Raw genomic sequence first — 43559 nt, forward strand, 5'->3', positions numbered from 1 at the left:
CTCAACCCAGGGCAGCACCGCTAAAGTGTGCGCGTGCCGATGGCGGCTGTCACCGCGGACGTCAGCCGGATGAGGTCAGCCGGTGCAAGCTCAACGTCCAGGCCGCGTTTGCCACCGGAAACCAGCATCGTCCCCAGATTGAGGGCGCTGCTGTCCACCACCGTGGGCGATGACTGGCGCTGGCCCAACGGCGAGATCCCGCCCAGGACGTAGCCGGTGCGGCGTTCAGCAGCCGCAGGGTCTGCCATCGAAGCCTTCCTGGCGCCCAGGGCGGCCGCGAATGCCTTCAGGTCAAGGCTTCCGCTGACCGGCACAACCGCCACGGCCAGCCGCCCTTCCACTTCCACCATGAGGGTTTTGAAGACCGACTCCGGAGCGATGCCCAGGGCTTCGGCGGCTTCTGTGCCGTAGCTGGCCGCGGAAGGATCGTGGGCATACGGATGCAGCACAAACGGAACGCCGGCAGCAGCCAGGGCGGCTGTGGCCGGCGTTCCGTTTGAAGAACTCTTGCGTCCCAAAGCGTTCAGTTTCCTGTTAGGAGGTCAGCTGATCAGGACGCAAGCCGGGACGTAGCGGCGACCTTGCGTTTGATCCGTCCCAGCATGGCGGTCATGCCACGCATCCGCAGTGGCGTGATGGCCCGCGTCAGGCCCAGCAGCTCCGGCATATCGTCCGGCACCGCCAGGATTTCAGCGGCGCTGAGTCCGTCGAGCCCCTCGTGGAGCACGCCAGCGAAACCCCGCGTGGTGGGGGCTTCCGGTGGCGCCTTGAAGTAGAGCCGAACGGCGTCGGCCGGGCCGGCGTCGTTCTTTTCCGTTTCAATCGTCAGGAACAGCGGCGACTGGCATTCCACCACCTGCTCCAGGAGCTCGGGGTGGTCCTTCAGCCGGTCAGGCAACTCCGGCAGTTCGCGCGAGAACTCAAGCAGCAGCTGAAGCCGATCGGGTTCGGTCAGGGCCTGGAAGTCATCGACGATTTCCGCCAATGCGGCGGGCAGGTCATGTGTAGTCATCTGTTCCAGTTTACGCCGGGACCGTGCCGCGTTCCGTGCCCTTGGCGATGGGAACACGGACGGCGTTGCCCCACTCGGTCCAGGAGCCGTCGTAGTTCCGGACAGTGTCAAAGCCCAGCAGGTACTTGAGCGCGAACCAGGTGTGGCTGGAACGCTCGCCGATGCGGCAGTAGGCCACCACGTCATCGCCGGCGGTCAGCCCGGCCTCGCCCAGGTAGAGGGCCTCGAGCTCTTCCCGGCTGCGGTACGTTCCGTCCGGCGCAGCGGCGCGCGCCCAGGGGATGGATGCTGCCGTGGGAATGTGGCCGCCGCGGAGCGCTCCTTCCTCCGGGTAGGCCGGCATGTGGGTCCGCTGGCCGGTGTATTCCTCGGGGGAGCGGACGTCAATGAGCGGCTTGCCGAAGTGTGCCAGCACATCTTCCTTGAACGCGCGGATGGGGGCGTCGTTGCGCTCCACCACCGGGTAGTCGCCGGGCGTCGGGGAGGTCCGCTCCGTGGTCAGGTCGCGGCCTTCGGCGATCCACTTGTCCCGGCCGCCGTCGAGCAGCCGGACATCCTCGTGGCCGAACAGCGTAAAGACCCAGAGCGCATAGGCGGCCCACCAGTTGGACTTGTCGCCATAGATGACCACGGTGGTGTCGCGCGAGATGCCCTTGGCGGCGGCCAGGGCGGCAAACGCCTCGCCGCCCACGTAATCGCGGGTCACGTCATCGTTGAGGTCCGTGTGCCAGTCGATCTTGACTGATCCAGGGATATGGCCGGTCTCGTAGAGGAGGACGTCCTCGTCGGATTCGACCACGACAAGGTTTCCGTCCGCCAAGGCGCCGCTTTGGAGGGCGGCTGCGAGCCATTCGGTGGACACCAGGCGCTCCGGGCTGGCGTAGGCGGCGAACTTCTCGTTCTGTTCAACTGCGTAGGACATGGTGATGGCCTTTCACTGAGACACACGGCGGATGCTGTAGAAGGAAAACCTGCCTCCCACACTAGCCACGGCCGGCCGCCCTGTCCGCCTCTTTGTTAACAGTGGGAAATATGGCCTTCGTCACGCCGGGGCCCTTGCCGGCGCCATCGCGGGGGAGGCCAGTGCCATTGCCGGTATTCTTTCTGGGGACAACCCACCAGCAGAACGGACCACCTTGGTACAGATCGAACAGCTTGCCGCCCGCACTCCGGCGGTTTCGGTGGATGAGCTCCTCAAGGGTTTCTATCCGTCCGCACGGTTCGGCCAGGTCTCCTTTGCCAGCTACCGGCCGGACCCGAACCAGCCGTCCCAGGCGGCGGCGGTCAAGGGGCTGGAAGGGTTCGCCGGGGGAGTTGGAGCAGGCGACGGCGATGGCCTGTTCAAGAAGTTCTTCACCAAGAAGGTCGCTACCAGGGCGGGGATCTACCTCGACGGAGGATTCGGCGTCGGCAAAACCCACCTGCTGGCCTCGCTGTGGCATGCCGCCCCGGGCCCCAAGGCCTTCGGCACGTTTGTGGAATACACCAACCTCGTGGGCGCCCTTTCCTTCCGCAAAACTGTTGAGGCACTGAGCCACTACAAGCTGGTGTGCATCGACGAATTTGAGCTGGATGATCCGGGTGACACCGTGCTGATGTCCCGTTTGATGCGTGAACTGGCCGACGCCGGCGTCAAGCTGGCTGCCACGTCCAACACGCTGCCGGGTTCGCTGGGCGACGGCCGCTTTGCCGCCGTCGACTTTGCCCGTGAAATCCAGGTCCTGGCGGACCAGTTCGACGTCATCAGGATCGACGGCGAGGACTTCCGCCACCGTGGGCTGCCCGCCGCCCCGGCACCGCTGAAGAACAGCCAGCTCGCCGCACAGATGAAGGCCGAGTTCGACGGCAAGACCGTGGCAGAGGACGAATTCAGTTCACTGATCGGCCACCTGGCCGGTGTCCACCCGAGCCGCTACCGGCAGCTCATCGACGGCATCGACGGCGTTGTGTGGCGCAACGTGGAGACCATCACCGAACAGGCCGTGGCGCTTCGCTTCGTTGTGTTGGCGGACCGCCTGTACGACAAGGATGTGCCCATCCTGGCCAGCGGCGTCCCCTTCGACAAGCTCTTCACGGACGAGATGATGCACGGCGGGTACACCAAGAAGTACTTCCGTGCGGTGTCCCGCCTGACTGCACTCGCCCGCGAGGGCCAGAACCACGAGCCGTCCTAGGCATCGGCCGGGGAAGCCGGACCATCAGTTAAACGCCAAAGGCGCGGGTGCCACCTCCCGGCGGGACCCGCGCCCCCTTGACGTGCTAGGGCAGTGCCCTGGCCAAATCCTTGTTACGGAGCCTTATCAACCGGCGGAACCGGGTTGACTGGCGGAGTCTGCTCGGTGGCAGGCGCTACGCCGGGTGTTCCGTCGTTCTTGTCAACGAGCTTGGAAGCGCCCTCCTGGACTTTGTCCACGTGACCGGTGTACTTACCGCCAGTCTTTGAGTCGACGAAATCGCCGGCTTTCGTGATGCCGTCCTTGATGGCCTGCTCGTTGCCGCGGATGAGACCCTGAGCCTTGCCCTTAAGATCGTCAATCAGTCCCACGAGCACCTCCCTTCAATCGCGGAGCCAGTTCGCTCCTCCGCAACCGATCCTAGCCCTGTCTGCCGGGCGTGCCAAGGTGCTGTGACAAATGTTGTAAAGTCCGTGCGGCGTATCCGGGCAATAAAAAAGCAGCTCACGGGGAGCTGCTGTGTGTGTGGGCGATACTGGGATCGAACCAGTGACCTCTTCCGTGTCAGGGAAGCGCGCTACCGCTGCGCCAATCGCCCGGAACCGGAAGGCCGGCCATTTCGGATTTATTACTGGGGTAGAGAGCGGACGACGAGATTCGAACTCGCGACATCCACCTTGGCAAGGTGGTGCTCTACCAGCTGAGCTACGTCCGCGTATGAAGTACACCCTGGCCGGTGGCCAGAAGTACTGCATGAAGCAAGTTTCCTTGCTTGGTGGGCGATACTGGGATCGAACCAGTGACCTCTTCCGTGTCAGGGAAGCGCGCTACCGCTGCGCCAATCGCCCATTTCGTCCGGCGTGAACCGGAATCCATGGTTTTCACCGAGGTGGGTACGGGATTCGAACCCGTGTGAACGGCTTTGCAGGCCGCTGCCTCGCCTCTCGGCCAACCCACCGTGTAAGCTCCGATTCCGAAAAACCTTAGCCGTGACAGTGTCCTGCGAGCGGACGACGAGATTCGAACTCGCGACATCCACCTTGGCAAGGTGGTGCTCTACCAGCTGAGCTACGTCCGCATTTGGGCCGCTGAATCCGTGCCGTTTCGGGCATTTCCTCGCGTTCCAACGAGTAAGAACTCTATAGGAGGTTCAGGGAATCTCCAAATCGAACGTGCTTCAACGGCGGCAATGCCCCTGGATCCCTGCAATCTAGGGGATTTTTCTAATTACAGGCGTGTAATTCGAGCGGCGTCCCGTCTCGATTTCCATAAACCCCGCCCGGTCGGCTAGCATTCAAAGGCATCGGGGCGATTGGCGCAGTGGTAGCGCGCTTCGTTCACACCGAAGAGGTCACTGGTTCGAACCCAGTATCGCCCACCGAGGAATCTGGTCCGTTTCCGCTCAGCCGAGCGGAAACGGACCTTTTTTGTGCCCGCCATTCTGTCAGCCCCTTGTGAAAGAGTCTTTGTATGACTGATCCACTCCTTGCCCACGCCACGGAATACGGCCGCATGTATGCGCGGTCCACCTCCGAACAGTTCTCCGTTCCGTCAATCACCACCGTCATTGGCCAGCAGCCGCACGGCCTGGACGGCTGGTTCGGTTACATGGGCGCCAGCAGCCTGGCGAAGGATCCGTTGCTTGCCGATTGCCTGGGCAGCCCGGCGAAAATCCGTCAGGCCGTCAACCGGGCCTCAAAAGCAGCAGAACTGTATCGCGACGAGGCCGCCAGACGCGGCGACCGCGTCCATAATTACTGCGAGCAGGTTGCACTCCGCGCCCTGGGCCGGCCCCACGCCATGAAGGAAACCCGCGAGGCATTGGCGGCCAACGGAGAGGAAGGCTTTGCCCTGCGGTTCGATGAGTGGTGGGACCTCTACAGCGTAGAGCCCATCGCACCGGAAATTACCGTCTGGAACAAGTCAGTGGGCTACGCCGGGACGCTGGACCTCGTGGCCAAAATCAACGGCCGGATCTGCGTCATTGATTACAAGACCAAGGGCACCACACGGGATGGCACCGTCAAGCCGCTGGATGACAAGGTGGTCATGCAACTGGTGGCCGGCATGAAGGCCGAAGAAAGCCTGGTGGATGCCGTGGCAGGGGAATGGGAGCCCTGGAAGTACGGCGAGGCCCCGCTGCTGCTGGCTGTGGCCATTGGCGAGACGGAAGTCCGTCCGGTCCGCGCCAACCCCGACGTCCTCAAGCACCACTGGTGGAAGTTCTGCGCCCTGCGCCGGGTCTGGGAACTGTCCGCCGATACGCTCGCCGCCGGGTCTGCGCTTCTTCCGGTGGCTCCGCCCGTCTCCGTGCAGGCCCGCAGCACCTAGCGGAGCACGCGTGCCGGAACTTCGCATGCCTGGAGTCCGGCTGCCCAGTCCCGGGACCGGTGCCCCTGCACCTAAACTGGACAGGTTCGCCATAACGCCCACCGTGAGGAAAGACAGCACATGGCCATTCTGAATATCCGCATCATCGGTGATCCTGTGCTCCGCACAGTGGCTGATCCCGTGACGGAATTCGGTCCTGAGCTCGCCAAGCTGGTTGCGGACATGACGGAAACCATGGAGGACGTGGATGGCGCCGGCCTCGCGGCCCCCCAGATTGGCGTCAGCCAGCGGGTCTTCACCTACCGGATTGACGGCGTGGAGGGCCACATCATCAATCCGGTCCTGGAAAACAGCGAGGACTTCCAGGCGGACCAGGTTGAGGGTTGCCTGTCCGTTCCGGGCCTGGCGTTCCCGGTCCGCCGCTTCCGCGCCACACGCGCCACCGGTGTTGACCTGAATGGGAATCCTGTCGCGGTGGAGGGGGAAGGCCTGCTGGCCCGTTGCTTCCAGCACGAGACGGACCACCTGGACGGCATCCTCTACACCGACAGGCTGGAAGGCGAGGACCGGAAAACGGCCCTGCGTTCCATCCGCAATGCCAACTATGACGCCATCACGGAACGCACGACGACGAAGCGAGCCAAGACGGTCGGGTCCAGTTTCGGGGGCTCGAGCGTTGGAGGCGCGAGCTCTGGTGGGGCCAGCTTCGGCGGCGGCGCCACCACATGAGGGTACTTTTTGCCGGCACCCCCGCCGTGGCCGTCCCGTCCCTTGATGCCCTCGTTGGGGCCGGCTTTGAGATCGTTGCCGTCCTGACCCGTCCCGACGCGCCGATAGGGCGCAAACGGGTGCTGACGCCGTCGCCCGTTGCAGCCCGCGCCGCCGAGCTGGGAATCAACATCATCCACGCCACCCGCGTGGACGAGGCCGTGACGGCGAAAATCGCCGCGGCCAAGCCGGACGTGGCCGCCATCGTGGCCTACGGCGGCCTGATTCCGCGCCCCGCCCTTGATGTTCCCCCGCATGGTTGGATCAACCTGCACTTTTCCCTGCTGCCCGCATGGCGTGGCGCTGCCCCCGTGCAGCGGTCCGTGATGGCCGGCGACGACGTCACCGGGGCAGTCACTTTCCTGTTGGAAGAAGGGCTGGACACCGGCCCGGTCTTCGGAACGCTGACCGAGGGCGTTGGCCCGGAGGACACCGCCGGAGCGCTGCTGGAGCGGCTGTCCCGCAGCGGGGCCGTGCTCCTTGCCCAGACGCTGTCCGCCGTGGAAGCCGGGAGGGCAGCTGCACAGCCGCAGGTCGGCGACGTTTCACTGGCCCCCAAGCTGACCATCGATGACGGCCGGCTCGACTGGAAGCAGCCCGCCCTGGCGATCGGCAGGCGCGCCCGCGGCGTGACTCCCGAGCCCGGCGCCTGGACCACCCTGGACGGACAGCGCGTCAAACTCGAACCTGTCCGGCTCCGGCCAAGTGACACTGACCTGCAACCCGGCGCAGTATTCCTCGACGGGAAGAGCGTCCTGGTGGGCACCGGATCCCACGCCGTGGAGCTGACGAGGATCCAGCCTTCGGGCAAAAAGATGATGGCCGCCGCCGATTGGGCGCGTGGCATGGCAACACTGGAAAGCGTGGTCTTCGAATGAGCGAATCCGGCGGTAATGCAGGCGGCACGGGCGGCAGCGGAAGCGGCGCCCCGGGCGGCGGACGCGGCAACAGCGGACGGGGCAAGGGCGGGCCGCGGGATTCCAGCCAGCGCAACGCCCAGGGCCACGAACGCAACCGCCCCTCCCAGCGGAGCTTCACCGAAAACGCTCCTGCGCAGCGGACCCGCCGGGCGGACCCCGCGCGGCTGGTGGCTTTTGAAGTCCTGCGCGCGGTAGCCGCCGAGGACGCCTACGCCAACCTGGTGCTCCCGTCCCGCATCCGCCATCACGGCCTGGACAAGCGCGACGCCGGCTTCGCCACCGAGCTCAGCTACGGGGCCCTGCGTGGCCAGGGCACGTACGATGCCATCCTGGCCCGCTGCGTTGACCGGCCGCTGGACCAGCTTGACCCTGCCATTCTCGACGCCCTGCGGATCGGCACCCATCAGCTGCTGGCCATGCGTGTCCCGGCCCACGCCGCCCTGGACCAGACCGTTGGCCTGGCCCGCGCCGTCATCGGTGCCGGCCCCTCCGCCCTGATCAATGCGGTGCTGCGGAAGGTCACGGCGCACACGCTGGAGGAATGGCTTGAGGTCCTCGTCGCCGGTGAAAGCGACGAAACCACCATCGCGTCCCTCCGCTACGCCCACCCCGAATGGATTGTCCGGGCCATGCGCCAGTCCTTGGTGGCCCACGGGCGGTCAGCCACCGAAATCAACGACCTGCTGGAAGCCGATAACGAAGCTCCGGTGGTCAACCTGGTGGCCTTGCCCGGCCTGGGCAGCCTGGATGAAGCCCTGGAGGGCGGGGCGACCCCCGGTGAACTCGTTGAAGGCTCGGCGCTCTCCAGCGGCGGAGACCTGGGCCGCCTCGCCTCCATACGGGAAGGCAGTACGCGCGTCCAGGATGTCGGCTCCCAGCTGGTGGCCCGCGCCATGGCGGCAGTGGACCTCGATCCCACCGACGGCACTGGAGCAGAACGCAGGAACGAAACCTGGCTGGACCTGTGCGCCGGCCCCGGTGGCAAGGCGGCCCTGCTGGGCGCGCTGGCCAACGCCCAGGGTGCCACGCTGCTCGCGAATGAACCGGCCCCGCACCGTGCCAAACTCGTCAGCCAGGCCCTGTCCGCCGTGCCCCGGGACGTCTGGCGCGTCCGGACCGGCGACGGCCGCGACGTGGGCACTGAGCAGCCGGAGTCCTTTGACCGTGTCCTGGTGGACGTCCCCTGCAGCGGGCTGGGTGCCCTGCGCCGCAGGCCGGAGTCCCGCTGGCGCCGCACCCCCAAGGACCTCGCGGACCTGGGGCCGCTGCAGCGCGCCCTGCTGAAATCGGCGCTGGACGCCGTCCGCCCCGGCGGAGTGGTTGCCTATGTCACCTGTTCACCCCACCCGGCCGAAACCACGGCAGTGGTCAGCGATGCCCTCCGGAAGCGGGATGACCTGGAGCTGCTGGACGCCGGTGCCGTGCTGGACAGCGTGAGCCTGACCGGGAACCTGGGCGCAGGCCACGATTCCACGGCGCAACTCTGGCCGCACATCCACAGCACCGATGCCATGTTCCTGGCCCTCATCCGGAAGAAAGCCTGACCCGTGAAAGGTTCCCCCATGCCGCAGTGCTGCATCAACCCCAGCATCCTGTCCGCCGACTTCGTCAACCTCGAAGCCGAACTGCAGCGCATCAGCAACGCTGACGCCGTGCACGTGGACGTGATGGACAACCACTTTGTCCCCAACCTCACCTTGGGCTTGCCCGTGGTCCAGCGGATCCAGGCGGTCAGCCCGGTACCGCTGGACGCCCACCTGATGATCTCCGACGCCGACCGCTGGGCGCCGGGGTTCGCCGACGCGGGCCTGGCATCCGTGACCTTCCACGCCGAGGCCTCCATTGCACCGGTCAAACTGGCCCGCGAACTGCGGGCCCGGGGCTCCAAGGCCGGCATGGCGCTGCGCCCTGCGACGGCCGTGGAACCATACCTGGACATGCTTGAGGAACTGGACATGCTCCTGATCATGACTGTGGAGCCGGGGTTCGGTGGCCAGGCGTTCCTGGACTTCACCCTGCCCAAGATCCGCAGGGCACGGGCAGCCATTGACGGCTCCGGAATCAATGTCGCTCTCCAGGTGGACGGCGGCATTACCGAGGAAACCATTTTGCGGGCGGCCGAAGCAGGCGCGAACGTCTTTGTGGCGGGTTCGGCTGTTTACGGCGCGGAGGACCCGGCTGCAGCCATTGGACGGCTCCGCGAAGCCGGCAGCATAAAGTTACGTGCTGCGTCCGCGGAATAGTCTGGGCCACCTTGTGGTTATGGCACAATAGCAACACACAATACGTGCTCCGGGGTCGGTGTAAGTCCGAACCGGCGGTGATAGTCCGCGACCCGCGAGCCGGCGCTTTCCCCTTCAGGGAAGGAACCGGCGGACGGTTGAACTGGTGAAATTCCGGTACCGACAGTTAAAGTCTGGATGAGAGAAGCACGTACAGCTGTATCTGCGGCGCCCTTTGGCGCTGCGGTCTTCTGCTGTCGTATACCCCCGGAGCCATCGCGGTTCTAGAGGGAAGGAACGACAACACACATGAACCCCTTGCGATGGCTCTTTGAAGCCAGGATTTCCCATGGTCCGGGAACCGAAGCCGCCGAACCGGTGGCTGCCCCATGACCCGGATCGAAACCGTCACGGCGTTCAGCGCCGCCGAAACCGCCGCCATGGACGCAGCGCTGGAAGCAGCCCTTCAGGGCCCGCGCGGAGCGAATCCGCTGGTGGGCGCCGTCGTCATCGATGCTGCCGGCCGCCAGCTGGTGACCGGGTATCACCGCGGCGCCGGCACACCCCACGCGGAAGCGGACGCCATCGCCCAGGCTGAGGCCGCCGGGCTGGACCTGAGCGGCTGCACGATGGTGATCACGCTGGAACCCTGTGACCACAGCGGCCGTACGGGGCCCTGCACCCAGGCGATCATTCGTGCCGGAATCACGGACGTGGTCTACGCCGTCGACGATCCGCACGACCCTGCGGCGGGCGGCGCAGCCACCCTCCGGAACGCGGGCGTCCACGTCCGCAGCGGGCTCGCGGCCAGCCAATCGTTCGAGTTGAACCGTCAGTGGTTCCTGGGAGTGGCCGCACAGCGCCCGTTCGTGACGCTGCACATCGCGCAGACCCTGGACAGCCGGATCGCCGCTGAGGATGGAACGAGCCAGTGGATCTCCTCCCCGGAGTCGCTCGCTGACAACCACGGACTGAGGCGGCGGATCGACGCCATCCTCGTCGGCACGCAGACCGTGCTCGTGGACAATCCCCGGCTGACAGCCCGCGATGCGTCCGGAGCCACAGCGGGCAAGCAACCGCTGCGGGCCGTGATGGGCCTGCGGGACATCCCGGCCGACGCCGCCGTCCGCGGTGACGACGGGAACGTGCTCCACCTGCCCACGCGGGATCCGCGGGAGGCGCTCTCGCTCCTCTACGCGGAAGGAATCCGCCACGTCATGGTGGAAGGCGGCTCACGCATCCTCAGCTCATTCCTGGCCGCCGGCCTTGTGGACGAACTCATTGTCTACCTTGCCCCCACCCTGCTGGGCTCCGGAACTCCCGCCCTCAACGGACTGGGAATCACCACGCTCGCGGATGCCCGGCACTGGGACTGGGACCCCTCCGACGGCGGCGCCGTCCTGACCCTGGGCCGGGACCTGAGGCTGCACCTCCGTCCGGTACCAACCGAAGCTCTTGAACCACACCTATCCCGCGCTGCCGCGGAACCAGCCATGGGAGGCTACTGATGTTTACCGGAATTATTGCCGAACAGGGACAGGTCCTGTCCGTGGAGCGGGACGGCGATGCCAGCGCAACGCTCCGCCTGCGGGCGCCCGGCACTACCGAAGGGCTCGGACTGGGCGGGTCCATCGCCGTCAACGGGGTCTGCCTGACGGCCACCGCCATCGAGGGCAAAGAGTTCAGCGTTGATGTGATGGGCGAAACCCTCGTCCGCAGCACCATCGGCGAACTTGCCGCCGGTGACTCGGTGAACCTTGAGCGCTGTGTCCCTGCCGGCGGCCGGCTGGACGGCCACGTCGTCCAGGGCCACGTCGACGGCGTCGGGCAGCTGCTGGAGCGCGAGGCGCTCGGCAACTGGGAACGCCTCCGGTTCGGTGTGCCGGCCAACCTCGCCCGCTACATCGCGGAGAAGGGCTCCATAGCGATCGACGGCGTCTCGCTCACCGTCACTGCGGTCAGCCCCGCCGCGGAGCCGGAGCCCTGGTTCGAAGTGGGGCTGATCCCCACCACCTTGGCCGAGACCGGCCTGGGGGCCAAGGTGACCGGCAGCAGGGTCAACCTTGAAGTGGACGTGCTCGCCAAATACACCGAACGCCTGCTGGCATTCAGCACCGGCGCAACCACCGGGGGCAAGCGATGAACGCCGCCGTCCGGCTGGAGCCGGCCGCGTCCGCCGGCCCGGTGCCTAGTGCAACCTTCGGACTTGACCCCGTGGAAGATGCCATCCGCGCCATGGCCGCCGGCCGGCCCGTGCTGGTGGTGGACAACGAGGACCGCGAAAACGAAGGCGACATCATCTTCGCCGCACAGCATGCCACCCCTGCCCTCATGGGATGGACCATCCGCTACAGCTCCGGCGTCATCTGCGTCCCCTTGAGCGGGGAGCGCGCCGAGGCCCTGGCACTGCCGCCGATGGTGGCAGTGAACGAGGACGCGAAGGGCACCGCGTACACCGTTTCCTGCGACGCGGCGGTGGGTGTCAGCACCGGAATCTCCGCCACGGACCGGGCCCTCACGGCCCGCGTCCTCGCAGACCCCGGCGCCGGACCGGCGGCCGTGACCAGGCCCGGGCATATTTTCCCGCTCCGGGCAGTTAACGGAGGAGTGCGTGAACGCCCCGGCCACACCGAAGCGGCCGTGGACCTCTGCCGGCTCGCCGGACTGGAGCCAGTGGGCGTGATCGCCGAGGTTGTGCACGACGACGGCGAAATGATGCGGCTCGACGGGCTGCGGAGTTTCGCCGCTGAACATGGATGCCCCCTGATCTCGATTGAGGATCTGGTGGCTTACCTTGAAGCAGGGGCCGGGGCTCCCGCCGACAGTGACACCGGGCCGGACGCCCGGGCGGAGTAGAGGAGTAATGATGACGGCTTCCGGAGTATCGGACAACAGCCACCAGAACGGCCACCACCGGGGGGCGGCCGGCAATGGCCGGGCCCACCACCCCGTGAGCGGCGGTCCCATTGTGCAGCTGCCCACGGCATTTGGCGATTTCATTACCCAGGCGTGGACAGACCTGGTCACGGGCGCCGAGCACCTGGCCGTGAGCTCGCCCAACCCGCCCAGGGAGGGCGTTGCCCCGCTGGTCAGGCTACATTCGGAGTGCCTGACCGGCGACGTCTTCAGCTCCTACCGTTGTGACTGCGGCGAACAGCTGGCGTATGCCCTGGAGCTGATCAACGAGTTCGGCGGCACGTTGCTGTACCTGCGCGGGCAGGAAGGCCGGGGGATCGGGCTGGCCAACAAGATCAAGGCCTATGCCCTCCAGGAAGCGGGCTTTGACACCGTGGAGGCCAACGAGCAGCTGGGACTGCCGGTGGACGCCCGCTGCTACAAGGCGGCCGCCCAGATCCTGGCCGAGATGGGCCTCCACGAGATCCGGCTCCTGAGCAACAACCCGGACAAAAAGAACAGGCTCGCCAAAGCCGGTGTGAAGGTGGTGGAAATGGTGCCCACCGAGGTTCCGTCCCGTGACCAGAACATCCGCTACCTGCAGACCAAAAAGGACCGCATGGAGCACCGGCTGATGCTGGACACCCACGTTGTCACGGTGCCAAGCGGCGCTGCCGACGATTTCGACCACGACCAAAACTGAACGGATCAGATTCACGCATGAGCGGACACGGCGCACCAGATATTGACCTCACCACCCTCAACCCGGCGGAAACGTCGCAGCTGCGGCTGGCCATCGTGGCAGCCAGCTGGCACACCCAGATCATGGACGGACTCCTGGACGGTGCCCTGCGCGCCGCCAAGGACGCGGGCATCAGCGAACCCACCGTACTGCGCGTTCCGGGCGCCTTCGAGCTTCCCGTCGCCGCCGCGCGGCTGGCACGGCACTTTGACGCAGTGGTGGCACTCGGCGTCGTGATCCGTGGCGGCACGCCGCACTTTGAATACGTCTGCCAGGCCGCGACGTCGGGACTGACCGATGTCAGTGTCTCCACCGGCGTGCCGGTGGGCTTCGGCGTGCTGACCTGCGATACGGAGCAGCAGGGACTGGACCGCGCGGGCCTGCCGGGCTCCAGCGAGGACAAGGGCCACGAAGCCGTGACGGCAGCCTTGGCCACCGCTGTCCTCCTCAAGCAGTACACATAGCAGCGGGCGGGCTGCCGGGGGGCGGTGTGTGTTCGCTCACATCGCGCCCGTCATGCAGCGGCCCGAAAGGCGCCCCCGGGCCGGCAGCAAGTAGGCTGTAGGGCGTGAAGAATTTCGAGACGCTGTTCGCTGAACTGAGTGAGAAGGCAGCCACCCGCCCGGCAGGCTCCCGCACCGTCGCTGAATTGGAGTCCGGAGTCCACGGCATTGGCAAGAAAGTCGTGGAGGAAGCAGCCGAAGTGTGGATGGCCGCTGAGTACGAATCCGATGAGGCCACGGCCGAGGAAATCTCCCAGCTGCTCTACCACCTGCAGGTTCTGATGCTCGCTAAAGGCCTGACCCTGGAAGACGTCTACAAGCATCTGTAGCCACTGCGGCACGCGGCGGTCACCAACTGCCGGCCCGTGCCCTGCGTGGCCCGTTTGCCTGATCCACAGACCTCCTAACCAAGAAAGACCCCCCATGCTGCGAGTAGCCGTCCCCAACAAGGGCTCCCTGTCCGAAGCCGCCTCCGCCATGCTGTCCGAAGCGGGCTACCGCCAGCGCCGCGACACCCGCGAGCTGGTCATGATGGACCCGGACAACGACATCGAGTTCTTCTTCCTCCGCCCGCGCGACATCGCTGTCTACGTCGGACGCGGAACCCTCGACGTCGGCATCACCGGCCGCGACCTGCTGCTGGACGCCGAGGTGGAAGCCGAGGAACTGCTGCCCCTGGGCTTCGCTGCGTCCACGTTCCGCTTCGCCGGACCGGTGGGCGACTTCGCCACAGCAGAAGAGCTTGAAGGAAAACGCCTCGCCACCAGCTACGACGGACTGCTCCGCGGCTACCTCGCCGAGCGGGGCATCAACGCCAAGGTGGTCCGGCTCGACGGCGCCGTGGAGTCTTCAGTACGCCTCGGCGTAGCTGATGCCATCGCCGACGTCGTGGAAACGGGCAACACCCTCAAGGCCGCCGGGATGGAAATCTTCGGCGAGCCGATCCTCAAATCGGAAGCGGTCCTGATCCGCCGCACGGGCGAAGGCGGAGCCGCGAACGGCACCGCCAAGGAGATTGAAGTCCTGATCCGCCGCCTGCAGGGCGTCCTCGTGGCACGCCAGTACGTGCTCATGGACTACGACATCCGCAAGGAACTCGTGGAACAGGCCGCCGCACTGACTCCCGGCCTGGAATCACCCACCGTCTCACCGCTGCGCGACTCCGACTGGGTGGCCGTCCGGTCCATGGTTCCGAAGAAGGAAACCAACCGGATCATGGATGAGCTCTACGACCTCGGCGCCCGCGCCATCCTGGTCAGCAGCATCCACGCCTGCCGTATCTGAGCATCCCGCCCGCTTCACGCCGCGCCGCAGAACCCACCCGAGAATTCCAGGAGTCCCCATGGCTGTAGCTGTACGAGTCATCCCCTGCCTCGACGTCGACGCCGGGCGCGTTGTGAAGGGCATCAACTTCGAGGGGCTCCGCGACGCGGGTGACCCGGTGGAGCTGGCGCACCGGTACGACAATGCGGGCGCCGACGAGCTGACGTTCCTCGATGTCACGGCGTCCTCAGGCAACCGCGAAACCACCTTCGACGTGGTCCGCCGCACGGCCGAGGAGGTCTTCATCCCGCTGACCGTGGGCGGCGGTGTCCGCGGTGTTGCCGAGGTGGACAAGCTCCTGCGTTTCGGCGCGGACAAGGCTTCCATCAACACGGCTGCCGTTGCCCGGCCGGACGTCATCAACGAAATCAGCCGGCATTTCGGTTCGCAGGTGCTGGTCCTGTCCGTGGACGCCCGCCGGACCCGCCCCGGGTCCCAGCCCACGCCGTCGGGCTTTGAAGTGACCACCCACGGCGGCCGCACCGGTACAGGGATCGACGCCATCGAGTGGGCCAGGGAAGCTGCCGACCGCGGTATCGGGGAAATCCTGCTCAACTCCATCGACGCCGACGGCACCAAGGACGGCTTCGACCTGGAACTGATCCGGCTCGTCCGGGCAGCCGTGAAAGTGCCGATCATCGCCTCAGGCGGGGCCGGCGAACCGGCCCACTTCCCGCCGGCCGTCGCCGCCGGAGCGGACGCCGTGTTGGCAGCGTCGATCTTCCACTGGGGCCCGGACAACATGATGTCCCAGGTCAAGCAGGCCATCCGCGACGCAGGCTTCGAAGTCCGCTAAGTGGGATCTCGCTCCCCACCCGCCCCCTATTCTCGCAAGCTCGAACAGGGAACCCGGCGGGCGTGGGCCCAGGCTCGATCACCGATTCCGGTGGTTGAGCTTGTCGAAACCTAGAGGCCGACTTCAGCCGACTGGAGCAGGGCGACGGCGTCCGGCTGACCTTCGAAGGTGACCAGGGCGTGGCGGGTCCGGCCGTGGGCGTGCATCAGCAGTTCACCCGGCTCACCAACGATCGCCACCGAAACCGGTGCCCGCTTGGCGACGTGCCGCGGCCCGGACGGGCGCACCAGCACAATGCCAAGGTCGACGCCACGGTAAAGGATGGCTGCCCGCTTGATCAGTTCGTCCCAGAGGGCGTCCGAGTAGGCCTCGTCGAGGGCGCGCGGCGCCCAGCGGTCCACAGCCCGGCGGATGTCCTCGGTGTGGACGAAATATTCGATCAGGTTGGAGCTCTCGTCCAATGCCTTGATGTTCATGGGGGACAAAGCCGGCGGGCCACCACGGAAGGTGTTCACGAGGCCGGTGTAGTCGTCAGCGGTTTTCAGCTTCGCCGCGAGCTTGGCGGTGGCCTTGTCCGAAGCCTTGGACAGGCGCTTGATGATGAGGCCAAGCCCTACGGCAGCCTTGCGTTCGCGAAGGTAAAGGTGCGCGGCAAGGTCCCTGGTGCGCCAGCCTCTGCAGAGGGTGGGGGCATCAGGGCCGGCCGCCAGCAGGGTTTCGGCCAGGACTTCTCGGGACGGTTCGACGAAATGCATCACTTGTGAAACTAGCACGAGAGCAGGGAAGTTGGGCAGCAGAACCGCCAGCCGATAGGTGCCCTTGTTCACACACTGTTTGTATGCCCGTTGGTGCATATTAGGGGCCGCTGATGAGGCACTAGACTTGGTCTGATGTCTGAACAGCCCGCCTCCGCCCCCGTAATAGTCCCGGCCCCCACCACAAGCCCGCTTCCGCACACTGTTGCGGCCGCGCTGAAGCGCGACGGCGCCGGGCTGGTTGCAGCGGTGGTCCAGCAGTTCGACACCCACGAAGTGCTGATGCTGGGCTGGATGGACGATGAAGCCCTGCACCGCACCATGACCAGCGGCCGGGTCACCTTCTACTCCCGTTCCCGCCAGGAATACTGGCGCAAGGGGGACACCTCCGGCCACGTCCAGTGGGTCAAGTCGGTTGCCCTGGACTGCGACGGCGATGCGCTCCTGATCCGCGTGGACCAGGTCGGCGCGGCGTGCCACACCGGCACCCGGACCTGCTTCGACGGCAGGGACCTGGATGTCCAGACCGGCGAGGCACTCTGACCCACGGCCCTTGGGCGGAAGACCTGCCCGCAGACAGACACTTTTGGCAGCATAAGACTGGCGCCGTTCCACACCCGGCGACATTCACGAGGCGACACACAAGAACAGGCGGCGAAGCATAGCCATGCAGGACCTTGGAATCATCAGCCCGGGCCTCGAGGAGTTCCGCGAACTCGCCGGCAGCAGCCGGGTCATCCCCGTCACGCTCAAAGTGCTGGCGGACGCGGAGACCCCTATCGGCCTCTACCGGAAGCTGGCCCAGGGCGAGCCCGGCACGTTCCTGATGGAGTCCGCGGCGGTGGGCGGCACGTGGTCGCGGTACTCCTTTATTGGCGCGAAGTCCCGGGCAACCCTGACCACCAAGGACGGCCAGGCGCACTGGCTGGGCCAGCCCCCTGCCGGCGTGCCCCTGGACGGCAATCCCGTGGATGCCATCCGCGACACCATCGAAGCACTGCGGACCAGCAGGTTTGACGGACTGCCGCCGTTCACCTCCGGCCTAGTCGGCTTCCTGGGCTGGGAGACGGTCCGCCACTGGGAACGGCTGACCAGCCCGCCGGAGGATGATCTCCACCTGCCCGAGATGGCGCTGAACCTGGTGACGGACATGGCCGTGCACGACAACCATGACGGCACGGTGCTGCTGATCGCCAACGCCATCAACTTCGATGGCAGCAACGACCGCGTGGACGAGGCCTGGGAAGATGCCGTGGCCCGGGTCAAGGCCCTCCTGACCACGATCAGCACACCAGTGGCCCAGCCGGTTTCGGTGCTGGAACCCGCCGCCCTGGATTTCGCCTCCAGCGTCGAGGAACGGTGGGACGAACCCTCCTACCTGGCCGCCCTTGACCGCGGCAAGGAAGCCATCGTGGACGGTGAAGTGTTTCAGGTGGTGATTTCACGCCGCTTCGAAATGGAGTGCGGCGCCTCACCCCTGGACGTGTACCGCGTCCTGCGCAACACCAACCCCAGTCCGTACATGTACATCTTCAGCCTCGAGGACGCCGACGGCCGGGAGTACTCGATCGTTGGGTCCTCGCCCGAGGCCCTGGTGACGGTGACCGGCGAAGAAGTCATCACCCACCCCATTGCCGGTTCGCGGCCCCGCGGCAAGACGGTGGAGGGAGACAAAGCCCTCGCCGAGGAGCTGCTGGCCGACCAGAAGGAACGTGCCGAACACCTGATGCTCGTGGACCTCTCCCGCAACGACCTGTCCAAGGTCTGCGTGGCGGGAACCGTGGACGTCACGCAGTTCATGGAGGTGGAGCGGTTCAGCCACATCATGCATCTGGTCTCCACCGTGGTGGGCAAGCTGTCCCCGGACGCCAACGCCTACGACGTCCTGAAGGCGACCTTCCCCGCGGGCACTCTGTCCGGTGCCCCGAAGCCCCGGGCTCTGCGCCTGCTGGACGAGCTTGAACCCCACCGCCGCGGCATCTACGGCGGCGTGGTGGGTTACCTCGACTTTGCCGGCGACATGGACATGGCCATTGCCATCCGCTCGGCCCTTCTCCGCGAAGGCCGCGCCTACGTCCAGGCCGGGGGAGGCATCGTGGCGGACTCGGTGAACCCCACAGAAGCCTTGGAGACCGTGAACAAGGCGGCCGCTCCGCTCCGGGCCGTACACACCGCCGGATCGCTGCACAACATCGCGGCGGAATCGCTCCCCGGCACCTCTCACATCAGCGACGCCGGCACCGCCGGGGAAAGCCAGGCCGCCGAATGACGGCGGCCTGGGCCAGGAAGTCCACACTGGTACTGCTGATCGCCGTCCTTGCGCTGGCCGTCTTCGGGACCACCACCCAGACCTGGATCACCGTCACCCTGGACGCCAATCAGGTGGGCCAGGCGGCAGGGGACCAGAACACCCTTCCGGTCCAGGGCAGCAAGGCCGCCACCACGGTGACAGCCCTGGCCTTGGTGGCCCTGGCGGGCGGACTGGCAGCGTCCATCGCCGGAAAGTTCGCGCGGTGGGTCATCACCGCCATCATCTTGTTGGCCTCCGTGGGCATCATTGCCGCGGCCGCCACGGTGCTGGCTGACCCGCTGGGCGCCGCGCAGGGCTCCATCGCCGCTGCCACCGGGGTCACCGGCGGGAACGCGGAAGTGGCTGCTACCGCATTCCCGGTCCTCGCCGTCGTCGCCGGTGCCCTGCTGGCGCTGGCGGCGTTGCTGATCATCCCCGCTGGCCGGCACTGGAAGTCGCGGACCAAATATGACGCAGCCACATACGGGGGGCCCGCCGGCAGTACGGCGGCCGCCACCGGTCCCGTGGACGAGATCGACAGCTGGGACCGGCTCTCGCGCGGCGACGATCCCACCTGAACCCCCGCTCGCAGCCAAACCCGAGCAGCCCGCTAAAACCTGAGCCCGGTCTGCCGATGGGCAGGTCACGGCCAAAAAATGGCAGAATGTAAGCAGTATTCATCCCGAGGAGATTCACATGAGCAAAGCACCCGCTTCCGTATCGAAATCAGGCACCCGGACCGTTGCCCCCGGCGTCGTTGACCACAGCCAGGAACTTGGCCACGGCAACAGCCCGGCGGCCTGGACCTGCGTGATCGTTATGCTGGTCGGCGCGCTCATCGCGTCCATCGCCTTTGTCATCGCCAACACCCCCATCTTCATCGCCGGCGCAGCCGTGATGGTCCTCGGCCTAGTCCTTGGCTACATCATGCGCAAGGCGGGCTACGGCGTCGAAGGCAGCAAGCTGAAGAGCTCCGGCCACTGATGGCGACTGTTCTCGACGACATCAATGCCGGTGTCTGGGAGGATATGGAGGCCAGGAAGCGCCTCGTTTCGCTGGCGGAACTGAAGGACCTGGCCGCGGCGGCGGCACCCGCCCGGGACGCCTGGTCGGCCCTCGGCGGCACCGCGGTGCAGCGGGACCAGTTCAAGGTCATCGCGGAAATCAAGCGGCGCAGCCCGTCCAAGGGCGACCTCGCCAGCATCGTGGATCCGGCAGCGCTGGCAGAGCAGTATGCCGACGGCGGCGCAGCCGTGATCAGCGTCCTCACCGAACAGCGGCGCTTCAACGGCTCCCTCGCGGACCTGGACGCCGTCCGTGCCCGCGTGGACGTTCCGCTGCTCCGCAAGGATTTCACCCTCGATGAGTACCAGATCTGGGAGGCCCGCGCCCACGGCGCGGACCTGATCCTGCTCATCGTGGCGTCGCTCTCCGACAGCCAGCTCCGGGAGTTCAGCGCCCTCAGCCGCGAACTCGGCATGAACGTGCTTGTGGAGACGCACACCGAAGAGGAGATCGAACGTGCAGTGGCGGCTGAGGCGCGCATCATCGGCGTCAACGTGCGCAACCTGAAGACGCTCGACGTCGACCGTTCAGTTTTCGCCTCCCTCGCCGGACTGATTCCGACCCAAGCACTGGTCATCGCCGAATCCGGTGTGCGCGGCGTGGACGACGTGACGCATTACGCCGCCAACGGCGCCAACGCCATCCTGGTGGGCGAGGCACTGGTCAGCGACGCAACGCCGCGTGAGCGGATCGCCGAATTCACGGCGGCCGGCGCTGCCGCCATCGCCGCCCGGGCCTAGTCCGGGCACCCGCCGGGCCTGGCGCCGGCGGCACAACACTTCCGAACGACCAACTTGAACAGGACGGTGAGACTGATGGTTGACGCACCCTCAGAAAACGCTGACAACAACGCTGCGGACGCTTTCCTGCAGGGCGGCTCCCTCAAGCACGCCCCGGGGCCATACTTCGGCGGCTACGGCGGGCGTTGGATGCCTGAATCGCTGATCGCCGCCCTGGACGAGCTCGAAGACACCTTTGAAAAGGCCAAGGCAGATCCCGAATTCCTGGCCCAGCTCTCCGATCTGAACAAGAACTACTCCGGCCGTCCCTCGCTGCTGACCGAAGCCAAGCGGTTCTCCGAGCACGCCGGCGGCGCCCGGATTTTCCTCAAGCGCGAGGACCTCAACCACACCGGATCCCACAAGATCAACAACGTCCTGGGCCAGGCCCTGCTGGCCAAGCGCATGGGCAAAACCCGCGTGATCGCCGAGACCGGCGCCGGGCAGCACGGCGTTGCCAGCGCCACCGCCGCCGCGCTCCTCGGCCTGGAATGCGTTGTCTACATGGGCGCCGAAGACTGTCGCCGGCAGGCACTGAATGTCGCCCGGATGCAGCTGCTCGGCGCCACCGTGGTGCCCGTGGTGAATGGTTCCCAGACCCTCAAGGACGCCATCAACGACGCCCTCCGGGACTGGGTCAGCAACGTCGACAACACGCACTACCTATTGGGCACCGCTGCCGGGGCGCACCCGTTCCCGGCCATGGTCCGCTTCTTCCACGAGGTCATCGGCGAGGAAGCCCGCGCCCAGATCCTGGAGCAGACCGGCAAACTGCCCGACGCCGTCTGCGCCTGCATCGGCGGCGGTTCGAACGCGATCGGCATCTTCCACGGATTCCTGGATGATCCGTCCGTGAAGATCTACGGCTTTGAAGCCGGCGGCGACGGCGTGGAAACCGGCCGGCACGCAGCCACCATCACCCTTGGCAAGCCGGGCGTCCTGCACGGCGCACGTTCCTACCTCATGCAGGACGACGACGGGCAGACCATCGAGTCGCACTCGATTTCCGCAGGCCTGGACTACCCGGGCGTTGGCCCGGAGCACGCCTACCTGGCCGACATCGGACGCGTCAGCTATGAGCCCATCACCGACAGCGAAGCAATGGACGCGTTCAAACTGCTCTGCCGGACGGAGGGGATCATCCCCGCCATCGAATCCTCACACGCCCTCGCGGGTGCCATCAAGGTTGGGAAGCGCCTCACCGAAGGCAGTGCCGACCCGTCCGAAACGGTGGTCATTGTGAACCTTTCCGGCCGCGGCGACAAGGACGTTGAGACCGCCGCGGAATGGTTTGACATGCTCGACGAGGAGGGCAAGGTCAAGGGCACCAACCTGTCCACCCGCAAGCCCAAGGGCCCTGCCGACAGGGCGGAAACTGAAGCCGTTCCCGCCACAGCTGCTACTGCCACCAATGCTGCGGACAACAACGAGGACCAGAACTGATGACTGAACAGACGGCCAGCAAGTCCGCCGCCGCCATCGACCGTGCGCGGGACGCCGGGCGCTCAGCGCTCGTGTGCTACCTGCCTGCCGGGTACCCGGACGTCCAGGCCACTATCGACGCCGGCATTGCCATGGCGAAGAACGGTGCCGACCTGATCGAAATCGGCATTCCGTACTCGGATCCTGTTATGGACGGCCCGGTCATCCAGGCCGCTACCACCGAGGCGATCGCCAACGGATTCCGGGTCGAGAGCGTCTTTGACGTTGTCGCCGGCATCACGGCAGCCACCGACGTCGCCGTGCTGGTGATGACCTATTGGAATCCCGTGGTCCGGATGGGTGTGGACGAGTTCTCGCGCCGGCTGGCCGAGGCCGGGGGAGCAGGGCTCATCACGCCTGACCTCATCCCGGACGAAGCATCGGAATGGTTCGCCGCCTCGGACAAGTACGGACTGGACCGCGTGTTCCTCGTGGCGCCGTCCTCCACCCCGGAGCGCCTGGCCATGACGGTCAAGGCAAGCCGCGGCTTTGTGTATGCCGTCTCCATCATGGGCGTGACGGGGACCCGCCAGGCCGTCAGCAGCAGCGCGGAGAAGCTCGTGGCCGACACGCACGCCGCCGGCGCCGAACGCGTCTGCGTGGGACTCGGTGTCTCCAACGCCAGCCACGTCCGCGAGATCGCAGCATACGCAGACGGTGTCATCGTTGGCACCGCGCTTGTTGCCGCCATCCGTGACGGGGGAGTCCCCGCCGTCGCCGACCTCACCCGGGACCTGAGCGCCGGACTCGTCAGGGAAGAAGCCTAACCACCATGCAGATCCTCCTTCAGGCCGCCGCCCTGGTGCCGGCCAGCATCCCCAGCCCGGACTGGTCCGGCTTCGACATCCCGCTGCCGTGGGGGACTCTGCGGATCCACGCCTATGCCCTGTGCATCCTCGCCGGGATCATCGTGGGCCTGTGGCTCACGTCCGTCAGGTGGGCCCGCCGCGGCGCGCCCGAAGGCAGCGTCTGGGACATCGTCATCTGGGCGATTCCCTTCGGCATCATCGGCGGCCGGCTCTACCACGTGGTTTCGTCCCCGGACGCCTACTTCGGGCCCGGCTTCGACGGGACCGGGGACCTGTGGCTCATCCCGCAGATCCAGCGTGGCGGACTGGGCATCTGGGGTGCCGTGGTTCTGGGCGTCCTGGGCGCCTGGATCGGCTGCCGCCGGTCCGGCGTGAAACTCACCGCCTTCCTGGACGCCGCGGCGCCCGGACTGCTGCTGGCCCAGGCCGTTGGCCGCTGGGGAAACTACTTCAACCAGGAACTCTTCGGCGGGCCCACCACCCTGCCTTGGGGCCTGCAGATTGATGCGGATAATCCCAACTTCCCGGCCGGAGTGCCGGTGGATACCCTTTTCCACCCCACGTTTCTTTATGAGTCACTCTGGAACATCGCCGGTGTGCTCATCCTGCTTGCACTCGACCGCCGATTCCACTTCCGCCGTGCCCGGCTCTTCTGGCTCTACGCCATGTACTACACCCTGGGCCGGGTCTGGATCGAAGCGATGCGGATCGACGACGCCGAACAGATCAACCTGTTCGGGATCACCACCAGGCTCAACGTCTGGACCAGCATCTTTGTCTTTGTGGCAGCACTCATCGTGTTCGTCCTCCTGGGATTGAAGGGCCGCCCGGAACCGGACACTCCCTTCCTGGCGGGCCGCGAGCCGGCAGCAGTCGAGGACGTGGACGCTGCGGGGGAAGAAGAGGCACCGGTCCGCGATGCGGACTCTTCTGTCTCGGATAGTGAATCGCGTGATAATCTCCCACATAACCAAAATGGTGCCCGGATCCCTTCCACCCCAACGGAAGAGGAACCGGCATTCCGGGACGGCGACAAGCCCGTAACGGAGTCGCCGGTAACCGGAAGTTCCCGCCACAAGGCAACGGAATCCGCGCCGGAGGCTGGCACGAACAAGTAGGACGCCAGCACGGCAGGGTAGCAGAGTCAACACTCGGAGCGCCCACATACCACAGCGTCGTGGCAACAGGGCCCATCCGGCCAGCAGACAGCAGCTGGCCGGTCAAGTCCGGGTCACGGGCCTGCGTAACTCTTCGTTCAGCAGGCCGGTCTGGCCTACAATTTCCAGTAAATAACACTTTGTTGTGCCCATCACATCGGCGCTTACAAGGCGGGCCAACGGTGTCCCTTCCATACGCACGATCTCGAGGAAGGACGTCTTCAATGACCCATCTTCATAGCCCACGTTGGTCCGAAAAAATAGGATCGCAGGGCCCCGTCTCCCCGTTCAAGCGCTTTGCCGCGCTGCCCGAGGCCCGGGGTCTGTACAACCCAGAGAACGAAAAAGACGCCTGTGGCCTGGCGATCATCGCCACGCTCCGCGGCGAGCCCGGCTACGACATTGTCGACGCCGCGCTGACCGCGCTCCGCAACCTGGAGCACCGCGGTGCTGTGGGTGCCGACGAGGGAACCGGTGACGGCGCCGGCCTGCTGATGCAGATCCCGGACGAGTTCTTCCGCGCCGTCACAGAATTCGAACTCCCCGCACCGGGCCAGTTTGTTGCGGGTACCGCCTTCCTGCCTGCCGAGCAGCGCGAAGCCGACGCCGCCAAGGCCGGCATTGAAGGTCTTGCCGCCGATGAAGGCCTGACCGTGCTCGGCTGGCGAGAAGTGCCCATCGTCGCAGACCTCGTGGGCGCCATGGCCCGCGCCTGCATGCCCTACTTCTCACAGCCCTTCCTTGCCTCGGCAACCGGCGAGGAACTGGACCGCAACGAGCTCGACTCACGCGCCTGGCGGATCCGCAAGCGTGCCCAGAATAAGTTCGGCGTGTACTTCCCGTCACTGTCCTCGCGCACCATCGTCTACAAGGGCATGCTCACCACGGCCCAGCTGGAGCCGTTCTACCCCGATCTCTCGGACAAGCGTTTCAAGACCAAGCTGGCGATCGTCCACTCGCGCTTCTCCACCAACACGTTCCCGTCCTGGCCGCTGGCCCAGCCGTTCCGCACCATCGCCCACAACGGTGAAATCAACACCGTCAAGGGCAACCGGAACTGGATGCGCGCCCGTCAGTCCCAGCTCGCCAACCCACTGCTGGGTGACTCCCCGGAAGAGCTGTACCCCATCTGCACCCCCGGCGCGTCAGACTCCGCGTCCTTCGACGAAGTCGCCGAGCTGCTGTGGCTCTCCGGCCGCCCCATCACGCACTCGATCATGATGATGATCCCCGAGGCCTGGGAAAACCACGCCACCATGGATCCGGCACGGCGGGCGTTCTACGAATACCACTCCCTGCTCATGGAACCGTGGGACGGCCCCGCGGCCGTCTCCTTCACCGACGGCAACCTCGTCGGCGCCACCCTGGACCGCAACGGCCTGCGCCCCGGACGCTACTGGATCACCGAAGACGGGCTGATCATCTTCGCGTCCGAGGTGGGCGTGATCGACGTCGAACCCTCCAAGGTGGTCAAGAAGGGCCGGGTTTCCCCGGGCAAAATGTTCCTCGTGGACACCGACGCCGGCCGCATCATCGACGACGAAGAGGTCAAAGCCGAGGTCGCTGCCGCGAACCCTTGGGCCGAGTGGGTCAAGGACAACCTGATCGACCTCAAGGACCTCCCCGAGCGCGAACACGTGGTTCACACCGCCGCGTCCGTCAACATCCGCCAGCGGACCTTCGGGTACACCACCGAAGAGCTCAAGATCCTGCTCGGCCCGATGGCCCGCACCGGCGCCGAGCCGCTGGGTGCCATGGGCTCCGACACCCCGATTGCAGTGCTCTCCAAGCGTCCCCGGCTGCTCTTTGACTACTTTGTGCAGTCCTTCGCGCAGGTCACCAACCCGCCGCTGGACGCCATCCGTGAAGAGCTGGTCACGTCGCTGACGTGCGCCATCGGCCCGAACGGCAACCTCTTGGACACCAAGCAGGTCCGCCAGCCGCAGGTCATGCTGCCGTTTCCCGTGATCAACAACGACCAGCTCGCCAAGATCGCCAACATCGAAACGCCCGACGGCGACCGCGTGGCCATGAAGGTCCGTGGCCTCTACCGCCCCGAAGGTGGCGAGAACGCCCTGCGTGCCCGGCTCACCGAGATCTGCGAGCAGGTGTCCGGCGCGATCAACCGCGGCGTGCAGTACGTTGTGCTGTCCGACCGTGACTCGAACGCGCAGTGGGCGCCGATTCCTTCGCTGCTCCTGGTCAGCGCCGTGCACCATCACCTGCTGCGCAGCGCCAACCGCACCAAGACCGCCCTGGTGGTCGAGGCCGGCGACGTCCGCGAGACGCACCACGTGGCTGTCCTGATCGGCTACGGCGCCTCCGCCGTGAACCCGTACCTGGCCATGGAATCCGTGGAGCAGCTGATCACCGCCGGTGACGTTGTTGGGGTTACCCCGCAGGACGGCGTCTACAACCTGATCAAGGGCCTCGGCAAGGGCGTCCTGAAGATCATGTCCAAGATGGGCATCTCCACTGTTGCGTCCTACACCGGTGCGCAGACGTTCGAGGCCCTGGGCCTCGGACAGGAACTGGTGGACGAGTTCTTCGCCGGCACGCACTCCCAGCTGGGCGGCGTGGGCCTGGACGTTATCGCCGCCGAAGTTTCGGCGCGGCACCAGATGGCCTACCCGGAAGGCGGCATCGAATTGCCGCACCGCCCGCTCCTGGGCGGCGGCGAGTACCAGTGGCGCCGCGACGGCGAGCCGCACCTGTTCAACCCGGAGACCGTCTTCCGCCTCCAGCACGCCACGCGTGAGCGCCGCTACGACATTTTCAAGGCGTACACCAAGGGCGTGGATGACCAGTCCGAGAACCTGATGACCCTGCGCGGGCTGCTCAAGTTCAAGAACGACCGTCCCGCTGTTCCGTTGGAGGAAGTGGAGCCCGTCTCCAGCGTTGTGAAGCGTTTCTCCACCGGCGCCATGAGCTACGGGTCCATCTCCAAGGAAGCCCACGAGACCCTCGCGATCGCCATGAACCAGTTGGGCGGGAAGTCCAACACCGGTGAAGGCGGCGAGGACGTGGACCGCCTGCTGGACCCGAAGCGCCGTTCTGCCGTCAAGCAAATCGCGTCGGGCCGGTTCGGCGTCACCAGCCTGTACCTGACCAACGCTGACGACATCCAGATCAAGATGGCCCAGGGTGCCAAGCCCGGCGAGGGCGGCCAGCTGATGGCGCAGAAGGTGTACCCATGGGTTGCCCGGACGCGCCACTCGACGCCCGGCGTCGGCCTGATTTCACCGCCCCCGCACCACGACATCTACTCGATCGAGGACCTCGCGCAGCTCATCTATGATGCGAAGCGCGCCAACCCCTCGGCCCGTGTGCACGTCAAGCTCGTCTCCGAAGTGGGGATCGGCACTGTGGCGTCGGGTGTCACCAAAGCGAAGGCCGACGTCGTACTGGTCTCCGGCCACGACGGAGGGACCGGCGCGTCCCCGCTGAACTCGCTCAAGCATGCGGGTGTGCCGTGGGAGCTGGGGCTCGCGGAGACGCAGCAGACGCTGATGCTCAACGGCCTGCGCGACCGTGTAGTGGTCCAGGTGGACGGCCAGCTCAAGACCGGCCGCGACGTCGTTATCGCCGCGCTGCTCGGCGGCGAGGAATTCGGTTTCGCCACCGCCCCTCTGGTGGTGGAAGGCTGCATCATGATGCGCGTCTGCCACCTGGATACCTGCCCGGTGGGCGTCGCAACGCAGAACCCCGAACTGCGGGCCCGCTTCACCGGCAAGCCCGAATTTGTGGTCAACTTCTTCGAATTCCTGGCCGAGGAAGTCCGCGAGATCCTCGCGGAACTCGGCTTCCGGAGCATCGAGGAGGCGATCGGCCACGCCGAGGTGCTGGATGCCCGCGAAGCGATCAACCACTGGAAGGCCGACGGCCTGGACCTGGACCCGATCCTGCACGGACTCGAGTTCGACGACGACGCTCCGCTGCGCAACATGACCTCGCAGAACCACGAACTGGACAAGCACTTTGACCAGCGGCTGATCACCATGGCCACGGAAGCGCTGACTGACCGCAGCCCCGTGAAGATCGCGGTGGACGTGATTAACACGGACCGCTCCGTGGGCACCATGCTTGGCCACACGGTGACCAAGACGTTCAGCACGGACGTGCTGGCGCCGGACACCATCGACATCACCCTGACCGGTACCGCGGGACAGTCGCTGGGCGCCTTCCTGCCCGCCGGCATCACGCTGCGCCTCTTCGGTGACTCGAACGACTACGTGGGCAAGGGCCTTTCCGGCGGGCGGATCATCGTCCGGCCGGACCGCACCAACGTGTTCAAGGCCGAAAGCAACGTCATTGCCGGCAACGTGATCGGCTACGGTGCCACCAGCGGCGAGATGTTCCTGCGCGGCCAGGTGGGCGAACGCTTCATGGTCCGCAACTCCGGAGCCACCGCAGTTGTCGAAGGCATCGGCGACCACGGCTGCGAGTACATGACCGGCGGGCAGACGCTGATCATCGGCCGCACCGGACGCAACTTCGGCGCCGGAATGTCCGGCGGTACCGCCTACGTGCTGGACCTGCAGACCACCCAGGTCAACAAGGACGCCCTGCAGTCCGGCGAACTCCAGCTCGTTGAACTCGACGCCGAAGACAGGGACATTGTCCACGGCCTGCTGGTGAAGCATGTCGAGGAAACGGAATCGCTCCACGCGGCGCGGTTGCTGGAGAACTTCGACGATACTGCTGCCCGCATTACCAAAGTGCTGCCGCGCGATTACGCGGCAGTCCTGCAAACCCGTCTGGACGCCATTGAAGAGGGCCTTGACCCTGATGGCGAAGAAGTATGGGCTCGAATCCTGGAGGTGACCGGTGGCTGATCCACGCGGATTTCTTAAAGTACGCCAGCGTGAAACCCAGCCGCGCCGCCCCGTTCCGGTCCGCATCATGGACTGGAAGGAAGTCTATGAGGCCCAGGAAAAGGGTGTCCTGAAGGCCCAGGCCGGCCGCTGCATGGACTGCGGCGTGCCGTTCTGCCACCAGGGCTGCCCGCTGGGCAACCTCATCCCCGAGTGGAACGATCTCACCTGGCGGGACAAGGGCGAGGAAGCGATTGAGCGGCTGCACGCCACCAACAACTTCCCCGAGTGGACCGGCCGGCTTTGCCCGGCGCCGTGTGAGGCGTCCTGTGTGCTGGGGATCAACCAGCCTGCGGTCACCATCAAGCAGGTTGAAGTGTCCATCATCGACGAAGCGTTCGAAAACGGCTGGGTCAACCCGCTGCCTCCGACGCGACTGACCGGAAAGACCGTTGCCGTCGTCGGCTCCGGGCCTGCCGGCCTGGCCGTGGCGCAGCAGCTGACCCGGGTGGGGCACACCGTTGCGGTGTACGAGCGTGACGACAAGATCGGCGGCCTCCTCCGCTACGGCATCCCCGACTTCAAGATGGAAAAGGAGCAGGTGGACCGCCGCGTTGAGCAGATGAAGGCGGAAGGCACCCGCTTCCGCACCGGCGTCGCTGTGGGTACCGACGTGACGTGGGAGCAGCTGCGACGCCGCTACGACGCCGTCGTGGTTGCCACCGGCGCCACCGTCCCGCGGGACCTGCCCATCCCGGGCCGTGACTTCGAAGGCGTGCACTTTGCCATGGATTACCTGGTGCCGGCCAACCGCGTTGTCGCGGGGGAGACGGTGGAGAACCAGATCCACGCCAAGGGCAAGCACGTGGTGATCCTGGGCGGCGGCGATACCGGTGCTGACTGCCTCGGTACTGCGCACCGCCATGGAGCCGCATCCGTGACCACCCTGGCCATCGGCAAACAGCCGCCGGCCGAACGCGCCGGGCACCAGCCCTGGCCCACGTTCCCCACCCTGTTCGAAATGGCCAGCGCCCACGAGGAAGGCGGCGAACGCACGTACCTCGCCTCCACCGTGGAGTTTGTCGGCGAGAACGGCAAGCTTACCGGCGTCAAGGTTGCCGAAACGGAATTCGTTGACGGTAAGCGGCTCCCGAAGGCCGGCACCGAACGGATCATCCCGGCGGACCTGGTCTTCCTGTCGCTGGGCTTCACCGGAGCCGAGCCTGCTGGCATCACCGAGCAGGTCAGCGCCGAATTCGACGGGCGCGGCAACGTGACCCGCGACGGGTACTACATGACCAACACGGAGGGCATCTTCGTGGCCGGCGACGCCGGACGCGGGCAGTCGCTTATCGTATGGGCCATCGCTGAGGGCCGGGCCTGTGCGGCCGCCGTGGACAAGTTCCTCATGGGCAGCACCATCCTGCCGGCGCCGGTGGCTCCGACGGACCGGGCCATCGCGGTTCTCTGACAGCCGTCAGTTCGCCGCGGATTAACCTCCACAACAACTTAACCAATGCAGGACGCTACTAGGGTAGGTATATGAGACGCGCTAAGATTGTGGCCACTTTTGGCCCGGCAATTGCCAGCTTTGAGAACACCCTCGCGGTGTTGGAAGCCGGTGTGGATGTTGCCCGGATGAACATGAGTCACGGTGACTACACCGTGCATGACAACACCTACGAGAATGTCCGCAAGGCAGCAGCCCAGCTGAGCAAGCCTGTGGCCATTATGGCTGACCTGCAGGGCCCCAAGATCCGTCTTGGGCGCTTCGTGGACGGCCCGCACGCCCTCGCCGAGGGTGACATCTTCACCATCACCACCGAAGACGTTCCGGGCACCAAGGAGATCTGCTCCACCACGCTGAAGAGCCTCACCGAGGACGTCAACGTGGGGGATGCCCTGCTGATCGACGACGGCAAGGTGGCCCTGCGGGCGATCGAGGTCGACGACGTCAAAGTCGTTACAGAGGTAACCGTCGGCGGGATGGTGTCCAACAACAAGGGCATCAACCTTCCCGGCGTTGCGGTCAACGTGCCGGCGCTGAGTGAAAAAGATGAGGACGATCTCCGCTGGGCCATGCGCCGCGGTGTTGACATGGTTGCACTGTCGTTCGTTCGCGACGCCTCGGACATCACCCGTGTGCACGAGATCATGGACGAAGAAGGCCGCCGTGTGCCGGTCATCGCCAAGATCGAAAAGCCGCAGGCAGTGGACCAGCTCCACGAGATCATTGACGCCTTTGACGCCATCATGGTGGCCCGTGGCGACCTCGGGGTGGAACTTCCGCTCGAGGAAGTGCCGATCGTGCAGAAGCGCGCCATCGAACTGGCACGCCGCTGGGCGAAGCCGGTCATCGTGGCCACGCAGGTCCTCGAATCCATGATCGACAACCCGCGCCCCACCCGTGCAGAGGCCTCCGACTGCGCCAACGCCGTGCTCGACGGTGCAGACGCCGTTATGCTCTCCGGCGAGACCAGCGTGGGCAAGTACCCGATCGAAACCGTCAAGGTCATGGCCAGGATCATCGAATCCACCGAGGTCCACGGCCTGGAACGCGTTCCGCCGCTGGGCACCAAGCCCAAGACCCGTGGCGGCGCCATCACCCGCGCCGCCGTCGAAATCGCCGACCAGCTGGATGCAAAGTACATCTGTACATTCACCCAGTCCGGCGACTCCGCGCGCCGCCTGTCGCGTCTGCGCCCCATCAGGCCGGTATTCGCGTTCACTCCGTTGGAGCACGTGTGGAACCAGCTGGCGCTGACCTGGGGCATCCAGCCGGTGCTGGTTCCCATGGTGGGCCATACTGACGAGATGACCGCGCAGGTTGACCGCAGCCTGCTCGAAATGAAACTCGTCGAAGACGGTGACCTGGTGATCATTGCCGCCGGGTCCCCTCCCGGAAAGGCTGGTTCCACCAACTCGCTGAAGGCGCACAGGGTGGGCGACTTTGCAGACGCCGGCAGCCTGGGCGACGCCGGCGAAGGTGCCCCCAGGGAGAAGCTCGGCCCCTGGCCAACGGCATAGCAACCTAAAAGGAAGGACCCCTGCCAGTTTGGCAGGGGTCCTTTTCTTTGCTCCGGTGATTGTGCTTGTCCGGTGATTGAGCTTGTCGAAATCCCGACAGGCTCAATCCAGAATCTTTTAGTTGACCTGGTTGATAATGGTTTCGGCAACCTCGCGCATGCTGAGGCGGCGGTCCATGGAGGTCTTCTGGATCCAGCGGAAAGCCTCCGGCTCCGTCAGGCCCATCTTGGTGGTCAGCAGGCTCTTGGCGCGCTCGACGAGCTTGCGGGTGGCGAACTGCTCCTGCAGGTCCGATACTTCGCTTTCGAGGGCCTTGATTTCCTCGTGGCGGGAGAGCGCAATTTCCAGGGCCGGGATGAGGTCGGCCGGGGTGAAGGGCTTGACCACGTAGGCCATGGCGCCGGCATCGCGGGCGCGCTCCACAAGTTCCTTCTGGCTGAAAGCCGTCAAAAGGACCACGGGGGCGATGCGGGCCTTGACGATCTTCTCGGCTGCGGTGATGCCATCCATAATCGGCATCTTGACGTCCATCAGGACGAGGTCCGGCTTGAGTTCCTCGGCGAGCTGCACGGCCTTCTCGCCGTTGTCTGCTTCGCCCACCACGTCATAGCCTTCGCCGCGCAGGATCTCGATGATGTCGAGTCGGATGAGGGTTTCATCCTCGGCCACAATGACGCGGCGCGCCGGCTGGGACGTGGGTTTTGACTCCGTTTGTTCAGTCACGGGATCTCCTTGGAAAGGTACGGCGGGAACATCACCATCTTAGGTGCGCCCGCGGCCGTAGTTTGATCTGCATGGTCTATTGCGGCGTCAGCGGCGCGATTCTGGAATTCAGCCTATCTGCATGTAGAGTAATTCCGCGTACGTGAAGCGATCGCGTTGCTCACAATCAGCTGTGGGCGTACCGGTTTGCACAGCGTATTCCGCGCCCGAGTGGCGGAATTGGCAGACGCGCCGCACTCAAAATGCGGTATCGAAAGGTGTGTGGGTTCGAGTCCCACCTCGGGCACAGTGTTTCCGCAGGTCAGGGGCTTTTTTGGTGTTTCTTCGTGTGGACAGTGTCCACACTCTTGCCTCTGATCTGATGTTCCGGGTGTGTGGGGTCCCGGAAGGCGTATTCGGTTGTGTGGGGGAGCGGCTGACTACGGCGGACCGGGTGCCGCCCCGTGGGGCCTCTTCTGGGAGCTCATCCTCCTTCGTCCTTCCGTTGGGTTTTCGCGTTCACCACTTCATGGTGGCTAGAACCGCCTACAACATGACCTGCTGATTATTTTTTAGATCGACCCAGGGTTGCGGCCGGTCTGGATTTTCCGCTCTGATACCTGTTCATGCAGGAATGCGGGGGGAACGGCATGACATGGCAACTGATCCGGAGCAGATCATGAGCTCGCTGAGCCTGCCCAGGTGGTAGCCGGGGTCGGCTTCGAGGGCGAGTTGCAGGAACTGGTGGGCCTTGCTGCCTCTGCCTTCCCACCAGTTGATGAAGGCGATGGCGGTGAGGATTGGGGCGGAGTGTCTGGTGCTGCTGCGTGTGTATGCGTGCAGCAGCACCTGCTCTGCCCACTTGACCCGGGACCAGTGCGGGTTGCTGTTCGTCTGGGCCAGGAGGACACGGTTCATGGGTTCGTCGATTCCGGGGATGTCCGCCATGAGTTGATCCCGAATGGTGGGGAACTGGAGGCTCGCGATCAGGCTGATGATTTGCTCGTCGGTCGGAAAGGATTTTCCGGCCAGCATTTCCGTCCAAAGCGTCCGGGCCCGGTCCCTGACACCCTCGACGTTCAGGCTCTGCATTGATTTCACGCAAGTTTCCCTCCGTCTCCAGCACAACGTTGTTGTCTTCGCCCGTGCCCTGGTCTCGCCCGTCATCGACGGGCACCCTCTCGGCTGCCACCGGCCGTAGGTCCCGGACCGATCGTGTTCGTCAAGCTCGTCCAGGTCCTCGTGCCCGGCGCCGCCTACGAGAAGATCGCCGAAAGCACCTGCTCGGCCACCACCGTCCGGCACCGGGGAACGGGCACATCGCCGCCGGAATCTTCGAAAAGCTCGAGCAGCTATGCCTGGAAGCCTATGACCGCATCGTCGGCATGGAATTCGTGGACCTGGCCGTGAACGGATGCATCGTCAAAGCCCCCTGCGGCGGCGAGGCCGCGGCCCGGTCCCCGGTGGACCGCGGCAAGTCCGGCACCAAACGCTCCCTGCTGGTCGACGGCAATGGCAACCCCCTGGGCACCGTGGTCGCGGCGGCAAGCGCCACGAGTCGCACAGCTGGCTGACCGGCAAGCCCGAAAACGTTCGCTGATCGCCTACGACCAATGAATCCAATAGGAATTGATCAAATTGCGCCCCTGGGCTCGGCATGCATCTGTTTTCCTCCATCACGCGGGCGGAACAGCCGCGAGTTCCGCGGCTTGGCGCTTCTGCGGCGTCGACGTCGCAAAGCTCGGCTACCAGGGGCGAGACTTCGGATCCGTCGCTGAAGCCGCGGATGTCCCTGCCGGATGGATGGAAGCGTCACCGCCGCCCAGCTTGCCCTCTAAGGCCACAGCATGGGTGCGAGCCCTGCTTTCGAGGTCGCCCGTCGGCTACCTCCCCCGGGCACAAGCGAAGCACAAGCGACGGGCCACCCAAAAGGAACGGCCCGCCGCTTCGCAGCTTTTAGACAGCCAGCAACCGGCAGCCCAGGTCGGTGGCCCTGAACTCGCCGAAGTCGCGCACCACCAGTTCGGCTCCCGCCTCGACAAGCCGTTCTTCCGGGCAGTAACCGCTGAGCACCCCCACGGGGACACAGCCTGCTTCCGCGGCGCAGCGCATGTCATACTCTGTGTCGCCGAAGTACAGGGCTTCGCCGCCGTCCCGGAGATCTGCCAGCACCCGGGCTTTGTCCGCGGCTTCAGTAACGACGACGCCGAACCGGTCCTCGAGGTCAAAAGTCCTCAGTTCGGCCAGCAGGTACCCGGGCCCTGCCGCCGATATGACCGCACACATCTCGCCGGCCGCATTGAGCTCGGCCAGAAAGCCCGCCGTACCGGCGCGAAGGGGCGCTGGCTGCGAAGCCATGGCCGCGTTCCATTCCGCAATGGCGGCCGGCACGTCTCCGGCGCGAACGCCAAGCTTCAGGAACATCTCGTCCATCGGCAGCATGAACTTGCGATCAAACTGATCCGGGCTGATCTCCTGTCCTCCCACCAGCCGCAACGCCGCATTGGTTGCACCACAGGCACGGCCTGCGTCGTCGGCAATGGTGCCGTTCCAGTCGAAAAGGTATTTCATACAGCGGCCGACAATGCAGCGGCTGTCAGTCCCAGTTCGGAGGCCATGCCCGCCTGGAGCCCGCCAGGGCCGTGGAAAACGTGGATCTTCTCCGGATCAGACCACACCCCAACACGGGAATGCAGCTGCGGGCGCTCAGCGGAGCGGCAGGACAGGAGGAGCACCGAGCCGCCCAGGTCCACATGAACGGTCCTGAGCGGGCCGTTGGGCTCGATCAGGATCACTTCGCCTTCCGTAGTCCAGGCGTTGCCGCGCTCAGGTCGTCCAAGGCGGACGTCCTCAGGCCGGACGCCCAAGACAACGTTGCCCGTCAGGCCTGCGTTGCTGGCGTCCGTGGACACGCGTCCGTAGGCCGTCTCCAGCGCCCCGGATTCCGAGCGGACCGAGGAGAGGAGGTTCATCGGCGGCGCTCCGATGAACCCGGCAACGAAGGCCGAGACGGGAGAATCGTAAAGCTCGTCCGGAGTGCCCAGCTGCACGATGCGCCCGTTGTCCATCACGGCAATGCGGTCGGCCATGGACATGGCGTCCTGCTGGTCATGGGTGACGGTCACGCCCGTGGCGCCCTCCTGGCTGATGAGCTGGTGGATTTCGGCGCGCAACGAGATATGGAGCTGGGCATCGAGTCCGGACATGGGCTCGTCGAGGAGTACGACGCCGGCATGCCGGGCCAGTGCGCGCGCCAGGGCAATACGCTGGCGCTGGCCGCCCGACATCGCCTTCGGGCGCCGGTGAAGCAGTTCCTCGACTCGCATCCGGGAGGCAACCTCGCGTGCCCGCTTCTCCGCCTCCTGCTTGGACAGGCCCAGGCCGTGGCGCAGCCCCAGGGTGATGTTGCCCAGGGATGACAGGTGCGGATACAGGGCGAAGTTTTGGAAAACGATCGACACGTCGCGCTGGTGGGCGGGCACGCCCGCCTGGTTCTTGCCGTCCAGTTCCACGGTGCCCTCGTCAGGGTGTTCGAGCCCGGCGATGATCCGCAGCAGGGAGGACTTGCCGGATCCCGAGGGTCCCAAAATGGAGAGGTTCTCCCTGTCCCGGATGGACAGAGTGACGCCGTCGAGCGCCGTCACGTCGCCGAAGCGCTTGGTGATGTTGGTCAGTTCAATCGCTGTCATGGTTACTTACCCAGCATGGAGTTGATGGACTTCGCTGTGGCGGGCACAACCTCGTCGGCCGGCTTTCCGGTGGCAAGCTGCTCCATCATGGTGCGCACGGTGTTGATGATCTGGGCCGTCTGGGCTCCTTCGAAACCGCCCCACACCGTCAGCGGCTTGTCGTAGGTCCACGCGTACCGCATCTGGGGAGCGATGTTTTCTCCCTTGAGGAGCTCTTCGGTGGCAAGCTTGTTGACCGGAATGTAGCTGTAGTCCTTGCCGCTGCTCAGGAGCGAGGCCTCCTTGGTGAGCATCTCAGTGATCATTGCCTGGGAGAATGCTGCCTTGCAGGAGTCCTCGGAGATGACCACCCAGCCATTGCCGCCCGCAGGCAGGTCGCCCTCGGGTCCGTTGAGTCCGGGAAGGTCGATGGGCGTCCAGTCCAGGTCCTTCGGAGCTTCCTTGGCAACCTTCACAATGCGGGACGTCGTGGCCATATGGAAGGCGAGGTTCCCGGCGACAAACTGTGCCTGGCCGTCATCCATGCGCACATTCAGGGACACTTTGTCCTCCGCCAGACGCGAGAGCAGCCCGATGGCCTCGCGGCCCTTCGGGGTGTCAAAACCGAACGACCCATCCTCGGCCACGTACTTTTCGCCGGAGGACTGCACCAGTGCCTGCGAGAACCAGTCCGGAAGATCATCCGAAGAGATGTTGATGCTGGGCTTGCCGGTCTTCTCGGTGACCTTCCTGGCGGCTTCCTCCAGTGCTGCGAAATCCTTGATGGACGCCGGATCGGTAATGCCGGCTTCAGCCAGCAGCTTCTTGTTGACCAGCATGGTGGGCGTGGAGATCTGAAACGGTGCAAGGTAGGTGGTGCCGTTGACTTCCCCGGCCGTCAGGAACTGCTTCTGGTAACCCTCAGGAAGTGTTGCAGGGTCCAGCGGCGCGGGGTTGTAGCTGTCGGTCCAGAACCGGAGCTGGCCCAGGCCCGTCATGATCAGGTCCGGCCGCTTACCCACTGCTGAATCCGCGACGATCTGCTTGGTGAGGTCGGAATAGTTACCGCTCTGGGCGGCGACGGCATCGATCTTGAGGCCGGGGAACTTCTGTTCCATGACCTTCTTTGCGTGGTCGACGGCGGGCGTGCCCTGGGGGGCGAACGCCAGTTTGATGGTGGTTTCCTCCGGCTTGCACTGGTCGATGGCGGCTGCAGCGGCGACAGAGCCGCCGGAGCCGGACTCAGCACCTCCGCAGGCCGAGAGGCTTAGGACCGTCACGGTGGCGAGCGCGGCGGTGGCAAGGATTTTGTGGCGCATGGGGATTCCTTCGTGTGATTTGGGAGGTCTGTAGATGGGGGTGGGGAGGGGTTACGGAGTCAGCCGGCGACTTCGGTGCCGGCCATACCGCGGACAAAGTGACGCTGGGCGAGGAGGAAGAGGATGACCACAGGTGCGGTCACGATAGCGGCGGCGGCCGCGAGTGCGGGATAGTCGAAGCCGGTGTCGGCATTCTGGAAGATCGCGAGGCTGAGCGGCGGGGTCATGATGGCCGGGCTACGTGCCACCAGGAGCGGCCAAAGGTAGTCGTTCCAGTGGGTGAAGATCGACAGCATGGAGAAGGCGGCTATTGACGGAGCCGAGATCGGCACGACCACTGAGACAAGGGTCCGCAGTGGGCCCAGCCCGTCGGTCTCTGCCGCCTCCATAATGGCCTCCGGCACCGCCATCATCTGCTGGCGCAGCATGAAGATGCCGATGGCGCTCGTGACGAACGGCAACACCAGGCCCAGCCGTGTATCGCCCAGGCCGAGCAGGTTCAGCCCCACGAAGGTTGGGATCATGGTGGCCTGGTGCGGGATGAGGAGGCAGGCCAGCACCAGGCCGAGGATGAGGCCGGCGCCGCGGAACCGGAACTTGGACAGCGCGTAGGCGGCCGGAATGCAGGTCAACAGCTGCAGGACTAGGATGCCGAGCGTCACCGCGATGCCGTTGAGCATGGCCTGGCCCAGGTTCGCCTTGTCCCAGGCCCGGGTGAAGTTTGAAAAGTCGAATTCGACGGGGATGAGGCTCAGTCCCGTGGTTGTCAGGCCCTCCGCGGGGGCCACTGCCGTCCGCACCATCCAGTAGAAGGGAAACAGTGCCAGTGCCGCCGCGAGGATGCCGAGGGTCGTAGCCAAAGCTGTGTGGACTTTGTTCAGTTTGGTCATGGGGTTTCCTTGGTACGCCGCGGACGTCCGATGATGCCGACGGCAAGCAGCAGGGCGATCAGGATGAAGGAGATGGCGGATGCTTCGCCGATCCGGAAGTACTCGAAGCCCACCTTGTGGGCCGCGGTCATGGCGGTTTCCGAGCTTCCCAGTGGGCCGCCCTTGGTCATGACGTTGACGATTTCAAAGACCTGGACGGCGCCGGTGATGGACAGGACCGTGACGAACACCACGGTGGGCCGAAGCATCGGCAGGATGACCGTCCGCAGCTTGGTGAAACCCCGGATTCCTTCGACGGCCGTCGCTTCGTGGATGGAGGACGGGATGGTGGTCAGCCCTGCCATGAACAGCAACATGCACAGGGACGTAGCCCGCCACAGCCCCAGCAGAATAACGGTGAACAATGACGTATCGGCTTCATCCAGCCAGTTCACCGGGGCGAGGCCGACGATCCCGAGGAGCTGGTTGGCGAAACCGCCCTGGAACGCGAAGATCCATTTGAACACCACGGCCATGGCCACCATGTTCGCCGTCATGGGCAGAATGAGGGCGGTCTTGGCGAGCCAGCTCCCGCGGCCCATCTTTTCCATGAGCAACGCCAGCAACAGCCCCAGCACAATGGACGGGATGATCGTGGCCAGCGAATACACCAGCGTGTTCCACGCCGCCTGATGGATCAGCGGATCTGCAAAAACCTTGAGGTAATTATTGATGCCCGCGTACTTCCATGAACCCCCGGACAGCGGGATAACGAAGAAGCTCCCGATCAGGGACAACAGGGCCGGCCCGTAGACGAACAGCAACAGGGCCGCCAGAGCGGGGAGCAGCAACAGATACGGCGTCAGGGACGGCCTGGAGTATCCAGAAGTGGGGGCCTGCTTGCCTGTACGGCCTCCGGGAGCCGGCGTTGCGGCTGCGACCTTCGCCGCCGAACGCGTCAGCAGGCTCATGATCCGGCTCCCAGATTAAGCGCGAGCAGCCCGCCGTCGACTCCCACCGTGAGGTAGCTACCGCCCCCGGCGGCGACCAGCGGGGCTGCGAGGGGGACCCCGACGTCGTACGTCCCGGCCGGGGTGCCGTCCAGTCCGTAACGGCGGATGACGCCGTCGAGCCCTGGCAGCAGCAGCGTTTCGCTGGACTCTTCGTAGGCAGGGGCGGCCATGACGGGGTTTGCCTTCATGCGGTAAGCCGTCATGGGGAACGGAGCCAGCCCATCCACTGCTGCATCCCACAGCTGCCCGCCGGTCTCCTTGGCCAGCATGCGGAGACCACGGCCGGTCACGGTGACCACGTATCCGGCGGGGGTGATGACCGGGGTGGAGGGGCTGTAGCCGCCTTCATGCTGCACGGTCCACTGCGCGGAGCCGGTCTTCCGGTCCAGCTTGGCCGTGCTGGAGATCGCCGGTACCAGGAAGCTGTCCTGCGCAGCGTCGTAGGCCGCGGTCCCGGTGACCCGGAGGTTCCGGGCGGCGTCCCACGGGTCGTCCTGCAGTAGGGGCATGGGCCAGATAGACTCCCCGGTGTGGAGGTCGACGGCGATCGGCGAGTTCGGCGTCGGCCAGAACCCCACCATCACCATGGTGCCCACGATCGCGGGGCTGGAATGCGTGACGATGTTGTGGTGGGGGGACAGATCGGTGCGCCGCCACAGGACCTCTCCGGTGGCAGCGTCCAGGGCGCGGAGGTCGCTCTGGTCGCCGAGCACCACGATGCCCGCCGATTCCACTGGTGACTGCCAGGCGAAGCGCCGGTACGGGTCCGTGGAGGGCGTCGTCCACAGCCGCTCACCGGTTCCGGCAGCCAGGCCCGCTACCGCACCGTTGACCTCGGCAACCACCACGACGTCGCCAACCAGGACCGGACGCGTCTTGACGGCGGACCCGGTGGGCGCCGACCACAGAAGCCGGCCGCTTTCAGCGTCGAGCGCCTCTACCGTCCCGGCAGGGCGGTCCTCAATCTGGGAGCCGGCAAAGATCTGGTCCCCCGCCAGGGCGAGCCCGGCGCGGTGGCCGGCACCGGCCAGCTGATGGCGCCAGCGGACCAGCGAACTGCCGGATTTGGCGTCATATCCTGCGACGGTGGCCTTGTCGACGTCGAACGCGTGTTCCGGGTTGTGCAGGTAGTGGGCCGGCATGGTGCGGGTGTTCAGCTCCAGGCTCGTGCCGTCCCACACCACTTCGCGGAACATCGGCGGGGAATAGTCCAGGCCGGCAAAAAACGGGGTGGGGCTGTTGACGTGCAGGACGCCGTCGATGTCCACGACCCGGGACGTGTGCCAATGGCCGGAGAAGGTGGCCAGCGGCTTCCGCGGGAGCCGGTCCATGACCGGATGCCCCGGCTGGTCATGCATGCACAGGATGTAGGGGGTATCGTCCCCGGCGGCCGCGAGATCATTGCTGAGCCATTCCTCCTGGACCGTGTGGTCTAGTCCGAGCTCGTGCGTGTGCCAGTCCATCACCACCACGTGCAGGCCGGCAACACCGTAGGAGAACCACCGCGGGCCCACCAACGACTCGTACAGTCCCGGGTCGCCATCGTTGACGATGTAGTTGTTGCGGGAAATGCGCCCTGCCCGTCCGGCGTGCATGTGGTCGTGGTTCCCGGGAACCAGGTTGACGGGAACCTGGGCATCAGCCACAGCATCCAGCAAACCGGCAAACTCCTCCGGAGATCCGTGGTCCACCAGATCGCCGGTGACGATCACGGAGCGGCTCGCCGGCGAAAGCTGAGGGAGGTCCTGAATGAATTCCTTCAGCTGGTCAGGCGTTGTCAGGCGTCCTTTGTCGAAAGCCCACTGGTCGGGCTGAGCCATGTCGATATGCGTATCGGTGATGTGCATGAACTGGTACGGGAGGGATTGCTCCGTGGCGTGCAGTTCGAAGACGAGCTCCGTGCTGTTGCCGGCATTGGCGGGAACCCGCCTGAACCAGTGGTCCGTATGCCACCCGGTGGGACGGGTCAGGGTGATGAATGAGCCGAAGGTTTCGACAGTGAAAGTGCCGTCCGCTCCGGTGGCCACGACGTCCCGACCGTTTGTGACGGCGACGCCGGGAAGCGGCATTCCTTCTGCCGCGATGACACGGCCGGTGATGATTGTGGGCATGAGGTCTCCAGGATTGAGCGGAATATTCTGGGAATTGCGCTAACTGCGATGAAGTTGGGAGAGGATGTCGTTGCTGGCGGACAATGCGGCCATGCGCTGATGGGATCCATGGGTCAGCAGAACCACGATGGCGTCCAGTACAGCCAGGTGCACCACACGGCTGGTCATGGCATCCACCCGGTAGGCCGTTTCCTGACTGCCCGCCACCACTGACAGATCCACGAGGTCAGTCAGCGGTGTTCCGGTAAAGCTGGTAACCGCCACCGTCGCTGCCCCCGCTGCCTTCGCCGCACGGGATGCTGCCAGTGTTTCCGTGGTGGAACCCGTATGGCTGACGATCAGGCAGGCATCCTCCCGGGTGAGGCGGCTGGCCATGATGTTCTGGATATGTGCATCGGCGACAAACACAGCATCGACTCCCACCAAGGCAAGCCGATACGCCACATCCGCGGCCAACGGAGCTGACGTGCCGATGCCCAAAACCAGGGTTCTGCGTGCTCTGCCGATACGGGCCGCAACTTCTGCCACGCTGCCGTGGTCAATGTTCCCCGCGGCAGACTGTAACGCCTCGGCCGAACCGAGAACCACCTTGCGGCTAACGGTCCGTTCATCGTCATCGGCCTCGATATCGGCAAGCTGCACAGTTTCGGACGGCGACTCGCGGGTCAGAACCAGCTTGAGGGCCTGGAAACCGGCCAGGCCCATGCTTTGGCAGAACCGTACTGCGGACGCGGACGAAACTCCTGCCTCAGCCGCGAACTGGCCGATCGACTGATTGATGATGTTCTGCGGATCTCCCAGAATGGCACGGGCGATACGCAGCTCCACGGCGGAAAACGAGGCCAGGTTTTCCCGGATGGACTCAAGGAACTGGGTCTGGTGCTTGGCGGGGACTTTGATTTGTTGCGTGCTCACAACTTCAAGTTAGGTGGCTGAGTCAACGGGCGAGAACACCGGAGGTAAACGAAGAAAAAACATTTCACAAAATGGTCAGCTGTGAAATTTACGTTCACGCTGTGCCCGGAATAGTGCGCATCCATGCAACGGCCCACAGAATGCGGCACATCTTCCGGGTGTGGCGGGCCCACTCACTGGGAGACGAGGCATTGGAGCGGCTTTACGTGGCGGAGGCACAGCACTTCTCCGGCGCGGAAGCTGCCCCGCCATCGTTGCCCAACTGGCCACGTGCCGAGGCCACTTCGGCATGGCCTTCTGGAACCCCACACTGCTCCGCTGCGAAGCTGACCTAGTTCCCTGCGCCTGAAGTTCGTTTCAGAAGTCTGCCGATTGATTCGAGAATTTGTTCAGCGGTCTTGGTCCAGATGTATGGTGTGGGGTTTTCGTTCCATGTTTTGACCCAGTTGCGAATGTCGGCTTCGAGGGCCTGGACGCTGCGGTGGTCGCTGCGGCGAAGGAGGTCTTCGGTGACGAATCCGCGCTCGACTTGGTTCAGCCAGGAGGAGTAGGTGGGGGTGAAATGGATGTGGAACCGCGGGTGGGCCTGGAGCCAGTTCCTGATAGTCGGGGTTTTGTGGGTTTGGTAGTTGTCGCAGATCAGGTGCACGTCCAGGTCCTCGGGGACCTGGGCGTCTATCTTGACCAGGAAGCTCCGGAACTCGGTGGCGCGGTGCTTCCGGTGAAGACTGGAGATCACGGAACCATCCGCGGTGTTCAGTGCGGCAAACAAGGTCGTGGTCCCGTGCCTGACGTAGTCGTGGGTTCGTTTCTCGGGCGTCCCAGGCATCTGAGGAACGCAGCCGGGATCATGCGGCTTTCGGCCGATCGGACCATGAAGGGGTGAAGAGGAGGTGAAATCGTTATGCAAAGCCTGGAGACTCAGTGCGCCGTGCGGGTGTGCCCGGAAGTCCCTAACGAGCGCGGGCAGGACCAGGTTTCGGCCGAGGTTGATCTGAGGTGTGTCAAGGATGTGAGACAGTCGCGTAGTTTCTTTTTGGTCAGGCAGCCGCGGGAAGCGGTTGCGCGGTTGGCGTGAAGGCCGCCATTGCGGTGGCC

The 43559-nt window shown here is 65.3% G+C and carries 40 protein-coding genes, 7 tRNA genes, 2 pseudogenes and 1 riboswitch (1 of these 50 cut by a window edge); of the genes and pseudogenes, 29 read left to right on the forward strand and 20 right to left on the reverse strand.

Annotated features, from left to right (window positions below):
• A protein-coding gene (locus NG697_RS09265; RefSeq protein WP_252600234.1) for an alpha/beta hydrolase family protein crosses the window boundary here: on the forward strand, window positions 1–24 show its 3' end. Its footprint begins 1179 nt before the window's first position; 24 of the gene's 1203 nt are visible here — the last part of the coding sequence; its start codon lies off the left edge, out of view; it ends in the stop codon at window positions 22–24.
• On the opposite strand, the gene ybaK is transcribed toward NG697_RS09265, so the two are convergent.
• The 3 genes from ybaK to NG697_RS09280 are packed head-to-tail and all read right to left on the reverse strand — an operon-like array spanning window position 21 to window position 1934.
• Window positions 21–518: a Cys-tRNA(Pro) deacylase gene (ybaK, locus tag NG697_RS09270; RefSeq protein ID WP_252600202.1), complete on the reverse strand. Its 498-nt coding sequence runs from the start codon at window positions 516–518 to the stop codon at window positions 21–23. The two genes, NG697_RS09265 and ybaK, sit on opposite strands and share 4 nt — an antisense overlap.
• 32 nt (window positions 519–550) lie before the next feature.
• Window positions 551–1012 carry a SufE family protein gene (locus tag NG697_RS09275; RefSeq protein WP_252600203.1) on the reverse strand — a complete coding sequence of 154 codons (462 nt, stop codon included), beginning with the start codon at window positions 1010–1012 and terminating at the stop codon, window positions 551–553.
• 10 nt (window positions 1013–1022) lie between these two features.
• Entirely contained in the window at window positions 1023–1934 is a 912-nt protein-coding gene (locus NG697_RS09280; RefSeq protein WP_252600204.1) for a sulfurtransferase, read from the reverse strand.
• Between the two features lie 214 nt (window positions 1935–2148).
• On the opposite strand from NG697_RS09280, the gene zapE reads away from it, so the two are divergent.
• Window positions 2149–3186, forward strand: a complete 1038-nt coding sequence (gene zapE, locus NG697_RS09285; RefSeq protein WP_252600205.1) for a cell division protein ZapE — start codon at window positions 2149–2151, stop codon at window positions 3184–3186.
• A gap of 113 nt (window positions 3187–3299) precedes the next feature.
• On the opposite strand, the gene NG697_RS09290 is transcribed toward zapE, so the two are convergent.
• From NG697_RS09290 to NG697_RS09315, 6 genes are all read right to left on the reverse strand, one after another.
• Window positions 3300–3557, reverse strand: coding sequence for an antitoxin (locus tag NG697_RS09290; protein ID WP_141140172.1), 258 nt, complete (start codon window positions 3555–3557; stop codon window positions 3300–3302).
• Between the two features lie 155 nt (window positions 3558–3712).
• Window positions 3713–3784, reverse strand: a tRNA-Val gene (locus tag NG697_RS09295).
• A gap of 44 nt (window positions 3785–3828) precedes the next feature.
• Window positions 3829–3901 (reverse strand) — tRNA-Gly (locus NG697_RS09300).
• Between the two features lie 58 nt (window positions 3902–3959).
• A tRNA-Val gene (locus NG697_RS09305) sits at window positions 3960–4034 on the reverse strand.
• A gap of 39 nt (window positions 4035–4073) precedes the next feature.
• Window positions 4074–4144, reverse strand: a tRNA-Cys gene (locus NG697_RS09310).
• Between the two features lie 47 nt (window positions 4145–4191).
• A tRNA-Gly gene (locus NG697_RS09315) sits at window positions 4192–4264 on the reverse strand.
• A gap of 228 nt (window positions 4265–4492) precedes the next feature.
• On the opposite strand from NG697_RS09315, the gene NG697_RS09320 reads away from it, so the two are divergent.
• The 14 genes from NG697_RS09320 (at window position 4493) to hisF (ending at window position 15686) form a co-directional block, all read left to right on the forward strand.
• Window positions 4493–4564, forward strand: a tRNA-Val gene (locus NG697_RS09320).
• Between the two features lie 92 nt (window positions 4565–4656).
• Window positions 4657–5517, forward strand: a complete 861-nt coding sequence (locus NG697_RS09325; protein WP_252609176.1) for a cytochrome — start codon at window positions 4657–4659, stop codon at window positions 5515–5517.
• A 120-nt stretch (window positions 5518–5637) separates the two neighbouring features.
• A complete protein-coding gene (gene def / locus NG697_RS09330) occupies window positions 5638–6246 on the forward strand; it encodes a peptide deformylase (protein WP_252614052.1) in 609 nt (202 codons plus the stop codon).
• Window positions 6243–7163: a methionyl-tRNA formyltransferase gene (gene fmt / locus NG697_RS09335; RefSeq protein WP_252614053.1), complete on the forward strand. Its 921-nt coding sequence runs from the start codon at window positions 6243–6245 to the stop codon at window positions 7161–7163. Before def ends, fmt begins: the two co-directional genes overlap by 4 nt.
• Window positions 7160–8749 (forward strand): RsmB/NOP family class I SAM-dependent RNA methyltransferase, encoded by a 1590-nt coding sequence (locus NG697_RS09340; RefSeq protein ID WP_252600209.1) that lies wholly within the window; start codon window positions 7160–7162, stop codon window positions 8747–8749. The genes fmt and NG697_RS09340 overlap by 4 nt, the downstream gene beginning before the upstream one ends.
• Window positions 8750–8767: 18 nt before the next feature.
• Entirely contained in the window at window positions 8768–9448 is a 681-nt protein-coding gene (gene rpe / locus NG697_RS09345) for a ribulose-phosphate 3-epimerase (RefSeq protein ID WP_252600235.1), read from the forward strand.
• 40 nt (window positions 9449–9488) lie between these two features.
• A riboswitch (FMN riboswitch) is annotated at window positions 9489–9642 on the forward strand.
• Between the two features lie 174 nt (window positions 9643–9816).
• On the forward strand, window positions 9817–10935 hold the full coding sequence (gene ribD, locus NG697_RS09350) for a bifunctional diaminohydroxyphosphoribosylaminopyrimidine deaminase/5-amino-6-(5-phosphoribosylamino)uracil reductase RibD (RefSeq protein WP_252600210.1): 1119 nt from the start codon (window positions 9817–9819) through the stop codon (window positions 10933–10935).
• A complete protein-coding gene (locus NG697_RS09355; protein ID WP_252609180.1) occupies window positions 10935–11570 on the forward strand; it encodes a riboflavin synthase in 636 nt (211 codons plus the stop codon). Before ribD ends, NG697_RS09355 begins: the two co-directional genes overlap by 1 nt.
• On the forward strand, window positions 11567–12283 hold the full coding sequence (gene ribB / locus NG697_RS09360) for a 3,4-dihydroxy-2-butanone-4-phosphate synthase (protein ID WP_252609182.1): 717 nt from the start codon (window positions 11567–11569) through the stop codon (window positions 12281–12283). The genes NG697_RS09355 and ribB overlap by 4 nt, the downstream gene beginning before the upstream one ends.
• A gap of 10 nt (window positions 12284–12293) precedes the next feature.
• Window positions 12294–13025, forward strand: coding sequence for a GTP cyclohydrolase II (gene ribA / locus NG697_RS09365; protein ID WP_252609206.1), 732 nt, complete (start codon window positions 12294–12296; stop codon window positions 13023–13025).
• 17 nt (window positions 13026–13042) lie between these two features.
• On the forward strand, window positions 13043–13528 hold the full coding sequence (ribH, locus tag NG697_RS09370) for a 6,7-dimethyl-8-ribityllumazine synthase (RefSeq protein ID WP_252600213.1): 486 nt from the start codon (window positions 13043–13045) through the stop codon (window positions 13526–13528).
• A gap of 104 nt (window positions 13529–13632) precedes the next feature.
• Window positions 13633–13896, forward strand: a complete 264-nt coding sequence (locus tag NG697_RS09375; protein ID WP_056345618.1) for a phosphoribosyl-ATP diphosphatase — start codon at window positions 13633–13635, stop codon at window positions 13894–13896.
• Between the two features lie 94 nt (window positions 13897–13990).
• Window positions 13991–14851, forward strand: a complete 861-nt coding sequence (gene hisG / locus NG697_RS09380) for an ATP phosphoribosyltransferase (RefSeq protein ID WP_248761504.1) — start codon at window positions 13991–13993, stop codon at window positions 14849–14851.
• A 58-nt stretch (window positions 14852–14909) separates the two neighbouring features.
• Entirely contained in the window at window positions 14910–15686 is a 777-nt protein-coding gene (gene hisF, locus NG697_RS09385) for an imidazole glycerol phosphate synthase subunit HisF (protein ID WP_141140182.1), read from the forward strand.
• 110 nt (window positions 15687–15796) lie between these two features.
• Here hisF and NG697_RS09390 read toward each other — a convergent pair whose 3' ends face one another.
• Window positions 15797–16441 (reverse strand): TIGR03085 family metal-binding protein, encoded by a 645-nt coding sequence (locus tag NG697_RS09390; RefSeq protein ID WP_058932697.1) that lies wholly within the window; start codon window positions 16439–16441, stop codon window positions 15797–15799.
• Between the two features lie 135 nt (window positions 16442–16576).
• On the opposite strand from NG697_RS09390, the gene hisI reads away from it, so the two are divergent.
• From hisI to pyk, 11 genes are all read left to right on the forward strand, one after another.
• On the forward strand, window positions 16577–16984 hold the full coding sequence (hisI, locus tag NG697_RS09395; RefSeq protein ID WP_252600214.1) for a phosphoribosyl-AMP cyclohydrolase: 408 nt from the start codon (window positions 16577–16579) through the stop codon (window positions 16982–16984).
• 124 nt (window positions 16985–17108) lie between these two features.
• The gene (locus tag NG697_RS09400; protein ID WP_252609186.1) at window positions 17109–18710 is read left to right on the forward strand and encodes an anthranilate synthase component I; all 1602 of its coding nucleotides are present in this window, start codon (window positions 17109–17111) and stop codon (window positions 18708–18710) included.
• Window positions 18707–19309 (forward strand): Trp biosynthesis-associated membrane protein, encoded by a 603-nt coding sequence (locus tag NG697_RS09405; RefSeq protein WP_252600216.1) that lies wholly within the window; start codon window positions 18707–18709, stop codon window positions 19307–19309. The genes NG697_RS09400 and NG697_RS09405 overlap by 4 nt, the downstream gene beginning before the upstream one ends.
• Before the next feature lie 118 nt (window positions 19310–19427).
• Entirely contained in the window at window positions 19428–19715 is a 288-nt protein-coding gene (locus tag NG697_RS09410) for an HGxxPAAW family protein (protein ID WP_252600217.1), read from the forward strand.
• Window positions 19715–20536 (forward strand): indole-3-glycerol phosphate synthase TrpC, encoded by an 822-nt coding sequence (gene trpC / locus NG697_RS09415; RefSeq protein ID WP_252600218.1) that lies wholly within the window; start codon window positions 19715–19717, stop codon window positions 20534–20536. The genes NG697_RS09410 and trpC overlap by 1 nt, the downstream gene beginning before the upstream one ends.
• 75 nt (window positions 20537–20611) lie before the next feature.
• The gene (gene trpB / locus NG697_RS09420) at window positions 20612–22018 is read left to right on the forward strand and encodes a tryptophan synthase subunit beta (RefSeq protein ID WP_252600219.1); all 1407 of its coding nucleotides are present in this window, start codon (window positions 20612–20614) and stop codon (window positions 22016–22018) included.
• Window positions 22018–22824, forward strand: a complete 807-nt coding sequence (trpA, locus tag NG697_RS09425; protein WP_056345641.1) for a tryptophan synthase subunit alpha — start codon at window positions 22018–22020, stop codon at window positions 22822–22824. Before trpB ends, trpA begins: the two co-directional genes overlap by 1 nt.
• A 5-nt stretch (window positions 22825–22829) precedes the next feature.
• Window positions 22830–23984 carry a prolipoprotein diacylglyceryl transferase gene (gene lgt, locus NG697_RS09430; RefSeq protein WP_252600220.1) on the forward strand — a complete coding sequence of 385 codons (1155 nt, stop codon included), beginning with the start codon at window positions 22830–22832 and terminating at the stop codon, window positions 23982–23984.
• 263 nt (window positions 23985–24247) lie between these two features.
• Complete coding sequence (gene gltB, locus NG697_RS09435; RefSeq protein ID WP_252609190.1) at window positions 24248–28858, forward strand: glutamate synthase large subunit; 4611 nt, start codon at window positions 24248–24250, stop codon at window positions 28856–28858.
• The gene (locus tag NG697_RS09440) at window positions 28851–30308 is read left to right on the forward strand and encodes a glutamate synthase subunit beta (protein ID WP_252600222.1); all 1458 of its coding nucleotides are present in this window, start codon (window positions 28851–28853) and stop codon (window positions 30306–30308) included. Before gltB ends, NG697_RS09440 begins: the two co-directional genes overlap by 8 nt.
• A gap of 71 nt (window positions 30309–30379) precedes the next feature.
• Window positions 30380–31864, forward strand: a complete 1485-nt coding sequence (pyk, locus tag NG697_RS09445) for a pyruvate kinase (RefSeq protein WP_252600223.1) — start codon at window positions 30380–30382, stop codon at window positions 31862–31864.
• Between the two features lie 117 nt (window positions 31865–31981).
• Here the strand turns inward: pyk and NG697_RS09450 are convergent, their stop codons facing one another.
• Window positions 31982–32587 carry an ANTAR domain-containing response regulator gene (locus NG697_RS09450; protein ID WP_056345656.1) on the reverse strand — a complete coding sequence of 202 codons (606 nt, stop codon included), beginning with the start codon at window positions 32585–32587 and terminating at the stop codon, window positions 31982–31984.
• A gap of 204 nt (window positions 32588–32791) precedes the next feature.
• Between NG697_RS09450 and NG697_RS09455 the strand changes: the two genes are divergently transcribed.
• Window positions 32792–32873: transfer RNA gene (locus NG697_RS09455), tRNA-Leu, on the forward strand.
• Between the two features lie 317 nt (window positions 32874–33190).
• Here NG697_RS09455 and NG697_RS09460 read toward each other — a convergent pair.
• Window positions 33191–33733 (reverse strand): DUF4192 family protein, encoded by a 543-nt coding sequence (locus tag NG697_RS09460; RefSeq protein WP_509908523.1) that lies wholly within the window; start codon window positions 33731–33733, stop codon window positions 33191–33193.
• Here NG697_RS09460 and NG697_RS09465 point away from each other — a divergent pair.
• Window positions 33717–34116: pseudogene (locus NG697_RS09465) on the forward strand (transposase family protein); the annotation flags it as partial. The gene NG697_RS09460 and the pseudogene NG697_RS09465 sit on opposite strands and share 17 nt — an antisense overlap.
• A gap of 406 nt (window positions 34117–34522) precedes the next feature.
• On the opposite strand, the gene NG697_RS09470 reads toward NG697_RS09465, so the two are convergent.
• From NG697_RS09470 to NG697_RS09505, 8 genes and pseudogenes are all read right to left on the reverse strand, one after another.
• Window positions 34523–35137, reverse strand: a complete 615-nt coding sequence (locus NG697_RS09470; RefSeq protein ID WP_252603511.1) for an HAD family hydrolase — start codon at window positions 35135–35137, stop codon at window positions 34523–34525.
• Window positions 35134–36255 carry an ABC transporter ATP-binding protein gene (locus NG697_RS09475; RefSeq protein WP_252603509.1) on the reverse strand — a complete coding sequence of 374 codons (1122 nt, stop codon included), beginning with the start codon at window positions 36253–36255 and terminating at the stop codon, window positions 35134–35136. Before NG697_RS09475 ends, NG697_RS09470 begins: the two co-directional genes overlap by 4 nt.
• Before the next feature lie 2 nt (window positions 36256–36257).
• Window positions 36258–37553 (reverse strand): extracellular solute-binding protein, encoded by a 1296-nt coding sequence (locus tag NG697_RS09480; RefSeq protein WP_252603506.1) that lies wholly within the window; start codon window positions 37551–37553, stop codon window positions 36258–36260.
• 59 nt (window positions 37554–37612) lie between these two features.
• Window positions 37613–38443, reverse strand: coding sequence for a carbohydrate ABC transporter permease (locus NG697_RS09485; protein WP_252603504.1), 831 nt, complete (start codon window positions 38441–38443; stop codon window positions 37613–37615).
• Complete coding sequence (locus tag NG697_RS09490; protein ID WP_252603503.1) at window positions 38440–39393, reverse strand: carbohydrate ABC transporter permease; 954 nt, start codon at window positions 39391–39393, stop codon at window positions 38440–38442. The genes NG697_RS09485 and NG697_RS09490 overlap by 4 nt, the downstream gene beginning before the upstream one ends.
• Entirely contained in the window at window positions 39390–41546 is a 2157-nt protein-coding gene (locus NG697_RS09495) for an outer membrane protein assembly factor BamB family protein (protein ID WP_252603501.1), read from the reverse strand. The genes NG697_RS09490 and NG697_RS09495 overlap by 4 nt, the downstream gene beginning before the upstream one ends.
• Window positions 41547–41585: 39 nt before the next feature.
• Window positions 41586–42461, reverse strand: a complete 876-nt coding sequence (locus NG697_RS09500; RefSeq protein WP_252603498.1) for a MurR/RpiR family transcriptional regulator — start codon at window positions 42459–42461, stop codon at window positions 41586–41588.
• Window positions 42462–42792: 331 nt separating this feature from the next.
• Window positions 42793–43296 (reverse strand): annotated as a pseudogene (locus NG697_RS09505) (IS630 family transposase); the annotation flags it as partial.
• Window positions 43297–43559: the final 263 nt, after the last annotated feature.

The organism is Pseudarthrobacter raffinosi (assembly GCF_023913835.1).
Classification (GTDB): domain Bacteria; phylum Actinomycetota; class Actinomycetes; order Actinomycetales; family Micrococcaceae; genus Arthrobacter; species Arthrobacter raffinosi.

Coding starts and splice junctions, on each gene's coding strand:
- NG697_RS09275 (WP_252600203.1), bottom strand. CDS start 1,012: ATGACTACACATGACCTGCCCGCCGCATTGGCGGAAATCGTCGATGAC.
- NG697_RS09410 (WP_252600217.1), top strand. CDS start 19,428: ATGAGCAAAGCACCCGCTTCCGTATCGAAATCAGGCACCCGGACCGTT.
- hisF (WP_141140182.1), top strand. CDS start 14,910: ATGGCTGTAGCTGTACGAGTCATCCCCTGCCTCGACGTCGACGCCGGG.
- NG697_RS09475 (WP_252603509.1), bottom strand. CDS start 36,255: ATGACAGCGATTGAACTGACCAACATCACCAAGCGCTTCGGCGACGTG.
- hisI (WP_252600214.1), top strand. CDS start 16,577: ATGTCTGAACAGCCCGCCTCCGCCCCCGTAATAGTCCCGGCCCCCACC.
- NG697_RS09485 (WP_252603504.1), bottom strand. CDS start 38,443: ATGACCAAACTGAACAAAGTCCACACAGCTTTGGCTACGACCCTCGGC.
- NG697_RS09460 (WP_509908523.1), bottom strand. CDS start 33,733: ATGACGGGCGAGACCAGGGCACGGGCGAAGACAACAACGTTGTGCTGG.
- rpe (WP_252600235.1), top strand. CDS start 8,768: ATGCCGCAGTGCTGCATCAACCCCAGCATCCTGTCCGCCGACTTCGTC.
- NG697_RS09470 (WP_252603511.1), bottom strand. CDS start 35,137: ATGAAATACCTTTTCGACTGGAACGGCACCATTGCCGACGACGCAGGC.
- NG697_RS09495 (WP_252603501.1), bottom strand. CDS start 41,546: ATGCCCACAATCATCACCGGCCGTGTCATCGCGGCAGAAGGAATGCCG.
- NG697_RS09340 (WP_252600209.1), top strand. CDS start 7,160: ATGAGCGAATCCGGCGGTAATGCAGGCGGCACGGGCGGCAGCGGAAGC.
- NG697_RS09325 (WP_252609176.1), top strand. CDS start 4,657: ATGACTGATCCACTCCTTGCCCACGCCACGGAATACGGCCGCATGTAT.
- NG697_RS09400 (WP_252609186.1), top strand. CDS start 17,109: ATGCAGGACCTTGGAATCATCAGCCCGGGCCTCGAGGAGTTCCGCGAA.
- NG697_RS09355 (WP_252609180.1), top strand. CDS start 10,935: ATGTTTACCGGAATTATTGCCGAACAGGGACAGGTCCTGTCCGTGGAG.
- hisG (WP_248761504.1), top strand. CDS start 13,991: ATGCTGCGAGTAGCCGTCCCCAACAAGGGCTCCCTGTCCGAAGCCGCC.
- lgt (WP_252600220.1), top strand. CDS start 22,830: ATGCAGATCCTCCTTCAGGCCGCCGCCCTGGTGCCGGCCAGCATCCCC.
- NG697_RS09490 (WP_252603503.1), bottom strand. CDS start 39,393: ATGAGCCTGCTGACGCGTTCGGCGGCGAAGGTCGCAGCCGCAACGCCG.
- gltB (WP_252609190.1), top strand. CDS start 24,248: ATGACCCATCTTCATAGCCCACGTTGGTCCGAAAAAATAGGATCGCAG.
- ribB (WP_252609182.1), top strand. CDS start 11,567: ATGAACGCCGCCGTCCGGCTGGAGCCGGCCGCGTCCGCCGGCCCGGTG.
- pyk (WP_252600223.1), top strand. CDS start 30,380: ATGAGACGCGCTAAGATTGTGGCCACTTTTGGCCCGGCAATTGCCAGC.
- ribA (WP_252609206.1), top strand. CDS start 12,294: ATGACGGCTTCCGGAGTATCGGACAACAGCCACCAGAACGGCCACCAC.
- trpB (WP_252600219.1), top strand. CDS start 20,612: ATGGTTGACGCACCCTCAGAAAACGCTGACAACAACGCTGCGGACGCT.
- ribH (WP_252600213.1), top strand. CDS start 13,043: ATGAGCGGACACGGCGCACCAGATATTGACCTCACCACCCTCAACCCG.
- NG697_RS09405 (WP_252600216.1), top strand. CDS start 18,707: ATGACGGCGGCCTGGGCCAGGAAGTCCACACTGGTACTGCTGATCGCC.
- NG697_RS09480 (WP_252603506.1), bottom strand. CDS start 37,553: ATGCGCCACAAAATCCTTGCCACCGCCGCGCTCGCCACCGTGACGGTC.
- fmt (WP_252614053.1), top strand. CDS start 6,243: ATGAGGGTACTTTTTGCCGGCACCCCCGCCGTGGCCGTCCCGTCCCTT.
- NG697_RS09390 (WP_058932697.1), bottom strand. CDS start 16,441: ATGCATTTCGTCGAACCGTCCCGAGAAGTCCTGGCCGAAACCCTGCTG.
- trpC (WP_252600218.1), top strand. CDS start 19,715: ATGGCGACTGTTCTCGACGACATCAATGCCGGTGTCTGGGAGGATATG.
- NG697_RS09280 (WP_252600204.1), bottom strand. CDS start 1,934: ATGTCCTACGCAGTTGAACAGAACGAGAAGTTCGCCGCCTACGCCAGC.
- def (WP_252614052.1), top strand. CDS start 5,638: ATGGCCATTCTGAATATCCGCATCATCGGTGATCCTGTGCTCCGCACA.
- trpA (WP_056345641.1), top strand. CDS start 22,018: ATGACTGAACAGACGGCCAGCAAGTCCGCCGCCGCCATCGACCGTGCG.
- ribD (WP_252600210.1), top strand. CDS start 9,817: ATGACCCGGATCGAAACCGTCACGGCGTTCAGCGCCGCCGAAACCGCC.